45 protein-coding genes, 4 pseudogenes and 1 riboswitch (1 of these 50 running past the window's edge) are annotated in these 57671 nt (G+C 55.6%); of the genes and pseudogenes, 31 read left to right on the top strand and 18 right to left on the bottom strand.

The window, feature by feature from the left end; all coding sequences use genetic code 11:
- The first annotated feature begins 55 nt into the window (after positions 1–55).
- On the top strand, positions 56–1240 hold the full coding sequence (locus HNR62_RS07130) for a hypothetical protein (RefSeq protein WP_204795402.1): 1185 nt from the start codon (positions 56–58) through the stop codon (positions 1238–1240).
- Between the two features lie 19 nt (positions 1241–1259).
- Here the strand turns inward: HNR62_RS07130 and HNR62_RS07135 are convergent.
- A pseudogene (locus HNR62_RS07135) lies at positions 1260–1394 on the bottom strand (IS1595 family transposase); the annotation flags it as partial.
- A gap of 313 nt (positions 1395–1707) precedes the next feature.
- On the opposite strand from HNR62_RS07135, the gene HNR62_RS07140 reads away from it, so the two are divergent.
- The 22 genes and pseudogenes from HNR62_RS07140 (at position 1708) to HNR62_RS07245 (ending at position 29043) form a co-directional block, all read left to right on the top strand.
- Positions 1708–2562 carry a sulfotransferase family 2 domain-containing protein gene (locus HNR62_RS07140; protein ID WP_204795403.1) on the top strand — a complete coding sequence of 285 codons (855 nt, stop codon included), beginning with the start codon at positions 1708–1710 and terminating at the stop codon, positions 2560–2562.
- Positions 2563–2627: 65 nt separating this feature from the next.
- Entirely contained in the window at positions 2628–3950 is a 1323-nt protein-coding gene (glmM, locus tag HNR62_RS07145) for a phosphoglucosamine mutase (RefSeq protein WP_204795404.1), read from the top strand.
- A gap of 137 nt (positions 3951–4087) precedes the next feature.
- The gene (locus HNR62_RS07150) at positions 4088–5263 is read left to right on the top strand and encodes a nucleotide sugar dehydrogenase (protein WP_204795405.1); all 1176 of its coding nucleotides are present in this window, start codon (positions 4088–4090) and stop codon (positions 5261–5263) included.
- Positions 5264–5305: 42 nt separating this feature from the next.
- Positions 5306–7183, top strand: a complete 1878-nt coding sequence (locus HNR62_RS07155; RefSeq protein WP_204795406.1) for a coiled-coil domain-containing protein — start codon at positions 5306–5308, stop codon at positions 7181–7183.
- A 14-nt stretch (positions 7184–7197) separates the two neighbouring features.
- The gene (locus tag HNR62_RS07160; RefSeq protein WP_204795407.1) at positions 7198–10029 is read left to right on the top strand and encodes a glycosyltransferase; all 2832 of its coding nucleotides are present in this window, start codon (positions 7198–7200) and stop codon (positions 10027–10029) included.
- A 4-nt stretch (positions 10030–10033) separates the two neighbouring features.
- Entirely contained in the window at positions 10034–11458 is a 1425-nt protein-coding gene (locus HNR62_RS07165) for an alginate O-acetyltransferase AlgX-related protein (RefSeq protein WP_204795408.1), read from the top strand.
- Entirely contained in the window at positions 11455–13551 is a 2097-nt protein-coding gene (locus HNR62_RS07170) for a glycosyltransferase family 2 protein (protein WP_204795409.1), read from the top strand. Before HNR62_RS07165 ends, HNR62_RS07170 begins: the two co-directional genes overlap by 4 nt.
- Complete coding sequence (locus HNR62_RS07175; RefSeq protein ID WP_204795410.1) at positions 13551–14486, top strand: glycosyltransferase family protein; 936 nt, start codon at positions 13551–13553, stop codon at positions 14484–14486. The genes HNR62_RS07170 and HNR62_RS07175 overlap by 1 nt, the downstream gene beginning before the upstream one ends.
- Positions 14487–14706: 220 nt before the next feature.
- A complete protein-coding gene (gene galU, locus HNR62_RS07180) occupies positions 14707–15618 on the top strand; it encodes a UTP--glucose-1-phosphate uridylyltransferase GalU (RefSeq protein ID WP_204795411.1) in 912 nt (303 codons plus the stop codon).
- A gap of 14 nt (positions 15619–15632) precedes the next feature.
- On the top strand, positions 15633–17300 hold the full coding sequence (pgi, locus tag HNR62_RS07185; protein ID WP_338044085.1) for a glucose-6-phosphate isomerase: 1668 nt from the start codon (positions 15633–15635) through the stop codon (positions 17298–17300).
- A gap of 80 nt (positions 17301–17380) precedes the next feature.
- Positions 17381–18451 (top strand): dTDP-glucose 4,6-dehydratase, encoded by a 1071-nt coding sequence (gene rfbB / locus HNR62_RS07190; protein ID WP_204795412.1) that lies wholly within the window; start codon positions 17381–17383, stop codon positions 18449–18451.
- Complete coding sequence (gene rfbD, locus HNR62_RS07195; RefSeq protein ID WP_204795413.1) at positions 18448–19353, top strand: dTDP-4-dehydrorhamnose reductase; 906 nt, start codon at positions 18448–18450, stop codon at positions 19351–19353. The genes rfbB and rfbD overlap by 4 nt, the downstream gene beginning before the upstream one ends.
- The gene (gene rfbA, locus HNR62_RS07200) at positions 19340–20227 is read left to right on the top strand and encodes a glucose-1-phosphate thymidylyltransferase RfbA (protein WP_204795414.1); all 888 of its coding nucleotides are present in this window, start codon (positions 19340–19342) and stop codon (positions 20225–20227) included. Before rfbD ends, rfbA begins: the two co-directional genes overlap by 14 nt.
- Positions 20227–20781: a dTDP-4-dehydrorhamnose 3,5-epimerase gene (gene rfbC / locus HNR62_RS07205; RefSeq protein ID WP_204795415.1), complete on the top strand. Its 555-nt coding sequence runs from the start codon at positions 20227–20229 to the stop codon at positions 20779–20781. Before rfbA ends, rfbC begins: the two co-directional genes overlap by 1 nt.
- Positions 20782–20901: 120 nt before the next feature.
- Positions 20902–21324, top strand: a pseudogene (locus HNR62_RS07210) (elongation factor 1-alpha C-terminal domain-related protein); the annotation flags it as partial.
- Positions 21325–21330: 6 nt separating this feature from the next.
- On the top strand, positions 21331–21948 hold the full coding sequence (gene cysC, locus HNR62_RS07215; RefSeq protein WP_204795494.1) for an adenylyl-sulfate kinase: 618 nt from the start codon (positions 21331–21333) through the stop codon (positions 21946–21948).
- A 280-nt stretch (positions 21949–22228) separates the two neighbouring features.
- Positions 22229–23026, top strand: coding sequence for a 3'(2'),5'-bisphosphate nucleotidase CysQ (cysQ, locus tag HNR62_RS07220; RefSeq protein WP_204795416.1), 798 nt, complete (start codon positions 22229–22231; stop codon positions 23024–23026).
- Positions 23027–23610: 584 nt separating this feature from the next.
- Positions 23611–25026: an AAA family ATPase gene (locus HNR62_RS07225; RefSeq protein ID WP_204795417.1), complete on the top strand. Its 1416-nt coding sequence runs from the start codon at positions 23611–23613 to the stop codon at positions 25024–25026.
- Positions 25010–25807, top strand: coding sequence for a retron Ec78 anti-phage system effector HNH endonuclease PtuB (gene ptuB, locus HNR62_RS07230; RefSeq protein WP_204795418.1), 798 nt, complete (start codon positions 25010–25012; stop codon positions 25805–25807). Before HNR62_RS07225 ends, ptuB begins: the two co-directional genes overlap by 17 nt.
- Positions 25808–25853: 46 nt before the next feature.
- Positions 25854–25988: pseudogene (locus HNR62_RS16140) on the top strand (hypothetical protein); the annotation flags it as partial.
- 170 nt (positions 25989–26158) lie between these two features.
- The gene (locus HNR62_RS16145; protein ID WP_239552664.1) at positions 26159–28459 is read left to right on the top strand and encodes a capsular polysaccharide biosynthesis protein; all 2301 of its coding nucleotides are present in this window, start codon (positions 26159–26161) and stop codon (positions 28457–28459) included.
- Positions 28460–28863: 404 nt separating this feature from the next.
- Positions 28864–29043 (top strand): hypothetical protein, encoded by a 180-nt coding sequence (locus HNR62_RS07245; protein WP_204795419.1) that lies wholly within the window; start codon positions 28864–28866, stop codon positions 29041–29043.
- A 46-nt stretch (positions 29044–29089) separates the two neighbouring features.
- On the opposite strand, the gene HNR62_RS16305 is transcribed toward HNR62_RS07245, so the two are convergent.
- Positions 29090–29215 (bottom strand): hypothetical protein, encoded by a 126-nt coding sequence (locus tag HNR62_RS16305; protein ID WP_275588089.1) that lies wholly within the window; start codon positions 29213–29215, stop codon positions 29090–29092.
- Here HNR62_RS16305 and HNR62_RS16435 point away from each other — a divergent pair.
- Positions 29204–29479: a type II toxin-antitoxin system YafO family toxin gene (locus HNR62_RS16435; RefSeq protein WP_420827147.1), complete on the top strand. Its 276-nt coding sequence runs from the start codon at positions 29204–29206 to the stop codon at positions 29477–29479. The genes HNR62_RS16305 and HNR62_RS16435 overlap by 12 nt on opposite strands.
- Before the next feature lie 331 nt (positions 29480–29810).
- Here the strand turns inward: HNR62_RS16435 and HNR62_RS07255 are convergent, their stop codons facing one another.
- The 6 genes from HNR62_RS07255 to fadI all read right to left on the bottom strand — a co-directional run bounded on the left by HNR62_RS07255 (position 29811) and on the right by fadI (position 37679).
- Entirely contained in the window at positions 29811–30128 is a 318-nt protein-coding gene (locus HNR62_RS07255; protein ID WP_204795421.1) for a helix-turn-helix domain-containing protein, read from the bottom strand.
- A complete protein-coding gene (locus HNR62_RS07260; RefSeq protein ID WP_204795422.1) occupies positions 30125–31480 on the bottom strand; it encodes a type II toxin-antitoxin system HipA family toxin in 1356 nt (451 codons plus the stop codon). The genes HNR62_RS07255 and HNR62_RS07260 overlap by 4 nt, the downstream gene beginning before the upstream one ends.
- 85 nt (positions 31481–31565) lie before the next feature.
- Positions 31566–31793 (bottom strand): hypothetical protein, encoded by a 228-nt coding sequence (locus HNR62_RS07265; protein ID WP_204795423.1) that lies wholly within the window; start codon positions 31791–31793, stop codon positions 31566–31568.
- Positions 31794–31821: 28 nt separating this feature from the next.
- Positions 31822–33738 carry a molecular chaperone HtpG gene (htpG, locus tag HNR62_RS07270; protein WP_204795424.1) on the bottom strand — a complete coding sequence of 639 codons (1917 nt, stop codon included), beginning with the start codon at positions 33736–33738 and terminating at the stop codon, positions 31822–31824.
- Positions 33739–34191: 453 nt separating this feature from the next.
- A complete protein-coding gene (fadJ, locus tag HNR62_RS07275) occupies positions 34192–36333 on the bottom strand; it encodes a fatty acid oxidation complex subunit alpha FadJ (protein ID WP_204795496.1) in 2142 nt (713 codons plus the stop codon).
- A 35-nt stretch (positions 36334–36368) separates the two neighbouring features.
- On the bottom strand, positions 36369–37679 hold the full coding sequence (gene fadI / locus HNR62_RS07280) for an acetyl-CoA C-acyltransferase FadI (RefSeq protein WP_204795425.1): 1311 nt from the start codon (positions 37677–37679) through the stop codon (positions 36369–36371).
- Between the two features lie 417 nt (positions 37680–38096).
- Between fadI and HNR62_RS07285 the strand changes: the two are divergent.
- The 4 genes and pseudogenes from HNR62_RS07285 to HNR62_RS07300 all read left to right on the top strand — a co-directional run bounded on the left by HNR62_RS07285 (position 38097) and on the right by HNR62_RS07300 (position 42428).
- Positions 38097–38612, top strand: a pseudogene (locus tag HNR62_RS07285) (sigma-70 family RNA polymerase sigma factor).
- Entirely contained in the window at positions 38605–39333 is a 729-nt protein-coding gene (locus HNR62_RS07290) for a DUF3379 family protein (RefSeq protein WP_204795426.1), read from the top strand. The pseudogene HNR62_RS07285 and the gene HNR62_RS07290 overlap by 8 nt, the downstream one beginning before the upstream one ends.
- A 228-nt stretch (positions 39334–39561) precedes the next feature.
- Entirely contained in the window at positions 39562–41025 is a 1464-nt protein-coding gene (gene putP / locus HNR62_RS07295) for a sodium/proline symporter PutP (protein WP_204795427.1), read from the top strand.
- 317 nt (positions 41026–41342) lie between these two features.
- Positions 41343–42428 (top strand): EAL and HDOD domain-containing protein, encoded by a 1086-nt coding sequence (locus HNR62_RS07300; RefSeq protein WP_239552666.1) that lies wholly within the window; start codon positions 41343–41345, stop codon positions 42426–42428.
- A gap of 146 nt (positions 42429–42574) precedes the next feature.
- Here HNR62_RS07300 and HNR62_RS07305 read toward each other — a convergent pair whose 3' ends face one another.
- Positions 42575–44134, bottom strand: a complete 1560-nt coding sequence (locus HNR62_RS07305; RefSeq protein ID WP_204795429.1) for a Na+/H+ antiporter NhaC family protein — start codon at positions 44132–44134, stop codon at positions 42575–42577.
- A 73-nt stretch (positions 44135–44207) separates the two neighbouring features.
- Positions 44208–44381: riboswitch (Lysine riboswitch) on the bottom strand.
- A 439-nt stretch (positions 44382–44820) separates the two neighbouring features.
- Here HNR62_RS07305 and HNR62_RS07310 point away from each other — a divergent pair.
- Entirely contained in the window at positions 44821–45228 is a 408-nt protein-coding gene (locus HNR62_RS07310; RefSeq protein WP_204795430.1) for an H-NS family histone-like protein, read from the top strand.
- Between the two features lie 111 nt (positions 45229–45339).
- On the opposite strand, the gene pyrF is transcribed toward HNR62_RS07310, so the two are convergent.
- The 6 genes from pyrF to cmk all read right to left on the bottom strand — a co-directional run bounded on the left by pyrF (position 45340) and on the right by cmk (position 50668).
- On the bottom strand, positions 45340–46068 hold the full coding sequence (gene pyrF, locus HNR62_RS07315; protein WP_204795431.1) for an orotidine-5'-phosphate decarboxylase: 729 nt from the start codon (positions 46066–46068) through the stop codon (positions 45340–45342).
- 128 nt (positions 46069–46196) lie between these two features.
- On the bottom strand, positions 46197–47366 hold the full coding sequence (gene lapB / locus HNR62_RS07320; protein WP_204795497.1) for a lipopolysaccharide assembly protein LapB: 1170 nt from the start codon (positions 47364–47366) through the stop codon (positions 46197–46199).
- 8 nt (positions 47367–47374) lie between these two features.
- On the bottom strand, positions 47375–47662 hold the full coding sequence (locus HNR62_RS07325) for a lipopolysaccharide assembly protein LapA domain-containing protein (protein WP_204795432.1): 288 nt from the start codon (positions 47660–47662) through the stop codon (positions 47375–47377).
- Positions 47663–47770: 108 nt separating this feature from the next.
- Complete coding sequence (ihfB, locus tag HNR62_RS07330; RefSeq protein WP_104485045.1) at positions 47771–48052, bottom strand: integration host factor subunit beta; 282 nt, start codon at positions 48050–48052, stop codon at positions 47771–47773.
- Between the two features lie 69 nt (positions 48053–48121).
- Positions 48122–49795, bottom strand: a complete 1674-nt coding sequence (gene rpsA / locus HNR62_RS07335) for a 30S ribosomal protein S1 (RefSeq protein ID WP_204795433.1) — start codon at positions 49793–49795, stop codon at positions 48122–48124.
- A gap of 195 nt (positions 49796–49990) precedes the next feature.
- Entirely contained in the window at positions 49991–50668 is a 678-nt protein-coding gene (gene cmk / locus HNR62_RS07340) for a (d)CMP kinase (RefSeq protein ID WP_204795434.1), read from the bottom strand.
- Between the two features lie 216 nt (positions 50669–50884).
- Between cmk and ribA the strand changes: the two genes are divergently transcribed.
- On the top strand, positions 50885–51478 hold the full coding sequence (gene ribA, locus HNR62_RS07345) for a GTP cyclohydrolase II (RefSeq protein WP_204795435.1): 594 nt from the start codon (positions 50885–50887) through the stop codon (positions 51476–51478).
- Positions 51479–51582: 104 nt separating this feature from the next.
- Here the strand turns inward: ribA and HNR62_RS07350 are convergent, their stop codons facing one another.
- Genes HNR62_RS07350 through ptsP form a run of 3 tightly spaced genes read right to left on the bottom strand, consistent with a single transcriptional unit; the run spans position 51583 to position 57148 of the window.
- Entirely contained in the window at positions 51583–53337 is a 1755-nt protein-coding gene (locus HNR62_RS07350; RefSeq protein ID WP_204795436.1) for a PTS fructose-like transporter subunit IIB, read from the bottom strand.
- The gene (gene pfkB / locus HNR62_RS07355; protein ID WP_204795437.1) at positions 53334–54281 is read right to left on the bottom strand and encodes a 1-phosphofructokinase; all 948 of its coding nucleotides are present in this window, start codon (positions 54279–54281) and stop codon (positions 53334–53336) included. Before pfkB ends, HNR62_RS07350 begins: the two co-directional genes overlap by 4 nt.
- Positions 54278–57148: a phosphoenolpyruvate--protein phosphotransferase gene (gene ptsP, locus HNR62_RS07360; protein ID WP_204795438.1), complete on the bottom strand. Its 2871-nt coding sequence runs from the start codon at positions 57146–57148 to the stop codon at positions 54278–54280. The genes pfkB and ptsP overlap by 4 nt, the downstream gene beginning before the upstream one ends.
- 172 nt (positions 57149–57320) lie before the next feature.
- Here ptsP and cra point away from each other — a divergent pair, with 172 nt between their 5' ends.
- Positions 57321–57671: the 5' portion of a catabolite repressor/activator gene (gene cra, locus HNR62_RS07365; RefSeq protein WP_204795439.1), read on the top strand. It continues 639 nt past the right edge of the window; the window shows 351 of its 990 coding nt (coding positions 1–351); it begins with the start codon at positions 57321–57323; its stop codon lies off the right edge, out of view.

Raw genomic sequence — 57671 nt, forward strand, 5'->3', positions numbered from 1 at the left:
TACCAGTTCAGTGAACAAGATCTTGCCGAGGCCTATGATGAAATGAGCAAAAATTATGCGTGTTGAGTGCCAAAAATTGTGGGGATCCCTCAGGGTTAGCAGAGAATACAATAAAAAAAGTGATGCGTTTTTTCTAAGATCAGTTTATTCCCAGCCAGCCAATACAACCTTTAACTACACCACTTTAATAAAAAATAACAATAGGAATATTTTTAATACTGTATATCCAGGCATAAAAACAGGTAGAGTAATAAGAGGTTTTCTAGAATATGATTTTAACGGAATAAAATACATATCCAGAGTCTCGAGCTCATTCAAAAAAACAGTAATTTGCTTTTCATCTCTTCCAGTTAAAGGAGAAGAGCAAAAATATAAATTTATAAAAACAATTAGCTCTCACCCCGTGAATTTTATTTTTGCCTTAGATAAACAAGCTCCTGCCGAGTTTAACTCAGGCACCTATTACCTAGACTCAGACTCAGGAACAGAATACTTAGACAACTTACAACATCTTATAGATGAAATATTTAAAAACAACAAACAAGATAGTTTCTTGCTTGTAGGAAGTTCAAAAGCAGCCTCTGCCGCACTTATTTTCGGACTACTAAAAGGATATAAAAATTTATTAATATCCGCCCCTCAAATCAGAATAGGAGAGTATATAAAAAAGAGAGCTAAATACATTTTTAATTATTTTAACTCAAAAGGCAAGCAGCAACTTGATGATGTAATATTAAATCTAGCAAAAAAACAAAAACCTACAGATATGAATTTAACAATAACCTGTGGGATAGATGATGATTGGCACTTGCATGAACTAGAATTAATAGAAAACACTGGTTTAGAAATACAAAAAATAGTGACATTGGGTTCTCACAATGAAGGCGCCCCGCAAGATTACAATAAAATATTGAGTAGATACTTAAGCTTCTCCAATGGGTTATCTAACTTCCCAAGCACAAAAAATCTAGAATTAGAATGGGAAGTGAATTCTAGTTATATAGTTAGTGAAGATAAAGTATCTATAGCTTGCTTTGCTTCTAGAACAAGTACAACACCAGACGCAAGACAACTTTGGGCTTGCTATCTTTACCATGGTGATAAAATTAATAAGGCCATGTATCAAAGAAGTAACACTTTCATTTTCAGCATCAACACCAACCAAAAATTGAAGTACCAAGTATTTTTAAAAGACAAGATGACCAACGAAAAAACAATTAGTAAAACTTTTCACATTTAAAAATAAAAAACATACCTGATTATCTATTATCGTTATCCAATTTGAAAAGTCTCATCGGTATCGGAGGAGTTCTTATCGCAACAAAGCAAAACCTCGGCAACATCCTCTCCAGATCAAAACGTCGGTTAAAGCGATAACAGAACTCCGCCTGATACCCAAGGGCAACGCGTCAGTCATGCTATATTACTTACTGTTCTATCAAACTGTGCTATTTTTCATCTCTGATGCGTCAGCCCTGACCAAACACCGAGGGCCGACGCTAGGGCGAGATCATGAAAAACCTTTGCGGGATAAGGCTTTCGAGAGATTATAATTTAAAAGCCAGCAGCTACTTTACACATCGGAGCGTACATTTTTTGAAGGAAAATCTTGATTAGGCAGGTTCATCCTGATAAAAAATCCCAGCTATTAATATACGCTACAGATAAAATTCGGTTAGATTTTTATATATAAGCAAGGTTGGAACTGTGAATTTCAAGAGCATTATCACTTATTCGTTCAAGCAAAAATTTTCTCCTGATTTTTTGTTCGAGGGAGAAGGCGCGTCATTTTTTTATACTTACATCCGCAAAAATGCTTCCACTTCATTCAAAAAGTTATTTCAGGAACTTTACACCGGGGTATGTCCCGGGGAACTACCGTCCATCGCTTGCATGGCGGAGCATGCCCGAGTGAAGGGGTTGACGCCGGCGGAGATTGGCCAGCGCTTCGAGACCAAGCTGTTTGTTTACCGTGATCCTATTGATCGAGTGTTCTCGGTCTACAAAAACAAGTTGATTCAGCAAGATGGTGCAGAAGACCTGCTCAAGCGGCTGGAGAAGGTGGTAGAGCGTGATCCTGGCTTGCTCACATTTGATGAATTCGTACATGAATATGTGGTACTGCTCGAAACCGACCGCTGGGAAGAGGTCGATGGCCACCTTTATCCGCAGGTATGGCATCTGCTTCCGATTACCTACAACAAGGTGATCCGCATGGATAATGTCTACCGGGAAATGCAGGATCTGCTACCTCCTGAACTATGCGGCCGAGTGTTCAAAGAGCCGTCCAACAGCACGACGAAAGGCAGTGTGTCACTGCCTTGGGCAGATCCTGACTGCCCGGCCATTTACTTCCGTAATAAGTACGTACAGGGCAAGGCCCTGCCTTCGCTGAACCAGCTACTCACCCCCGCCACGGAAGCCCGTTTGCGTGAAGTCTATGCGGATGACTACCGCATGATTGAAGAAGTTGAGGGGAAAACATCAGCCTTGCTGCTGTCAGCGTCAGCTTTACCACCCGGGTTGGATTTCAGCCTACCGGAAGAGCATAACAAGGGATAAGTGCATTAAGCTTGTAAGCGATAGACTGGGCCTCCTTTTTTATACCTTTATTAATCGAGCACTCAATGACCAGAAAATATTTCGGCACCGACGGCATTCGTGGCAAGGTCGGTCACTCTCCTATTACTCCCGATTTTGTCATGAAGCTGGGCTGGGCCGCCGGCAAGGTGCTGTCTCAAACCGGCACCCAAACCGTGTTAATCGGCAAAGACACCCGTATTTCCGGCTATATGCTGGAATCGGCACTGGAAGCCGGCCTTTCTGCCGCCGGGGTCAATGCCGCCCTGCTGGGCCCCATGCCCACCCCGGCCATTGCCTACCTTACCCGCACCTTTAGAGCCGAGGCGGGCATTGTGATCAGTGCCTCACACAACCCCTATTACGATAACGGCATCAAGTTTTTCTCTCACAACGGCACCAAGCTGCCGGACGAGGTTGAACTGGCCATTGAGGCCATGATGGATCAACCCATGGACTGCGTGGCGTCCAATGCGCTTGGCAAGGCCCGCCGCATTACCGACGCCGCCGGTCGTTATATCGAGTTTTGCAAAAGCACCTTTCCAACCGAGCTCAGCCTGGAAGGTTTACGCATTGTGCTGGACTGCGCCCATGGTGCCACCTATCACATTGCCCCGGCGGTGTTCGAGGAGCTGGGCGCCGAGGTCATTACCATTGGCGCCAGCCCGAATGGCCTGAACATTAACGATCAGGTCGGCTCCACCGCCCCCTCGGCATTGGTGGCTGCAGTCAAGCAATACCGGGCCGATATGGGCATTGCCTTCGACGGCGACGGCGATCGCCTGGCCATGGTGGATCACACCGGTCAGTTGCTGGATGGCGACGAGCTGCTGTTTATTCTGGCGCAGCACGCCAGCCGCCAGGGCACCCTGGGTGGTGGTGTGGTGGGCACTCTGATGACCAACATGGCACTGGAGCTGGCCCTGGCCGAACAGAATATTCCCTTTGTGCGTGCCAAGGTGGGCGACCGTTATGTAATGGAGCAGCTGCAGCAGCACGGTTGGAAGCTGGGCGGTGAAAACTCCGGCCACCTTATCAGCCTGGATCACAACAGCACCGGAGACGGCATTATCGCCGCCCTGCAGGTGCTGAAGGCCGCCGTGAGCCAGGGGCTTAACCTAAAAGAGCTGCGTAGCAGCCTTACCCTGTTCCCGCAGCGGCTGGTCAATGTGCGCTTTGCTCCCGGCAGCAACCCGCTGGAAAGCGATGCCGTTAAACAACGGGTGGGTGAAGCAGAAGTTAAGCTGGCCGGCAATGGCCGGGTACTGCTGCGCAAATCGGGCACCGAGCCGCTGGTGCGGGTAATGGTGGAAGGTGCCGATGCACCGTTGGTTAATGAGCTGGCGGAGTATATTGCGGAAGCGGTTTAACCCCTTCGGGGAGCTGTAAGCCGTAAGCTGTCAGCTGTAAGAAAAACAAATGGATTCCGGCCTTCGCCGGAATGACTACAGTGAGCACGGAATAACTTGAGTGCGCGCCGAAATGAGCCAAGTTGAGTGACACCCTTATGACTAAGACAAATATTACAGTGGTGGGGCTGGGTTATGTGGGGCTGGCCAATGCGGTGTTGCTGGCGCGCCACCAGTCGGTGACGGCCTTTGATATCAACCCTGAACGGGTGGCCATGCTGGCAGCGGGGCAAAGCCCGGTGCAGGATGACGACATCAGTCACTACCTGGCCACAGAGCCGCTTAGCCTGCATGCAACCACTTGCTCGCAACAGGCGTTTTCCGAAGCCGATTATATTGTGGTGGCCACCCCTACCGACTACGATCCGCTCACCAATTTTTTTGATACCAGCTCGGTAGAAGCGGTGGTTGAGCAGGCACTGGCCATTAACCCGGAGGCGGTGTTTATTATCAAGTCTACGGTGCCGGTGGGCTTTACTGTCGGTTTGCGCCAGCGGCTGGGGCATGAGCACATTGTGTTTTCGCCGGAGTTTTTGCGCGAGGGCAAGGCCCTGCACGACAACCTGTATCCGTCCCGCATTGTGGTGGGTGGTCATGGTCACCACGCCCGGCAGTTTGCCGCCTTGCTTCAGCAGGGCGCCCTGGCCGAGCAGGTGCCCACCTTGCTGGTAAACAGCAACGAGGCCGAGGCCATCAAGCTGTTTGCCAACACCTACCTGGCCATGCGGGTGGCCTATTTTAACGAGCTGGATACCTTTGCCGAAAGCCATGGCCTGGATGCCCGGCAAATTATTGAAGGGGTGGGTCACGATCCGCGCATTGGCATGCACTACAACAACCCTTCCTTTGGCTATGGCGGCTATTGCCTGCCCAAAGATACCAAACAGCTGCTGGCCAACTATGAGAATGTACCCAACAACCTGATCCAGGCCATTGTGGATACCAACCGCACCCGTAAAGATTACATTGCCGGGCGGGTGCTGGCGCACCGGCCCGGGGTGGTGGGCATTTATCGGCTGGTGATGAAGCAAGGATCCGACAACTTTCGCCATAGCGCCATGCTGGGTGTGCTGCGCCGGCTAAAACAACAGGGCGTATCTGTCGTTATTTATGAGCCCACCCTTGAACAAACCGAATTTCAGGGTTGCCTGTTGGTTAATAGCCTTGAAGCATTCAAGCAGCAAGCCGATGTTATTCTCACCAACCGACGGCATGCCGATTTACAAGATGTGGCCAACAAGGTATACACCCGGGATATTTTTGGCCAGGACTGATCAAAAAACACAAGCACAATGAATTTATTTGCAGGAGCACCCATGAACTTAACCCTTGCCGCCGCGGCATTTTGCAACTGGCAACTGGCTGCCTCTGTTTTGCGGCAGTTCCCTACCAACGGCGAGCTTGCCGTAGCCGGGCTGACAAATGCCACTGCCATTATGCAGCTGGAGCAACAACTGGCCGAAGAGCAGAGTGGCGCCCTGGTACTTTATGCTCCGCTGCACCTGGCGCTGGAGCAGGCAGTTTGTGAGGGAGTAGAACCCTCTCAGGCCGTCACCCTGTGGCGGCACAATGCCGCCCAGCTGGTACGCCTTTGCAAGCAACAGCGCGGCCGGGTGCTGTTGTTCAACCTGGCCGAGGTGCTGGCCGCCCCCCAGTTGTTTAAAACCCTGTGCACCCAGCACTGGCCCAGCCTGGAAGTACACCCACAGTCGGTACCCGCCATTGCGCACATCGGGCCCGTGCTGCACCGCCTGCTGGCGCAAAACCTGCTTTCCGCCAGCCCGGAGCTGGCCGCGCTGGAACAACAGCTTACTGCCCTGGCGCAGCCCCTGGAAAACCTGGCACCTGTACAACCCGGCCTGAGCGAGTTTAACCAGCTGGTAGCCGATATGCAGGCCGGGCAGCAGGCGCAAGTTAGTCTCAAAAAGGCAGAGCAGCAACTGCAACAGCTGCAGCAGACATTGGAGCAAGAGCAACAAGTAACTCGGCAACAGGCTGCCAGCCTGAATGCACTACAGCAGGAAAAGACCCAGTTGCTGGAGCAACTGCATCAGGTGCAACAAGCACTGGAAGCAGGCCGGCAGGAAAAGGCCCTGCTGCAGAAGCAGTTGCATAAAGAACAACAAGCACTGAAAGCCAGTCAGCAGGAGCAGCAAAAAACACAGGCGGCTCTGCAGCAGGAACAACAAACGCTGCAAGCCAGCCGGCAGGAGCAGCAAATAGCACAAGCCGCGCTGGAGCAAGAGCAACAGGTAACTCGGCAACAGGTTGCCAAGCTGAACGAGCTGCAGCAGGAAAATGCCCTGTTGCTGGAGCAACTGCATCAGGTGCAACAAGCACTGGAAGCAGGCCTGCAGGAAAAGGCCCTGCTGCAGAAGCAGTTGCATAAAGAACAACAAGCACTGAAAGCCAGCCTGCAGGAGCAGCAAAAAGCACAGGCGGCGCTGGAGCAAGAGCAACAAGTAACTCGGCAACAGGTTGCCAAGCTGAACGAGCTGCAGCAGGAAAAGGCCCAGTTGCAGGTGCAACTGCATCAGGTGCAACAAGCCCTGGAAGCAGGCCTGCAGGAAAAGGCCCTGCTGCAGAAGCAGTTACATAAAGAACAACAAACGCTGAAAGCCAGCCGACAGGAGCAGCAACAAGCACAGGCGGCTCTGCTACAGGAACAACAAGCCCTGAAAACCAGTCAGCAAGAGCAGCAAAAAACGCAGGCGGCGCTGCAGCAGGAAAATACCCAGCTACTGGAGCAACTGTTTACCGTGCAGCAAGAGCTGGAAAATCGCCTGCTTGCCAGCCAGCCAATGGAAGAGCCGGCAGAGGAGCCGACACTGCCACCGGCCATTGTTCAGGAACAGCCCGAATCAACCGGCACTCCCTCCCCCTTTAAAGACAGGCTGAAAAAACGCTCGGAAAAGAAAAAGCTGCAGCGCAAGGCTGCCGAGCTGGCCGCCTCTTCTTTGTTTAATGCCGAGTGGTATCTCAGTGAATATCCCGATGTGGCCACCGACAAGGCATTCTCCAGAAACCCGGCGCTGCATTATCTCAAGTGCGGGGGCTTTGAGGGACGCAACCCGGGGCCGCAATTCGACAGCCAGAGCTACCTTGATGCCAACCCGGATGTGGCAGAAGCCGGCTTTAACCCGCTATATCATTACCTGCGCTTTGGCCAAAGCGAAAACCGGCCGCTTTATTAATGAGCGCGGATATTTTGACAACCCCAATGGATGAACAGACGCTGCGCGCCTTGTTCAACCCCGAGTGGTACCTGAAGCAATATCCCGACGTGGCCGCCGCCGGCATGGATCCCTGGCGGCACTTTATTCACCATGGCATGCACGAGCACCGCCAGCCCTGCCCGGTTGCCGCGCTGGCACTGGAAGACGAACTGTGGCGCGGTCATACCCAGGTGCTGAGCAAACTGCACACTCTGGCTGCCGGAAAAGGCACAGACGCGGCCGTGGCCGCCTGGGTGCTGGCGCGCTGGCATGCCTCCCGGGGTGAACACGCCACGGCGGAGCCTTTATTGAGCGCGTATTTTGCCGAGCCGGCCGCCAGCCTGTTGGTAAACCACGCTGGCCCCTGGTTGTTGCTGTTTGGTGTGCTCTGGCAACAAGATAAAATGCAGCAGGCCGCCGCCTGGCTGGCACAGCCGGGCTGGCCCCAAGTGCCCGATCATGCCCTGGCCCGGTTTATGCTGCCGGACCATCACACCCTGACCACACTCAATGCGTTTTACCAAAGCCAGGGGTTATGCCCGCTGGCATTGCACCAGGCCAAAAAGCCTCTGGCGCTGGATAATCTGAGTGCGCCGGCAGTACCTGCCGCTAAAAGCTCTTGGTGGCGCCGTTCACCGCTGGTGAGTGTGATTATGCCCTGCTTTAATGCCGAAGCCACCATCACTACGGCCCTGCGCAGCCTGCTGCAGCAAAGCTGGCAAAATCTTGAGATTTTGGTAGTAGACGATGCCTCAACCGATCAATCGGCACAGGTGGTGGCGGCGCTGGCACAGCAAGACTCACGCATTAAACTGCTGCGCCACAATACCAACCAGGGTGCCTATGCGGCACGCAACACCGCACTGGCCGTGGCCCGCGGGCGCTTTATTACCACCCACGACTGCGATGACTGGTCGCACCCGCAAAAAATAGAGCGCCAGGTGGCCCTGTTGCGGCGCCACCGCCATGTGATGGCCTGCACCAGCCACTGGGTGCGCTGCACGCCAGAACTGCATATCGCAACCTGGCGGCAAGAAGCAAACTGGGTGCAGCGCAATGTGTCGTCGCTGATGTTTCGCCGCCGGGTACGGCGCAAGCTGGGATTCTGGGACCGGGTGTCTGTTAACGCCGACACCGAGTATTACTACCGCATCATTCAGGCATTTGGCCCCGCTGCCGTAGCAGAGGTGATGCCCGGTGTGCCTCTGGCCTTTGGCCGGGTGGATGCCAATTCACTCACTCAGCAAAACCACACTCACCTGCGCACCTTTTATGAAGACAACGGCCTGCGCCGGCGTTATCACCAGGCGGCGCAGGCCTGGCACCAGGGCAGCAGCCGGCTGTATATGCCGCCCGCGCCCAACCAGCGCCCCTTTGCCGCCCCCGCCCCCATGTGCCGGGGCACAACAGAAGCTCGCGCTCATAACCTGACCCTGCTGGCCAAACAAAGCGGCCTGTTCAATGCCGGCTGGTATTTGCGCCGTTATCCGGATGTGGCCAGTGCCGGCATGGATCCCTGGCAACATTACTGTCGCTTTGGTTACCGGGAAGGGCGCGATCCGGGGCCCAATTTCAGCGGCTCGGGCTACCAGTTTGCGGTGTCCAAGGCAGTGGCGGAGAACCCCCTGCTGCATCTGCTCAACGCCGACCAGGCTGTTGGTTACACGCCACCCCTGCATGCAGGGCAGTTAGCACCACGGTCGGAATGCCCTACGCTGCTGCTGTGTGCCCATCAGGTCAGTGAACAGTGCTATGGCGCCGAGCGCAGCTTTCTGGATGTGCTGCGTGCCTGTACCGGCTTGCCCTATAACCTGGTCGTTGCCCTGCCATCGGCGCAAAACGCCGCTTATGTGCAGCAAATACGTGAACTCTGCCACCAGGTAACCATATTGCCCTATCACTGGTGGCGGGCCGGTCGAACCACAGAAGTCGATACTGTTGACCAGTTTGCCGGCCTCATTCGGCAGTTCAATATCGCCTTGGTGTATTGCAACACCCTCACCCTGTTTGAGCCCTTGCTGGCAGCCAAAAAAACAGCCGTGCCAAGCATTACACATGTACGTGAACTGCCGGAACATGATGCCCCCTTGTGTGAAGCCTTGCAGTGCCAACCCGAGCAAATACGACAGCATTTGCTGCAGTATTCGGACTTTTTTATCGCCAATTCGCACGTGGTAGCCAATTACCTGAACGCGGCTGATCGTGTTGATATTATTGGTAATATTATTGATATTAATGCTTTCAACCTGCCCTTTCCGGCTTGCTCTCGCTTGCAACTGGGAATGGTCAGCAGCAACCTGCCCAAAAAAGGCCTGCACGATTTTGTCCGGCTCGCTGTTTTGCTGCAAGAGCAGGGCATAACGGTGGATTGCGTGCTGATCGGCCCCGAAAATGAACACACTCAGGCCCTGTTCACTGAACGGGCTGCTCCCGCTAATCTGCGCTTTGCCGGTTATTTGCCTTCACCACAAGAGGCCATCGGCCAGCTGGATGTGCTGGTCAACCTGTCGCATTTTCAGGAGTCGTTTGGCCGTACCGTGCTGGAGGCCATGGCCGCCAGCCGCCCTGTGGTTTGTTATGAATGGGGGGCTCTGCCCGAGCTGGTAGAACAGGGTAAATCAGGCTTTCTTGCCCCTCTGGGCGATATTGCCCAGATTGCTGAATATGTCGCCATGCTGGTTGAAAATGAGGCTATGCGCAACTCCATGGGCCAGGCCGGCCAGAATCGGGCCTTTCAATATTACGGCCCGCACGCCATGCAGCAGGCACTGGCCGGGGTGTTGCACAAGCTTATAGGCACAGACAGAAGTAAAGAGAACATTTAAACTCATGGGTTATTCATTATTTAGCAAGCTAAACTCGGCCTGTCGCACTCGAATACAAAAGCTTTTCACTACCGCAACGCCCTGGATAAACCCAAGTCCCATCTTAAAATGGCATCTGGACTACCCTTCACGAAAAAATGGGATCAAATCAACACACTCTGGCTTAACTGTGCAAGGTTGGGTACTGCTCCAAGAAAGCTGCGAACAGCCTGTTTATATCATCGCACGCTGGTCACCCAGCTTTGACACCTGCCATCAGGTCAACACTAAAAGGCAGGATGTGGTTCGTGCAATGCAGGAAAGAATACCAAGCGCCAGTAAGCAGTCGCATTGCGGCTTCAGCTTCACCGTGCCTTACTCTGCAGGAAAGATCGAGCTGTTCTTGAGAGTTAATGATAACGAATGGCCGCTACAGGTTATTGAAGCCTCTCACCCTCATCACGTCTCTCATGCATTGAAAGTATTAAAGGGAAAGCAGGGCTGGCTTTTTCTGGATAACGATACCAACAACAGCGTGGACCAGTTCACCGGAAAAGTAAGGTTAACCCCCCTAAGCTTGAACAAGTGGAACCTTTACTTTCAGGAAATGGAAACACTTGCAAAGAAACACTCTCAACATTATGCAATGCTGATTGCCCCTTCCAAGGAAAGCGTTGTCGGTGCCAAGTATCATCCCCAAAAGGAAGGCCTCAGCCCCGTCACGCAGGTAGTGCAACTGGCTCCTCCGTCCTTACTGGTGTACCCACTGGCAGAGCTTAAGAAGCAAGGAGATACGTCATACTTCAAAAGTGATACTCACTGGTCCCATAAAGGTGCCCTTACGGCAACTATTGAGCTGGCAACACGGCTAGGAATAGAAAAAAGCACTCTTGAGCAACTTTTTTGCAATGATGTTTATCAAGACCTGGTAAAGGGTGGCGACCTTGGAAATAAGCTGACCCCAAAAGTAACCTGCAGAACAGAAGTACTAAAATCATTCAACTACAGAAAATCGGTTATTTATGACAACGGCCTACCCAATATCGGCCGCATTATCATATTTGCAAACAAGAGCGCCCCTATCAAAGAAATCTGCTTAACGTTTGGCTCTTCATCAAGTTACTCCATGTTCAGCTACTTAAGTCGAATCTTTGAAAGCTATATCTTTATTCACACTGCAGGCAACATAGATCCGGAGCTGGTAGAAAAAGTGAAACCAGATTACCTGGTTACTCAAACTAATGCTCGATTTGTCGTGCAGGCACCAACTGTAGAGTACTCTGTCTCACAGGCAATACGTGAGAAAATAACATCCCTTTCAAAAGAGGAAAAAAGCAAGACGATAAAAAACAGATTAAACAACAATAAGGAAACCTTGAGAAGACTTCAGCTTGATCACTTGGAAGAGTGCTTTCTAAGCGAGTTTAATAACAAGTTGGAGTTCGAATGACACAATCCTCTGCAATAAGCCCCCAGCCCCAACTACAACAAGTTGAACCTTGTACTATATCTGCCATCGATACCGGCTGGGTGCTGGTAACTGGTCAATTGAACTACCATGGCCCCGAGCTTGAGGCCAGACTTTTAGTCAGGCAGAAAAATGGCGAGCAACTCAATTTTGATGTGCCCGTCACCCTCAAGGGGAAGTTGTATGAACTGGTTAAGCTGCCTGGTGCATCGCAAATATGCCTGGAAGTAAAAAGCATGGGTCATGCCAGTGGTCTTGATACTGTCAGCATTACCCAAATCAACTGGGCTACCGCACATTATTTAATGTATCGGCGGATTTACCACGCCTACACCACCGCCTCTCACGCACAGCGGCGTGTGCTGGGTCTGCACCCTTTAGCCATGCTTCGCGATCCTTACTCTGCGTATGCTCTGATTGGCAAAAGCCGTTATTACACGGCCTCGCCTGCCTATGCCCAGTGGATTGACCAGAGCGAGCACTTTACACCGGCTGTTGCCCACCGCCTGAAACGAGCAGTAAAAAAACAGGCGCTTGCCGCTGTTGCGTTTGAGATGCTGATAGATGCGCGCCAGACGGATACGCCCGTTGCTGTGCAGCAAACATTGCATTCGCTGCGGCAGCAACTGGAGCTAGCACCGGTGGCTTGCAAGGTGCTGCTTACTGCGCAGCAAAGGGATGAGTGGGCTGCCCTGCTAAAACACGACATCGAGTTAATAACCACAAACGAGCTGGCAGAAGTGCGCTGGCCCGGTAACAACTGGGTGTTTGTTATGCAGGCCGGCACTCGGCTGGCGCCCTGGGCGCTGGCCTGGATGGCCATGGAAGCCCAGAAACCGGACACAGCCTTTATTTATTCGGATAACGATTATTGGCTGAACGAAGAACGGGTTAACCCGCAGTTCAAGCCCGACTGGTCACAAGAGCTGGCCCGCAGCTCGGGTTATGTAGGCTCCGCGTTTGCGCTGCGCGGCGATTTGTTCGGCAAGGTAGTGGCAGAAAACGGCGTTAATTGTGCCTATCAGCTGGTACTGGATGCCACTGCCCTGGTTGGCGAGCAGGCCATTTGTCATATTCCCGCCGTGCTATGCCACTATGTTGACCATAAGGCCGAAACAGTCAATCGGCAGGCCCTGGAGCGGCATTTACGGCGCAATAAGGTGGCTGCCGAGGTGATCGCGCAGGGTGAATATCTTAGGGTGCGCTATGCATTGCCAAAGGCATTGCCAAAGGTCTCCATTGTGGTACCCACCCGTGATGCGCTGAATTATCTGCAACCCTGTGTGGAAAGCCTGCTGCAAAAAACCACCTGGCCGGATTACGAGTTATTGATTGTCGATAACCAGAGCAGCGAGCCGGCTACTCTCGCCTATTTTGAGCAAGTGTCTCAGCATGAGCGGGTAAGGGTGTTGCATTATGATCAACCCTTTAATTTTTCCGCCATCAACAATTTTGCCGTGGCGCAGGCCAGTGGTGAAGTGGTTTGTCTGCTGAATAACGATACCGAGGTTATTTCGCCCGACTGGCTGGAAGAAATGGTTTCCCGCCTGCTGCAACCCGGCGTGGGTGTGGTGGGTGGACGCCTGTATTTCAGCGATGGTCGGGTTCAACATGCCGGAGATGTGCTGGGCCCGGGAGGCTGCGCCACTCACTTGCACGGCATATTGGAGGCAGACGACCCGGGTTATATGCACAGATCCCTGCTGGCTCAGGATCTGTCGGCGGTAACGGCTGCCTGCCTGGTGACCCATAAGGCGCTCTATCAGCAACTGGGCGGGCTTGATGAAACCAACCTGACCGTGGCCTTTAACGACGTGGACTATTGCCTGCGGGTAAGGGAAGCCGGAGAGCGCGTAATTTATACCCCTTACGCAAAGCTGTATCACCATGAATCGGTGTCTCGCGGCAAGGATGATTCGCCGGAAAAAAAGGCAAGGGCCAAGCGCGAAACGGAATATATGCGCAGCCGATGGAGGCATATGATTGACCGGGATCCGTTTTATAACCCCAACCTCAACTACTCCCAGCCGGATTTCAAACTGGGCAAGATCCCCCGGGTAGGATGGCCGTGGTAATGGTGCTTAATCAGCAGCGCACCCTGATTGTGGAGCAGGGACCTAACCCTACCACGGATTTTTTTATTCTGCCCTGGCTGCAATCAATCGGCAGCGGCATCACAAGGCGTGGGCTGAACGACACCTTGCCTTCCTCTGCCGGCGAGTATGAGGCAGTGGTCTTTGTTCGCTACCTCACCCCGGCCTGGCGCAAATGGGTGGAACAACATCGCTCGCAACTGGGCGAGGTGGTGTTCTTTATGGATGACGATCTGTTTGATTTACGCGCCCACGCCGGCCTGCCCTGGCGCTATCGCTACAAGCTCTGGCAGCTGGCCTGGCGGCACCAGCGTTGGCTAAAGAAAATAGGGGCCGAATTGTGGGTTTCCACTCCCTGGCTGGCGGAGAAATATGCCGGCTGGCAACCAAAAGTGTTGCAACCGCAGTCACCCTACTCCGGCATAAGTGCCCAAAAAACGCTGTTTTATCATGGTTCGGCGTCGCACGGGCCCGAGTTTGAGTGGTTGTATCCGGTGTTTGAGCAGGTGCTGGCGCAGGATGCCAGCCTGAGTGTTGAGCTGATTGGTAACCACAAGGTACGCAGGCAGTTTGCCGCCCTGCCCCGGGTGCATGTGCTGCATCCCATGCCATGGCCGGCCTATCAGGCGCTGCTGAGCCGGCCCGGAAGAACCATAGGGCTTGCGCCTTTGCTTGACAGCCCCTTCAACCAGGCACGTTCTGCAACCAAGTTCTTTGATATCACCCAGGCCGGTGCCGTGGGCATATATGCCGACCACCCGGTATATCGTTCTGTCATTCAGCACCAATATAATGGCCTGCTGCTGCCCATGGACCAGCAAGCTTGGATAGATGCGATTTTACGGCTAAGTAAACAAGACCCGAGCAGGCAAAACATGTTAAAAAATGCCTCCGATTTTACGCACCAATATACATAAGTAATCTTGCGTAACAGGTGTGGATGCAAGGGTTGGTTTGCCTTTATCGTCACCCTCGCGAAGGCGGGGGGCCAGTGTCTTTACAGGCGAACCGCAGTCTGAAAATTCTGCGCTACAGGCCCTGAATTCCCACCTTCGTGGGAATGACGACTGAACCACTCCTGTTATGCGGCATTACTTACAGCGCGATCTCGCACGCCAATAACAAGGGATAAAAATAATGAAAGCGATCATACCCGTTGCCGGCCTCGGCACCCGCATGCTGCCGGCCACCAAGGCCATTCCGAAGGAAATGCTGCCGATTGTCGACAAGCCGCTGATCCAGTATGTGGTGAACGAGGCGGTGGCCGCCGGGGTAACGGAAATCGTGCTGGTCACCCATTCCAGTAAAAATTCCATCGAAAACCATTTTGATACCAGCTTCGAGCTGGAGGCCACCCTGGAAAAACGGGTAAAGCGCCAGTTGCTGGACGAGGTGCGCGCCATTTGCCCCGATAATGTGACCATAATGCATGTGCGCCAGGGCGCGGCCAAAGGCCTGGGCCATGCGGTGCTCTGCGCCAAACCCTTGATTGGCGACGAGCCGTTTGTGGTGATTTTGCCGGATGTGCTGATTGACGATGCCGCCGCCAACCTGGTGCAAGACAACCTGGCCCAGATGCTGGCCCGCTTTAATGAAAAAGCCGTTAGCCAGATCATGGTGGAGCCGGTGCCCCAGGAGCAGGTGAATCAATACGGGGTGGTGGACTGCATGGGCCAGGAGGTGGCGGTAAACCAGAGCAAGCCGATGACCGGCATAGTGGAAAAACCAGCCATCGATGAAGCGCCGTCCAACCTGGCGGTGGTGGGCCGTTATGTGCTGAGCAAGGCAATCTGGCCGCTGCTGGCAAAAACTCCGCCCGGTGCCGGTGATGAAATTCAGCTAACCGATGCCATTGCCGAGCTGATGAACCAGGAGCAGGTAGAGGCCTACCGCATTGTTGGCAAAAGCCACGACTGCGGCAGCAAGCTGGGCTATATGCAGGCCAATGTGGAATATGCCCTGCGCCACCCGCAGTTGGGTAAAGACTTTGCCGATTATCTGGCCTCGCTCAACAGTGCCAATATTGTGCCTTTCGCCGCTGGCCAATAACTTACGGATGTCTTGTGCTGTTATCTCAACACCCTCTTTTTTCCGCCCTAAAGGCTCAGGCGCAACAAGCGCAAACGCTCACGCTGGCCGAACGTTTTCGGCAGGATGCCCAGCGGGCTGCCCACCTGTCGTTTCGGCTGGGCGACGATCTGCTGGTTGATCTCTCCCGTCAGCAGTTGGATACAGCAACCCTGGCACAGCTGTGTCAGCTGGCCCGGGAACTGAAACTGCCAAAAGCCATTGCCGGCCTGTTTGCCGATAACCGCTTTAACCCCAGCGAGCAGCGCGCCGTGCTGCACACCGCATTGCGCATGCCGGCAAGTCGCGTGCTTGAGCATAACGGGGTTAACATTATTCCCGCCGTACATGCGGAGCTGGCCAAAATGCGCCACTTTTGCCAGCGGGTGCATAACGGCGACTGGCGAGGCTACACCGGCCTGCCCATTCGTGATGTGGTGAATATTGGCATCGGAGGCTCCGATCTGGGGCCGGCCATGGTGTGCGAGGCGCTCATGCCTTATCAGGATAAAGGTATACGGCCACATTTTGTGTCCAATATCGATCCTGCCCACCTGGCTACCATTCTGGCAACGCTTGATCCGGCCACCACCCTGTTTGTGGTGTCGTCAAAAAGCTTTGGCACCGACGAGACCATGTCCAATGCCATGGCCGCACGCCAGTGGTTGCTGAATGCCTGTAGTGATACCAGTAGTGATGCAAGTAATGATGCCAGCCTGGTGCAGCAGCACTTTGTGGCCGTGTCTACCCATCGGCAAAAGGTGGTGGAATTCGGCATTGCCGAAGAAAACATGTTCGAGTTCTGGGACTGGGTGGGCGGCCGCTTTTCACTGTGGTCGGCCATTGGCCTGCCCATTGCGCTGGCGGTCGGCTTTGAGCGCTTCGAGCAATTGCTGGCCGGTGCCCACGCCATGGACGAGCACCTGCGCACCGCGCCGCTGGAGCAAAATATTCCGGTGCTGCTGGCCCTGCTCACTGTGTGGAACCACAACGTGCTGGGGTATGCCAGCGAGGCCGTGTTCCCCTACAGCCAGCTGATGGCGCGTTTTCCGGCCTTTCTGCAGCAGCTGAACATGGAGTCTAACGGCAAGTCGGTCACCCATAATGGCCAGCCGGTGAGCCATGCCACCGGCCCTGTGGTGTGGGGCGATGTGGGTTCTAACAGCCAACATGCGTTTTTTCAGTTGCTGCATCAGGGCACCACAGTGGTACCGGCCGAGTTTATTGGTTTTGTGAACTCGCCCTATGACTACCCAAGCCACCGCCACAAGCTGCTGGCCAACATGCTGGCTCAGGCCGAGGCGCTGGCCTTTGGTAAATCCGAACAGAAAGTAGAAGCCGAACTGAAGGCGGAAGGCCTGAGCGAACAGCGCATTGCCACCCTGCTGCCCAACAAGGTCATGCCGGGCAACCGCCCCAGCACGGTGATTTTGTGCAAGGAGCTGACGCCTCATACCCTGGGTAGTTTGATAGCCCTGTATGAGCACAAAACCTTTGTGCAGGGCGTGCTCTGGGGCGTGAACAGCTTCGACCAGTGGGGCGTGGAGCTGGGTAAAAAGCTCGCCAGCGGGCTGGTGGATACGCTTTCGGGTAAGGCCGGTGGCCAGTCCCATGATCCGGCTACGCAACAGCTGATTAAGCAGATTGCCGAGTGGCGGGCATAACCTGCAGGTTTGCTGTAGGCGCCGCTTTAGCCGGCGCGTACATGGGTATTTTTAAATCAATACATTAGAGCATTAACACCATGCGTAAAATTCTCGTGACCGGCGGAGCCGGCTTTATAGGCTCTGCCGTGGTACGCCATATTATTCGTCATACGCCAGACGCCGTGGTGAATGTGGATAAACTCACCTACGCCGGTAACCTGCAATCCGTGGCCGAGGTGGCGGCTTCATCGCGTTATCATTTCGCCAAACTGGATATCTGCGATCGAGCCGGGCTGGATGCGCTGTTTGGCGAGCATCAGCCCGATGCGGTAATGCACCTGGCGGCGGAAAGCCATGTGGACAGATCCATCTCTGGCCCTGCCGAGTTTATCAACACCAACATAGTGGGCACCTACACTCTGCTGGAAGCCGCCCGTCACTATTGGAACAATTTGAACGAAGATCGCAAGGCGGCGTTCCGTTTTCATCATATATCTACCGACGAAGTGTATGGTGATTTACACGGCACAGATGATTTATTCACCGAAACCACACCCTATGCCCCCAGCAGTCCCTACTCCGCTTCTAAAGCGTCTAGCGATCATCTGGTTCGCGCCTGGTTACGTACTTATGGTTTGCCCACACTGATCACCAACTGTTCCAATAACTATGGCCCTTGCCACTTTCCGGAAAAGCTCATTCCGCTGGTCATTCTCAATGCTCTGGAGGGGAAGCCGCTTCCCGTTTACGGCAAAGGTGATCAAATTCGCGACTGGCTGTATGTGGAAGATCATGCCCGGGCCTTGTATGAGGTAGTTACTAGTGGGGAAGTAGGTGAAACCTATAATATTGGCGGCCATAACGAAAAGCAGAATATAGAAGTGGTAAACACCATTTGCAACATTCTGGACGAGCTGGTTCCCTCACACCTCGCACCTTACGCCTCACTGATAGAGCATGTGGTCGACCGCCCCGGACACGATGTACGCTATGCCATTGATGCCAGCAAAATAGAACACAAGCTGGGCTGGAAGCCGGCCGAGACCTTTGAGTCCGGTTTACGTAAAACCGTGCAATGGTACCTGGCCAACAAGGAATGGGTTGAGCAGGTAAAGAACGGCTCCTACCGGGAGTGGCTAACGCAACATTACTGTGAACCCCGCCCATGAAGATCCTGCTGCTGGGAAAAAACGGACAGGTAGGCTGGGAACTGCAACGGGCGCTGGCGCCACTGGGAGAGATCACGGCCCTGGATCGCCACTCAAAGGAACACTGTGGCGATCTGAGCAATCTGCCGGGACTGGCGCATACCCTGCACACCCTCAAGCCGAATGTGATCGTCAACGCAGCGGCCTACACGGCGGTCGACCAGGCCGAAACCGAACACGCTCAGGCCACGAGGATCAACACCGATGCCGTGGCCGTGCTGGCAAAAGAAGCCGAGGTCCTGGGCGCCTGGCTGGTGCATTACTCCTCCGACTATGTGTTTGACGGTACCGGTTCAACACCCTGGCAGGAAGAAGATGCACCGGCACCGCTCAATCATTACGGTGCCAGCAAGCTGGCCGGCGAACGCGCCCTGACGCAGCACTGTTCCCGTCATCTGCTGTTTCGCACCAGTTGGGTCTATGGCTCTCGCGGCAACAATTTTGCCCGGACCATGCTGCATCTGGGCAAAGAGCGCAGCACGCTGAGCGTGATCCATGACCAGATCGGCGCCCCCACCGGAGCCGCTCTGATTGCCGATGTCACCGCTCATGCGCTGCGAAAAGCCACGCAGCAACCGGAGCTGGCCGGCCTGTATCACCTTGCCGCCGCAGGCTCCGCCAGCTGGTATGATTATGCGAGCCTGGTCTTCGAACAAGCCCGTAAAGCAGGCATACCCCTGGCGTTGAACTCATTGGAAGCCATTCCATCCAGTGCATGGCAAGCCGCAGCCACTCGTCCGCTCAATTCACGACTCGATTGCCGGCGACTGGAAGCCGCATTTGATCTCAGCCTGCCGCCCTGGCAACACGGCCTGCGGCACACGCTGACCGACATTCTGGAGCAACACATTGAACAAGCGTAAAGGCATTATTCTGGCCGGCGGCTCCGGCAGCCGGCTGTATCCGTTGACTATGGCCATAAGTAAACAGCTGTTGCCGGTATACGACAAACCCATGATCTACTACCCGCTCAGCACCCTGATGCTGGCCGGTATTCGCGATATCCTTATCATCAGTACACCACAAGATACCCCTCGTTTTGAACAGCTGCTAGGCGACGGCAGCCAGTGGGGGCTGAACCTACAATATGCTGTGCAACCCAGCCCGGATGGTCTGGCCCAGGCATTTATTATTGGTGAAGATTTTATCGGCCAGGATAATTGCGCCCTGGTGCTGGGTGACAATATTTTTTACGGTCACAATCTTCAGGCGGAATTAATGCAAGCCAGTGATCAGGCAGACGGGGCCACTGTGTTCGCATACCATGTGCAGGATCCCGAACGTTACGGAGTAGTCGAGTTCAGTGAACAGGGTCAGGCCCTGTCACTGGAAGAAAAACCGGCTCAGCCCAAAAGCAACTATGCCATTACCGGTCTGTATTTTTACGATAATCGGGTGGTTGATATAGCAAAAGGGTTGAAGCCTTCGGCCAGAGGAGAGCTGGAAATTACCGATATCAACCGGCACTACCTGGAGCAAGAAGCACTGTCCGTATCCATCATGGGCCGGGGTTATGCCTGGCTGGACACAGGCACTCACGAGAGCCTTAACGAGGCCAGCAATTTTATTCAAACCATAGAGCACCGGCAGGGACTTAAAGTGGCCTGCCCGGAAGAAATCGCCTACCGCAAAGGCTTTATTGGCGCAGAGCAGGTGCGCCGGTTGGCCGCCCCGCTCGCCAAAAACGCATATGGCCAATATTTGCTACGACTTATTCAATCTGGATTTAAAGCTTGATGAATATTATTAAGACCGGCATTCCCGATGTAATGATTATCGAGCCCAAGGTATTCGGTGACGAACGGGGCTTCTTTTTTGAGAGTTTTAACCAGCGTCAGTTTGAGCAGGCTGTTGGTAAGCAGATCAACTTTGTACAGGATAACCATTCCCGATCTGCTCGGGGCGTGCTGCGTGGCCTGCATTATCAGGCTACACAGCCGCAAGGCAAACTAGTACGCTGCACTTTGGGAGAAGTGTTCGATGTGGCAGTAGATATTCGACATAACTCCCCTACATTTGGCCAGTGGGAAGGTATATTTTTATCGGCCGAGAACAAGCGCCAGGTGTGGATTCCCGAAGGCTTCGCCCACGGTTTTTTGGTGCTATCTGACGTCGCCGAGTTTTTATACAAAACTACCGATTACTATGCTCCCGAGCACGAACGCTGCATACGGTGGGATGACCCAACTTTAGCGATCGATTGGCCTTTATCCGGCGCCCCTATTCTTTCAGCCAAAGATCAGCAAGCGCCGTTGTTTACCGATGCCGAGCTGCCAGGAATACAAATGTAACGGAAGGTTTTAATTGTTTCTGTAGGCGCCGCTAGCCGGCGCAAATTTGCAAGTGGTGCGGTGTCTGCAGAATCGGCGCCGTCTGATCCGGCTACAAAATAACAGGGTTTTATATCTTTTATGCTGCTTACCACTTCTCGCGGTATCTGGCGTCAGCGCCAGGTGCTGAATGCGTTTCTAGCTCCTAATTCTCTTGGCAAGCAGGCAACACCCGAGTTAACGGCTGTGGTGGGCTGGGGCATGAAGCCCAACACACAAAAAGCCCGTACTCTTGCAGAGCACCGCTCCCTGCCCTTCTGGCAGTTGGAGGATGGCTTTATTGGTTATATCGGTCACCCTGCCTCCGGTGCTACTCGTTTGTCGCTGATAGTGGATGAAGTCGGCGTGTATTACGACGCCACTCGCCCAAGCCAGCTTGAGCTGAACGGCATCGGCGTCTGTAACCTGAGTCTGGACCGCGCCATCGCCTTCGATGACTACCAGACCAACAAGGACACCGGCGGCTTTATTCTGATCGACCGCCTCAGCAACACCACTGTGGCCGCCGGCATGCTGCACTTTGCCCTGCGCCGCAGCCAGAATATTCACTACCAGCATGTGGACGTGAACAAGGACGCCCGCGCCCAGGCCAAGGGCCAGCAACCGAGCGTGCTGTGGTTTACCGGCCTGTCCGGTGCCGGCAAGTCGACCATCGCCAACCTGGTGGAGAAGAAGCTGCACGCCCAGGGCCGCCACACCTACCTGCTGGACGGCGACAACGTGCGCCACGGTCTGAACAAGGATCTGGGCTTTACCGACGCCGACCGGGTGGAGAACATTCGCCGGGTGGCGGAAGTGTCGAAGCTGATGGTGGACGCGGGCCTGATCGTGCTCACCGCCTTCATCTCGCCGTTCCGTGCCGAGCGTCGCATGGCCCGTGAATCGCTGGCCGAGGGCGAGTTCATCGAGGTCTTTGTCGATACCCCGCTCAACGTGGCCGAAGAGCGGGACGTGAAGGGGCTGTACAAGAAAGCCCGTCGCGGCGAGCTGAAGAACTTCACCGGCATCGACTCCGCCTACGAGCAGCCCGAGAGTCCTGAAATTCGCCTCGACACTACTCAGCTGAGTGCAGAGCAAGCCGCCGACGCGGTGATTGATGCGCTCAAGCTCCAGGGTATTATCGGGTAACCCCCTTCGGGGAGCCGTAAGCTGTCAGCTGTAAGTCAAACACCAGGGTCTGCAGGCACTGCGCTGTGCCTGCAGACTATTCAGATTGTTGATAGAAGTAGGTTGTGAATGAGCGAAGCGAATTCCAACATTCATGTACATCGCCTGCCGAATGGACTCCGGCCTTCGCCGGAGTGACGATGTTTGTAGGCCCTAATTCATTCGGGCAAATCGTGCAACATCTGGTGCCGTTGCCCCGATAAATCGGGGCCTACAAAAAATGACAATAAAAGGATGAAGAATGTCTGTTACTCAAGAATTGTTGGATCAGGTTGACACCATTGCCCGCGCTGCGGGCGACGCCATTATGGAAATTTATGGCCGGGAATTTACCATTGAGCAGAAAGAAGACAAGTCACCGCTGACCGAAGCAGACGCCGCCGCGCATCACCTGATCATGGATCAGTTGGCACTGCTGCCGTTGCAAGCTCCTGTACTGTCGGAAGAAGACACCGCAAGCTTTGCAGGTGCCGATGACAACGGTCGCTACTGGCTGGTGGATCCGCTGGATGGCACCAAGGAGTTTATCAAGCGTAACGGCGAGTTCACCGTTAACATTGCATTGATAGAGCACGGCAAACCGGTGCTGGGCGTGGTATATGCACCGGCGCTGAACGTGGGTTATGTGGCCGCCAAAGGCCTGGGTGCGTTCAAAACCGAAGGAAATACTGCGCCGGTTGCCATTCGCGTTGCCGAGCATGCCGCCGACCAGCCCTGGCGGGTGGTGGGCAGCCGCTCTCATGCCGGTGATTCTCTGCTGCAGCTACTGGACAAACTGGGCGAACACGAGCTGGTGGCCATGGGCAGCTCGCTTAAGCTGTGCCTGGTAGCAGAAGGCGTCGCCGATGCCTATCCCCGCCTTGGCCCCACCTCGCTGTGGGACACCGGTGCCGCCCAGTGTGTGGTGGAGCAAGCCGGTGGCAGCGTGGTGCAACTGAATGGTGAACCGCTGAGCTACGCCAACACCCGTGAAGTACTGAACCCCTTCTTTTTGGTGCTGGGGGAAAACGATGTTAACTGGCCGGCTCTGTTCAACTGACGTTAAAAAGCACCGATGTCTGACTAACCTGTAAGCGCCGCTTTAGCCGGCGCAAACCTGCAAACAACGCCATATCTGCAGAATCGGCGCCGTCTGTTCCGGCAGCTAAAGTGCCGGCTACAAAAGCACGGCACCAATATTTGGCAGGACTGTAGGCGCCGCTTTAGCCGGCGCAAACCTGCAAACAACGCCATATCTGCAGAATCGGCACCGCCTGATCCGGCAGCTAAAGCGCCGGCTACAAGACATGGCAACAATGTCTGGTATTCCGTAGGCACTGCTTTAGCCGGCGTGAAGATGGGCAGACCATGCCATGTCTGCAGCATCGGCGCCGTCTGTTCCGGCAGCTGAAGCGCCGGCTACAAAAACAGCCCCCGATGTTTGGCTATGCTGTAGGCCTGTCCCTTCGGGGAGCCGTAAGCCGTAAGCTGTAAGTTTAAAAGTGGGCTGTAGGCTCGGCTGCAAGCGGGCAAATGCGGCTGCTTGATGCACAGTTGCCCCAATAAATTAGCCACGGAACTTAACGAGCTTTATCATTGGGGCGATAAACCTCTGCATGTCATGCTCCTACATCGGTCAACGCTATGAAAGTTAACACGCTTATACTTAAAAACTTCCGCTGCTACAAAGACTTAACAATAACATTGAACAGCCGGCTTACGGTATTGGTTGCTGCAAACGGCGAGGGCAAAACCAGCATACTGGATGCGCTGCGCATTGCATTCTGGCCGTTTGTCAGCCAGTTCGATCTGGCACGCACCGCTTATAACGATCCAGCCAACGGCATTCAGATTGACGATGTGCGCGCCACCATTGTCAGTAAGCAGCTTGAAGGTGGCATGGCTGCTGGAGTGATCGATGAAACCGCGCGTCAGCTGCCCTGCAGCATTGTTGTGGAGTGTGAACAACACCAGCAGGCAATAAGCTGGGAGCGGGTGCGTGAGAGCGAAGCCAAGCGCTCTCAAACACTCGATGGCCCGGGATGTGCTCAACTTAAAAAGCATGCCCGGTCACTGCAGGAAGCGGTAAGGGATCTGAGCACTGTACCGCAATCACTTCCTTTGTTTGGTTATTACGGTACGGGCCGGCTGTGGCAGCACAAGAGACTGGTGCGTTCAAAAAAGTCCGTTACCGACAAGAAAAACCAGAAAATAAGAACCTTTGCTTATCGCGACTGCCTGGATCCGGCCTCTAACTACCGCCAGTTTGAAGAATGGTTCATCAATATTTTTAAGTCGGCTCGTGAGCAACAAATTGCTGCACTTGAAAGAGGAAGCTCAGTCAGTCTGGAGCAAACCCCGTATTTCACCATGATCAGAGTTATCCAGCGCGCTATTAATACCGTGCTGGAGCCGGTGGGTTGGCAGAACCTGGCCTATAGCCAGAGCCATGATCAGGCGCTGGTTCTGTCTAATCGCGAGCAGGGTATTTTTAAGGTGTCTCAGCTTAGTGATGGCATCAAAAATATGCTGGGCATGATCGCAGATATTGCGTATCGCTGTGTGCAGTTAAACAGCCATCTGGGCGAAGCCGCTGCGGAATTGACCGAAGGGGTGGTGATGATTGATGAAATAGAGATGCATCTGCATCCTGCCTGGCAACAGCTGGTGGTGGCTTCGCTCAATGAAGCGTTTCCACGTTTACAATTCATACTTACCACGCATAGTCCTCAGGTGCTTACTACCGTGCCTTCAGAGTCTATTTGGGTGCTTGAAAACGGGCATGCCCATGCAGCGCCGCCGGGCAGCAAGGGGGCAGATTCAGCAAGATTGTTGCAGCGGATCTTTGGTGTTAATAGCCGCCCACTCAATGATGAGAATACGCAATTGCTGCAAGCATATGAGCACTGTGTATATGCCGATAAATGGAACACTAAAGAAGCACTGCAAATGCGCGCTGATCTCGATAAAGTATTTGAAGGGCAAGAGCCAAAGCTTACAGAGCTGGATTTGTATATTGAAAACCGGCAGTGGGAGTTAGACCTTGAAAAAGATCAGTAAATCACTGCCGCCTAATACGTTAACGCAGTTTCAACAAATTAATCCCGGTACTGACTGGAGCGATTTTAGAAATGCAGAACAAGGAAATGCATATAAAGCACTCAGGTCGTTGATTATAAACGATCAAGGCGGCTTGTGTGCTTACTGCGAGCAGACCATCAGCACCCGACCTGCCAGCAGCCAGAGAGTAGAGCACTTTCACTCCAAGTCAGATACGAGCCAGCCGAATATGAACTGGGCGCTTGACTGGAACAACGTGATTGCTGTCTGCCTTGGTGGCAGCTCCGCCATTGATGATGACCACAGCCGTCACCCTACACCCGCCAACCTGAGCTGCGACGCCTTTAAAGCGCACCTTGAAGAACGTGGTCAGCTTTCAAAAGACATTGAGGGAAATGTATTAAACCCACTGGAGCTACCCGCATTTCCGTGCTTGCTCACCTTTGACAAGTCAACTGGCGAGCTAAAAGCGGATCATGCTGCCTGTGGAGCTGCACACTTTGAAGGTAAGAATGCTTACCCATCATTGGCTGAGCTGGTTGAGCAGACAATCAGGGTGTTCAATCTTAACTGCCAGCGTTTGTGTGATGAACGCCTTGAAGTACTCAAACATTACAATCAGCAAATTGCCAGGGCGCGCAAGCTCAATAATGAAAATATTTTTGAGCAGCTGGCCACGAGATGGTTCCTAACTCCCTGGCCGAGCTTTTTTACAACCCGCAGGGCATTGCTTGGCAAGCACGCAGAAAATTACCTTGTATCAACAGGCTATAACGGTTGAGCACAAAACCTTTGTGCAGGGCGTGTTGTAGCAGGTAAACAGCTTCGATCAATGGGGCGTAGAGCTGGGTAAAAAACTGGCCAGCCGCTTGGTGGACTCGCTTTCCGGCAAGGACGGCAGCCAGTCCCATGATCCGGCCACGCAACAGCTGATTAAGCAGATTGCTGAGTGGCGGACATAACCTGAAGGTTTGCTGTAGGCGCCGCTTCAGCTGGCGCGAACCTACAGATAGGACCAGGCACACAGATACAACGCAGGCTCAACAGCCATAGTGCTTGTCTTTAACTTAAAGCTGACAGCTTACGGCTGGGTTTCAGCCGGCTACAAAAATAACAGGGCTCTATATCTTTTATGCTGCTTACCACTTCTCGCGGTATCTGGCGCCAGCGCCGGGTGCTGAATGCGTTTCTAGCTCCTCATTCTCTTGGCAAGCAGGCAACACCCGAATTAACGGCTGTGGTCGGCTGGGGCATGAAACCCAATACACAAAAGGCCCGTACTCTTGCAGAGCACCGCTCCCTGCCCTTCTGGCAGCTGGAAGACGGCTTTGTGGGTTATATCGGTCACCCGGCATCCGGTGCTACTCGTTTGTCGCTGATAGTGGATGAAGTGGGTGTGTATTACGATGCCACCCGCCCCAGCCAGCTTGAGCAGATGCTGGATAACATGAGCTGGTGGAATGCCGATTGGCAGCATAGGGCCGAGCGGTTGCAAGCGGTGCTGGTGCGCGAGGGCATTACCAAATACAACCACTATGCAGATAATTGCCTGCCGCCGGCGGTAGCCGCACGGCTGGATGATTCTCGCCCGCGAGTATTGGTAATTGACCAAACCAAAGGCGATCAGTCGGTGCGGCTGGGGCTGGCCTGCGAGCAGAGCTTTGCCGATATGCTGGCCGCGGCCCGGGCCGAAAACCCGGGCGCCCAGATTATTGTGCGTACCCACCCGGATGTGCTGCTCGGCAAAAAGCTGGGTTATTTAACGCAAGCGGCCGGCGATGAGGTGCTGCTGCTGGCGGAGTCGGTTAACCCCTTTGCGCTAATGGCGGCGGTAGACAAGGTGTATACGGTTACCTCGCAGCTGGGCTTTGAGGCGCTGCTGGCCGGCAAGCCGGTAGTGTGTTTTGGCGCGCCTTTTTATGCGGGCTGGGGGGTGACGGATGACAGAGTCGCCATTGCTCGCCGGGGCCAGCAACGCACCGTACCGCAGTTGCTGGCCACCGCCTATCTGCGCTATTGCCGCTATCTGGACCCCATTACCGGTGAGCGCTGCGAACTGGAAGATGTGCTGGATTTGATTCTGGCGCAACGCCCCCCGCTGCCGGTGGTGGATACCCTGTATGCGGTGGGGTTTTCGCCGTGGCGGCGGCGTTTTACGCCACGGTTTTTAAGCCGTTATGCCCGTAATGTGAAATTTATAAAGCGTATCCCTGTAGGGTCGAATTCATTCGACCACTTGCGTGGGAACGACGAATCTCTGCCTTCTCCCCCCCCTGTAGGGTCGAATTCATTCGACCGCTCGCGTGGGAATGACGAATGTCTGCCTTCTCCCCCCCCTGTAGGGTCGAATTTATTCGACCGTTCGCGTGAGAATGACGAATCTCTGCCTTCTTCCCCCCCTGTAGGGTCGAATTCATTCGACCGTTCGCGGAACCTGGATTCCCGCCTTCGCGGGAATGACAGGGAGGAGCGAGAGAATCAAACAAGTGCCGTCTTGGTCTGGGGTCGCCGTTTTGAACAGGAACTGACTAACACCTCTTGGCCGGTGTGGCGGATGGAGGACGGTTTTTTGCGCTCGGTGGGGTTGGGGTCGGATCTGCGTCGTCCGGGCTCGCTGGTGGTCGACCATCTGGGCATCTATTACGATCCGCGCACGCCCAGCGCCATTGAGCAATATCTTGCCGGGCACGACTTTTCTGCCCTCGAGTTAGACTTGGGTGAACAGCTGGTTAGTCACTTTAAAGCGCAGGCGCTCACCAAATACAATGTGGGTGATAATGCAAAATTAAACTGGCGCCAGCAGGCCAAGAATCGCCCTATCTTGCTGGTGCCCGGCCAGGTGGATGACGATGCCTCCATTCAACTGGGCAGCCCCTTTGTAAACGGCAATGCCGCCCTGCTGGAGGCGGTGCGCCGGGATCATCCCGAGGCCTTTATTGTGTTCAAGCCCCACCCGGATGTGGTGAGTGGTAACCGCAAGGGCCTGGTGCCGGATGACGTGCTTGAACGTTGTGTGAATGCGGTAGAAACGCAGGCCGGCATTGTGGCCTGCATGGACGAGTGCGATGCGGTGCATACGTTAACCTCACTAACCGGGCTGGAGGCGCTGATCCGCGGCAAGTCGGTTACCGTATGGGGCCAACCCTTTTATGCCGGCTGGGGGCTGACCGAAGACAAACACCCGGTTGAACGCCGGGGGCGTGCCCTGCCCTTGTCTGCCCTGGTGTATGCCACCTACGCCTGGTACCCCACCTATGTAGATTACCCCACCGGCCTGTACAGCACGCCGTTGCGCATGGCCTGGCGCCTGGCGCAAGAACGGGAGCAATTCAAAGAGCCGGAAAATGACATATTGCGCTGGGCGCATCGGCGCCTGCGCAAAGCCCGGTTTTTGTGGGAGGCGCTGGCCCCTTTAGGGAGCTTGAAGCGGTAAGAAAAAACATGACACAGTGTGATGCCTGCAGGATCGGCATCGTCTGCTCCGGCAGCTGAAGCGCCGGCTACAAAACCCACGGCACCGATGTTTGGATTGGGCTGTAGGCGCCGCTTTAGCCGGCGCGAACCTGCAAACGGTGCGGTGCCTGCAAAATCGGCATCGTCTGATCCGGCAGCTGAAGCGCAGGCTACAAAACCCACGGCACCGATGTTTGGGTTGGGCTGTAGGTGCCGCTTTAGCCGGCGCGAACCTGCAAACGGTGCGGTTGCCTGCAGAATCGGCGCCGTTTGTTACGGCAGCAAGCGCAGGCGTTCGTGCTGAATAGCACTGGACACGGGTTTGTGTTAAAATTCAACTGTTGTTTCGTGTAAACATAACCAACTGATTTTTATAGGCGAATAATGCTTAAGACCCACAAAGCACATGTGAAATGCTTCAAGGCCGCGCAGCAGTGGAAGAACAAGCGTACCCCCGTGTTTGTTTCCCGTGTATCTGAGCAAGCCCTTGATACTCTTGCCAAGCAATCTATGAAAAAGATCAAAGAAGCAAGCAAGGAACCTGCTATCTTTGTCGAAATCTAATCGACCCAGGGTTTTCCGGCTCAAATTCTTTTCTGAAGATAACACCTCAGATCCTCAACTGGAGGCAGAGAAGGAAAAGCTGTTTCAAGACTTTAAGGTATACATTCTCGCCGGCCGTCACCTGTCCGATACCTTCCATCACCCCTTTGGGCGTGATGAGCTGTATGATCATTTCCACACTCCTGCTTCGGTCAGGCAAGCCGCACTGAGGCATGTGCACATTGTGCCTATTGGTCAGGTAAGGCCATACCGGAGAGCACGCAAGTTCAAGGCAACTTCAGACGTACATCTGGTTTACTGTATCGACAGCCTTACCGGACATGTGTGTGCACTGTCATTGATAAAACCTGCCCATGACTTAGCACGCGATGCCAATTTCCTAAGTAATCTGGCCACTCTGGCTGAACAATTCTACCGACAGGCTCCGGAACTGTAGATATGCCCGGGCAAAGAACAGCGGCCGGCCAAGGCATCATTGTAAGTCATGGTGAGCCTACAAGGCGCCGCTTTAGCCGGCGCAAACCTACAAACAACGCCACATCTGCAGAATCGGCGCCGCCTGATCCGGCAGCTGAAGCGCCGGCTACAAAACCCACGGCACCGATGTTTGGATTAGGCTGTAGATACCGCTTTAGCTGGCGCGAATCTGCAAACGGTGCGCTGTCTGCAGCATCGGTGTCGTCTGCTCCGGCAGCTGAAGCGCCGGCTACAAAAACATGGCTCCGTGTGATGCCTGCAGGATCGGCGCCGGCTGCAAAACATGGCACCTATGGTGCTGTCTCACTACTTTCGGTCAGCAACTTTTTCATCAATGCCGGATTTCGTGGCAATAAACCGGCCTTGAGGCCGAACGGTTTGAATATGGCGTTAAGCACCGCCAGCGAAGGGCTGCCGGCGTCTCGCTCTATGTCCGACAGGGTGCGCCGGCTCACTCCCACCAGGGTTGCGTATTCGGTTTGTGACATGTTCAGCAGATCTTTTCTGAGGGTTCGTAGTAGCTGGCCTTCGGTGATCTCGCCGGTGAAAAGCCGAGTCAGCAGGGCTATCAGCAGGGCTTCTCGTTCATTGGAACTCGGTTTTTTCATGGCAGCTTCCAACGGTTCAGTTTTTCGTCCAGATAATCAAACCCCATTACCGGCATGCGGATAATGCTGTCGGGCACACCTCTGCCCTGAAGTCGCTGCTTGAGTCCACTCAATTGCCGGACCAGCGCTCCCAGCTCGGCCATCAGCTGTGCCGGCTCCACCAAATCCGCCAGGCGTTCGGCAATAGCCTGCCAATTGTAATTCCCTCCTTCCTCCAGCGGACTGCCCCAGGTGGTGGTGCGTGGCACCATTTCCGGATCCGCTTTCATGGGCGCAAAATCATAGATGGGCGAGAGCCAGATGCCGTCCGGCTTTTTCAGTAAGGCGGTATTGCGACCATGATTGTCCGAGTTGCCAAACACCACATTCAGCAGATCCCGCTTGACCCACTCAATAACAAACCCTTGCCGGTTGAACGTCTCTCCCTGTTCCGTTACCCGGTATTGTTGTTCCAGCAAGCGAATCAGCTGCCGCAATGTTTCTTCGTGGTTCAGGTAACTACCCGGCGCTTTATTCAGCACCGAATAAACGGATTCCAGGCCATAGTGGGCAAGCTGACCGTTTAGCATTGCCACATCAAATCGAGGCAACCAGAGTGAGGGAAAACGCTCGCCCTCTATCAGCTGCATGCCCTGGGTACTGATGGTACTGATACCCAGGCTATGCAGTTCCTGATAATAGTGGTATTCGGCGCGCAGAATATCGCTGTCGATGGTGCTGCGATTATTACGAGGAAACTTGACCAGATAATGGGTATCCGGGTTGTGCAGATCATCCTGAAAGGTATCTATCCAGACTTCGTTGCGGTCTGAACAGCGGAGCAGCAATTTGGGGGCCTCGCCACCGGCACCGGTGGCGCCACCGCTGGCGGCTCCCATTTGCTGGGCATATTCCAGAAAATCCGTGTTGCGTTCCACCACTTCAGCCATGGGAAAACGCCGTTGTTTAAGGCCGCTGCCGGCGGGTAATTCGGGCAATGATTCTTTGATGCGCAAGTTGCCAACCGGCGCTATGGTTCCCCTGCACAGCAACTCTGTGTCTTGTTTATCCGGTGGCGTGTTACCAAGCCCCAGCTGACTTACCCAATAGCGGCGGGCCGCACCGGCGGGCATGATGTCGTCAAGAAAGCCAAACCAGGTGGGCGAGTCGTGGGGTATCATCAGTTCAATGGGCAAAACCAGGCTGCAGGCATGCTCATCATCACTTCGCAGCCATTGCAGGGCATAGTCAAACTCGTACCCCAACCGCACCGATCCACCTCTGCCCAGCTGTGGCTGTTTAAGGGTCAGCTCGGCCGCATCATGCCAGGCTCCCTGGTGGAAAATCTGAATGGTCAGCTCGATAGGATTCATAACACAACCATGAGAAGATTATTGCTCAACAATAACATGAATGGCCCACATTGAGCAAAAATATACTCAAAATGTAGTTTTATTTTTATTTTTGAGCAATATTTTGCATATCTTTATTTTGGAGAATAGCTGTTCTGTGCGTATAAAGATGCAAGCGCGAATTTGCAAACAACGCCATATCTGCAGGATCGGCATCGTCTGCTCCGGCAGCTGAAGCGCCGGCTACAAAAACACGGCACCGAGAAATAAAAAACCCGGCGCCTGGCCGGGTTTGATGTTTATTTAAAAGGTATTTAAAAGGGGTCGGAGTCATTTAAAAAATGACTCCGACCCCTTTTTTGTTAACCCAGCAGCAGGCGGTTGATGCGGGCCACGAAGGCGGCGGGGTCTTTCAGGCCGCCCTGTTCGGCCAGCTGGGCCTGCTCCAACAGCAGCTGGGACCATTCGTTGAACTGTTCGCCCTCTGCCAGGGTTTCCAGTTTTTTCACCAGAGTGTGCTCGGGGTTCAGCTCCAGAATGTACTTCTGCTCCGGCACCGGCTGGCCGGCAGAGCGCATCAGCTTGATCATCTGGGTGCTCATGTCATGCTCGCCGGCCACCACGCAGGACGGGGTGCTGGTGAGACGATGGGTCAGACGTACTTCCTTGATATCGTCACCCAGGGCAGTTTTTACCCGCTCCAGCAGCGGCGCCAGGGCTTCTTTCGCTTCTTCCTGGGCCTTCTTGGTCTCTTCGTCGTCCAGCTCGCCCAGGTCCAGCTCACCCTTGGTCACGGACACGAACTGCTTGTCCTTGAAGTCGCTCAGGTGGTTCATCAGCCACTCGTCGACCCGCTCCCACATCAGCAGCACTTCGATGCCCTTCTTCTTGAAGATTTCCAGGTGCGGGCTGTGGCTGGCGGCGGCGTAGCTGTCGGCGGTGATGTAGTAGATTTTGTCCTGACCTTCCTTCATGCGGCCGAGGTAGTCGTCCAGCGATACGGTCTGGGCGTCGGCGTCGTTATGGGTGCTGGCGAAGCGCAGCAGACCGGCGATTTGCTCGCGATTGCCGTAGTCTTCGGCCGGGCCTTCTTTCAGCACGTTGCCGAATTCTTTCCAGAAACCCTGGTATTTTTCGGCGTCGTTCTTCGCCATCTGCTCCAGCATGGTCAGCACCCGCTTGCTGCAGGCCTTGCGCAGCTGGGCGGTGATCTTGTTGTCCTGCAGGATCTCGCGCGACACGTTCAGCGGCAGATCGTTGGAGTCGAGCACCCCTTTCACGAACCGCAGGTAGGTGGGCATGAACTGCTCGGCGTCATCCATGATGAACACCCGCTGCACATACAGCTTGAGGCCGTGGCTCTGATCCCGGTTCCACATGTCGAACGGCGCCTTGGCGGGCACATACAGCAGGCTGGTGTATTCCTGGTTGCCTTCCACCTTGTTGTGGCTCCAGGCCAGGGCGTCCTGATAGTCGTGGGAGATGTGCTTGTAGAACTCCTGGTATTCTTCGTCGCTCACTTCACCCTTGGAACGGGTCCACAGGGCGGTGGCCTTGTTCACCTGCTCCCATTCGCCGTCGGTGGCGGCAGAAGTAACGGTGCCGTCTTCATCGGTCTGCTCGGGCTCGCCGTCTTTCCACATTTCCACGGCGATGCTGATGTGATCGGAATACTTGCCGATGATGCTGCGCAGGCGCCAGTCATCGAGGAATTCCAGCTCGGCTTCACGCAGGTGCAGTATCACGTCGGTGCCGCGACCGGGCTTGTCGATGTCGGCCACGGTGAAGCTGCCGTCACCGTCGGACTCCCAACGCACACCGCGGTCGCTGGGCTGACCGGCGGCACGGCTGAGCACGGTGACCTTGTCGGCCACGATAAAGGCGGAGTAGAAGCCCACGCCGAACTGGCCGATCAGCTGGGAGTCTTTGGCCTGATCGCCGGACAACTGACCGAAGAAGGCCTTGGTGCCGGACTTGGCGATGGTGCCCAGGTGCTCGATGACCTCGTCCCGGCTCATGCCGATGCCGTTGTCGGAGATGGTCAGGGTCTTGTTGTCTTTGTCCAGCACCAGGCGTACCCGCAGCTTGCCGTCGGCTTCGTAGAGTTCGCTGTCGGACAGCGCCTTGAAGCGCAGCTTGTCGGCGGCATCGGCGGCGTTGGACACCAGCTCGCGCAGAAACACCTCTTTATTGGAATAGAGGCTGTGGGCCATCAGGTTGAGCAGTTGTTTGACTTCGGTTTGAAAACCATGAGTTTCGGTATGCACAGCTTCTGACATCTTCATGTTCCTTGCTTGGGTTTGACTTCTGTACAGAAGATGGGGTTGGCCGAAGGGATTTCAAGGGCAAATAGAAAAAAGCGGTAAGCGACACATTTGCAGAAGCCGTTTTTCGTAGGGTCGATTTCAATCGACCAAGGTGCCATCGAGGAACGCCTTCGGTCGAATAAATTCGACCCTACGAGACTTTGAGTGTTCTTTGTGGATTCGCGCCGGCTAAAGCGGCGCCTTGAAACACAAACCGTGGTGCCTGTCGTAGGGTCGAATTCATTCGACCACATCGTTACATGATGGAACGGCAGGTCCATTGAAATGGACCCTACGAGATAGACAGGCGGCGGCTTTGTAGCCAGCGCTTTAACTGCCGGGGCAGACGGCACCGATGCTGCAGGCACAGTGCCGCTTGCAGAGTGTGTTTTGCCCCTAACCCTTCCCCCTCACCCCTTACGCACATCAATAATAACTGCCGCCACTTTCTGCCAGTTTGCGCAGGGGCTCGCAGGGCGCGAAGCGGGCGCCGTATTTGCGCGCGTATTCGTCCATTTTATCCACCACAGACTGAATGCCCTGCTGGTGCATGAAAAAGAAAGGGCCGCCGTTGAAGGGCGGGAAGCCGATGCCGAACACGGCACCGATGTCGCCGTCCCGGGCCGAGGCAATCACGCCCTCGTCCAGGGTCAGCGCCGCTTCGTTCAGCATCGAGAGTACGCAGCGTTCGGCCAGCTCCTGGGCCGGCAGTCGGCGCCGGGGCTTGATGCCCAACAAGGCATACAGGCTCTCGTCCACCGGCTTGTGTTTGCCTTTCTTGTCCTTTTTTCCCTTCTGGCCTTTCTTGTCATGACAATAAAAACCGCGCCCGTTCTTCTTGCCGTGCCGCTTGTCGGCCAGCAGCTTGCCGAAGACGTCGGGGGCGGTGAAGCGTTCACCCAGTTCCCGCGCCAGAACGAGCGAGATCTTGGCCGCCACGTCGATGCCCACTTCGTCCAGCAGGGTCAGGGCCCCCACCGGAAAACCGTAATCCAGCAGGGCACTGTCGATGGCCTCGATGGGCTCGCCTTCCAGCAGCAGCCGCGCCGCCTCGTTGAGGTAGGGGGCCAGTATGCGGTTAACGTAAAAGCCGGCCTTGTCCTGCACCACTATCGGGGTTTTGCCCTGGGCCCGGGCCAGTGTCAGCGCCGTGGCCACTGTAACAGGGCTGGTGCCTGCATGGGGAATGATTTCCGCCAGCGGCATCTTGTGCACCGGGCTAAAGTAATGCAGGCCCACGACCTGCCCGGGCCGGGTCGCGCCGTCGGCTATCTGGTGAATGGGCAGCGACGAGGTATTGGTGGCAAAAATGGTGTGTGCCGGGCAGTTCGCCTCCACCTCGGCCACCATTTGCCGCTTGACCTCCAGATCTTCAAACACCGCCTCCACCACCAGATCGACCCGCTCGAAGCCGGAGTAATCCAGGGTGCCGGTGATCCGCGCCAGCTGTCGTTTCATCTCGCTGTCGCGCAGCTGTTTTTTCTTCACCTTCGGCGCCAGCAAACCGTGGGCATTGGCCATGGCCTGATTGATGCCCTGGTTGGAAATATCCTTGATGCGCACCGGTAACCCGGCCTTGGTGGCCGTCACAAAGGCGATGCCGCCACCCATGAGGCCGCCGCCCAGCACGCCGATGCGGGCCAGCCGGTTTGGCTCTGCTCCCTGCCAGCGGGTTTCCTTCTTCATCTCGGTGGTGGCAAAAAACAGCTGGCGCAAGGCCGCCGACTCCGGGCTCATCACCAGCTCGCCAAAGGCCTCCGCTTCGGCGGCCAGCCCCTGGTCCATGCCCCGCTCATAACCGGTACGCACCACCTGCAGCAGACGCGCCGGCGCCGGGTACTTGCCGCGGGTTTTATGCCGCAGGGTGCCGAGTGCCTTGTCGAACACCAGCTTGCGACCGAGGGGGTTGGCCGTAAGCAGCAGGGTTTTCAGGTCTTTTTTGCGAGAGCGTGTCGGTTTGCCCTGGCGCGCCAGCTCAATGGCCGTTTGCAACAGTATGCTCTGGGGCACCATGTCATCCACCAGCCCGGCCTTCAGCGCTTGTCTGGGCCGTAACTGTTTGCCGGTCAGCATCATATCCAGTGCCCGGGGCAGCCCCACCAGTCGGGGCAGCCGCTGGGTGCCGCCGGAGCCCGGTATCAACCCCAACTGCACTTCCGGCAGTCCCAGGCGGGTGTTGTCGTCGTCGCTGCACACCCGGCCATGACAGGCCAACGCCAGCTCCAGGCCGCCGCCCAGGCAGGGGCCGTGAATGGCGGCAATCAGCGGTATCTCGAGCGCTGCCAGCCGGTTGAAAATCTGCTGTCCGGCCCGGGACAGGGCCTCGGCCTGTTCGGCGCTGGTGCAGTCGTTAAGCATGTGCACGTCGGCACCGGCAATAAAGGAGTCGGCTTTGCCCGAACACAGCACCAGGCCCCGAATAGCACGGTCGGCGGCCACCTCGGTCAGTATGGCCTGTATTTCGTCAACGAAGCTGGCACGCAGGGTGTTCATGCGCTCGCCCGGCACGTCCATGGTGATGATGCCGATGCCGTCCTCGATACGCAGGCTGAAGGTGGAAGGGTTCACCTGTTCGGTCCTTGTCTCGGTCATAACGTCGGTCATCATGCTGCCTCCAGTACCATGGCCACGCCCAGGCCACCGGCGGCGCAGGCGGTGGTCAATGCCAGGCCGCCGCCGCGACGGTTAAGCTCTCTCAGGGTTTGGGTGATGATGCGCACGCCGGTGGCGGCAAAGGGATGACCATAGGCCAGGGAGCCACCCAGTACGTTGAACCTGCTCATATCCACCTCGCCGATGGCCCGGGCCCGGTTGAGTTCGCGCTCGGCAAAGGTGGCGCTTGCAAACAGCTTGAGGTTGGCCAGGGTCTGGGCGGCAAAGGCCTCGTGCATGTCAATGAGATCCATGTCCGCCAGGGTGCAACCGGCGCGATCCAAAGCCTGCGGCGTGGCATAGGCCGGGCCCAGCAGCATGTCGTGCCGTACCGCTATGGCCGCATAGGCATAACTGCGCAGGTAGCCAAGCGGCGCCAGACCCAGCTCCTTTGCCCGGCTTTCGGTCATCATCAGCACGGCGGCGGCGCCATCGGTCAGGGGCGTGCTGTTGCCGGCGGTCACGGTGCCGTGCCGGCGGTCGAAGGCGGGTCTGAGCTTGCCGTAATCGGCCAGGCTGGATTCGGTACGAATGTTGTTGTCCTGCTCGAAGGCGGCCTTGAACGGCGGCACATAAGCGGCCATGACTTCGTCCGTCAGCCGGCCCTGCTGCCAGGCCTGGCTGGCCAGTTGATGCGAACGATGCGCCAGTTCATCCTGGGCCCGGCGGTCGATGCCGTGACTCTTGGCCATCTGTTCGGCGGTCTGCCCCATCGACAGGCCGGTGGAGTATTCCGCCACCGCCGGCGGTACCAGCGCCAGATCCCCGAGTTTCAACCGACGCAGTATCGCCAGCCTGGCGCCGAAGGATCTGGCCTTGCTCACATCCAGCAGCGCCTCGGCCAGCCGGGCGGACACCCCGACCGGCAACACCGAGGAAGAGTCGGCCCCCCCGGCAATACCTGCCTGCACCTGCCCGGCCAGCATCGACTCGGCCAGGCTGGATACCGCCTGAAAGCTGGTGGCACAGGCGCGGGTCACGCTGTAGGCGTCGGTATTCACCGGCAGTTCTGTGCCCAGCACGATTTCCCGGGCAATGTTGGGGGCCCTGGGCATCTGTATCACCTGGCCGAACACCAGTTGCTGCACCTCGGTCGCCGCCATGGGCGTGCGTGCCAGCAGTTCGTTCACCACCATGGTGCCCAGCTCCAGCGCCGGTATGCCACGCAAGGCGGTAGCCTGGCGGGCGAACGGCGTTCTCAGCCCCGAAACGATGGCGATGCGATCGCCCTGACGGGTCGTTAGCGGATTCGTCGACGACATGTAGGCTCCTTGTTATCGCCCGTACGTTATAGCCATCAGTTACAAGCCATCGGTCACAGGCCCCGAGTGATCAGCCTGACATCAAAGAGGTCTGACCTCAACTTCATCTTAACAACGGCATGTCCGGTTTTAAACAGTCGATTGAAAATATTGATAGCCGATAAATGAGGGATTATCCGTCACTATAATGGCGTTTTTTACCGCAACATCGGCACCGATAACACCAGGGTCTGTTGACCGTTCGCCATCAATCATTATTCGCACGCGACTTTAAGTGTGAGTAGACTGAATTGAGCCACCCTGTTGTGACGGTGAACTTGTAACGGTGAACTTGTAACGGTGAACGATTTGTAACGGTGAACGATGATTTCTTTATTCGGGCGAAAGAAGAGCAGGCAGAATGCGGTCTCTAAGAGCATGGTGGCAAAACAAAAGCGCTATGAAGCGCTGGTGTATGCCTTGCATGGTGACTTGTTTCGTTATGCGTTCTGGCTGTGCCACGACCGGCAGGTAGCCGAAGATCTGGTGCAAGAGACCTTTTTGCGTGCCTGGAAGGCACTGGACAGCCTGAAAGACGAAAAGGCCGCCAAGGCGTGACTTATCACCATATTGCGGCGAGAAAACGCCCGCCGTTTCGAGCGCAAGCAGTTCGACCTGGTCGATATGGACAGCGTGCCGGTACCCGACAAGCAAAGCCCGGGGCCGGAGCAAAATATGGAAACCGAATGGCTGCGCCGGCATATTGCCGAACTGACCGAAGAATATCGTGAGCCGCTGCTGCTGCAGGTACTGGGTGGTTTCAGTGGCGAAGAAATAGCCGAGATACTGGACTTGAACAAGAATACCGTAATGACCCGCCTCTTCCGTGCCCGCAACAAATTGAAAGAGGCCATGGACCAAGACAAATCCTCGCGAGGCCAAAGCAATGGATGACCTGGAGTTCAGACGTCGGGCTTATGCCGATCCCAACGACAAGAGCCCTGACTTTATTCATGCCTCAACCACTAACGCCGGAAACCGTAAATTTGTTAGTGAAATCAAAGATTTCAACCTCAAGCTGACACAGGCACTGCACGAGCCGGTGCCAGAAACCCTGCCCGCCAAGCTGATGCTGTCGCCGCTGCTACGCCAGCCGGGCAGGCCAGAAGGCTTCGGTTGGCGCCACCTGGCGGTGGCCGCTTCCATGACCTTTGTGCTGGGATTCGCTACCCGCTTTCTGCCCCTGCCGGCCGAGGCCGAGCCCCTGCCGCCGGCGGTTGGCCAGGTGGCGATACAGCATGTGCAATGGGAAATGCCTTTCACCCAATATGTAGACGAAGCAGTCAGCCTCACCACCATCAACGCAAAACTCGCGCCTTATGGTACCCGGATCACCGACATGGCCGATGTGGGCAAGGTGTATTATGCCAACCATTGCATGTTTGCCGGAGGGCCGGCGGCCCATCTGGTGCTCCAGGGGGAGCACCACCGGGTGCATGTCTTTATTGTACCGGCCGACCGGGCCCTGCAACTGGTGAACAGCTTCTCGGATGCCCATTATCACGGTGAAGTCATTCCCATGACCCTCAACCGTCTGGTGGTGGTCAGCGAGCTGGAAGAAGATGTCGGCAAGATGGCCGGCAAAATCAAGGCCTCGCTGAAAAGAGCGATATAGAAAGAAAAAGCGGTCAATAAAAAAGAGGGCGGGGTCAATATTGCAGCAATATTGACCCCGCCCTCTTTTTTATTTTTTTGATGATGCCGTACGCAGCCTGCCGATTTATTATGCAATACCGTCATAAGATTACAGGAATCGGGAGTTATTCGATTTTATGATGTAACATTTGCTGACTTCGCCCATACGGAAGGCGAAAACGCTGTTCGGAACAACAGGAACCCGCTTATGACCATAGAACTCCCTATTCTGATTACCTTTGTCGGCTATCTGCTGCTGACCATGCTTATCGGTCTGGTGGCCTATAAAGCCACCCGTTCGCTGAGTGATTATATTCTGGGTGGTCGCCGCCTGGGTCCCGGCGTGGCGGCCCTGAGCGTCGGGGCTTCCGACATGAGCGGCTGGCTGCTGCTCGGCTTGCCCGGCGCCGTATACCTGTACGGCATCAATCAGGCCTGGATTGGCATCGGCCTGGTCATCGGTGCCTGGCTGAACTGGCTGTTTGTGGCCAAGCGGCTGCGGGTGTATACCGAACAGGCCAACGATTCCCTCACCCTGCCCGACTTTCTGGAAAATCGCCTGGCCGATCACAGCGGCCTGCTCCGGGTTGTTTCTGCCGTCACCATACTGGTGTTCTTTATTTTCTACACCGCCTCCGGGCTGGTGGGTGGCGCCATCCTGTTCGAGAAGGTCTTTGGCCTGCCCTATCTCACCGCCCTGATGATCGGCGGCAGTGTCATCGTGGCCTATACCTTTATGGGCGGCTTTCTGGCGGTCTCCTGGACCGACTTTTTTCAGGGCATACTGATGCTGCTGGCGCTGATAGCCTTGCCCTGGGCGGTGATGAACGAGCTGGGCGGCATTGACCAGACCCTGACCACCCTGGAAAGCATGGATGCGACCAAACTGGATTTGTTCCACGACTTTTCGCTGCTCGGCGGCATCAGTCTGCTGGCCTGGGGACTGGGTTATTTTGGCCAGCCGCATATTCTGGCGCGCTTCATGGCCATCGACTCGCCGCGCTCGGTTCCCTTGTCTCGTCGCATCGCCATGAGCTGGATGCTGCTGTCACTGATTGGCTCTCTGGGTGTGGGCCTGGCCGGCGCCGTCTATTTTGCCGGCGCCCCGCTGGATAACCCGGAAACCGTATTCCTGGCGCTGGCCAATGCGGTGTTCAACCCCTGGGTGGCCGGTTTGCTGATTGCCGCCATTATGTCCGCCATCATGAGCACCATCGACTCCCAGTTGCTAGTCTGTTCTTCCGCCATTACCGAAGACTTTTACAAGCGCTGGTTGCGCCCGGCCGCCGGTGATAACGAGCTGGTATGGGTAGGCCGTTTTGCGGTACTGGCGGTGGCCGTTTGCTCCATGCTGATAGCACTCGACCCGCAGTCCACCGTGCTGGGTCTGGTCAGTTATGCCTGGGCCGGTTTTGGCGCCGCCTTTGGCCCCGTGATTATTCTTTCCGTGTACTGGCCACGCCTTACCCGCAATGGCGCCCTGGCCGGCATCATCCTCGGCGCCCTGACCGTGATCGGCTGGAAGCAACTGAGTGGCGGCCTGTTCGACCTGTACGAAATCGTTCCCGGATTTCTGATCTGCGGTCTGGCCTGCATCCTGATCAGCCGTATCGATACCCCGCCCGTTAAAACCGTGGTTCTGGGTTTCCGACGGATGGAGTCCGAACTCTAATCTTGGACTTCCCACACAAAAGGAGCCGATAGGCTTCTTTTGTGTAAACAAATATTTTATTTTTTATTAGATACCCGTCAATACCGCCAGTATTAAAGCGCGCTTTTTTATTGCAACGGCTTTGTTAATACAAATTACATCCTGTATATTTGGGTGTTTATCATTAACATAGCAGAGCCTTAACAATGCACTGTTTTGTCGCCAGACAAGCAATCCTGGATAATCAGGGTAACCCTCAGGGATATGAACTGTTATTTCGCCTTGGCCTTGATAATCGATTTCCCGATATTGAAGCGGAGCTCGCCACTCGGCGCCTAATGGCCGAGCAGTTTCTGACTCAGAAAATCGAAGAACTGGTCGGGGAGTCTCTGTGTTTTGTCAATTTTCCCGACTCCCTGCTGCGTGAAGGCTTGGCTGCCGGACTTCATCAGCCACAACTGGTCATTGAAATACTGGAAGATGCCACTCCCGATCAGAAGCTGCTGGTATGCGTAAAACAACTGAAAAGACAGGGTCTTAAGGTTGCGCTCGACGATCATATTCCCAACCCGTCGTGGGATGAATTTTTGCCCCTGGTCGATTTTATAAAACTGGATCTACGCCAAACCTCGATGGCGGACTGTGCCCGTCTTATAGAACGCTGCCGCTGCTATCCGGCGCTGCGTTTTATTGCCGAAAAAGTGGAAACTCTGGATGAGTTTGCCGCCGCTCAGGCTGCCGGCTTTGATTTGTTTCAGGGTTATTATTTTCAGCAACCTCAGGTCATCAGCCGCCGTATTCTGACCACCAGTGAAATGATGGCCTTCGAGTTGATGTCTACCGTCAACAGTAATGAGGTCGACTTCAACAAGCTGACCGCACTGTTCAACCGTGATCTGTCGCTTACCTATAACCTGTTGCGTTACGTTAACAGCCTGCATGCCGGTACCCGGCAACAAAAGGTTGATAACCTGCGCGGCGCCCTCGTCTATCTGGGTCAAAAACAACTCAAGCGCTTTACTGCCCTGGTAATGACAGCCTATATCAGCGAAAACAAAGGTATAGAACTGCAGCGATTGTCCATGGTCCGTGCCAAGTGGTGTGAGCTGCTGGCCGAAAAAGTGTGCCCAGCCTTGAAAGAAGACGCATTTATGTGTGGCTTGTTTTCACTGCTGGATGTACTGCTTGAGCTCCCCATGGAAGAGGTTGTAGCGCATATTCCCCTCACCGAGCCGATACGCCAGGCCTTGCTTGAACGCAAGGGGCCGCTGGGCTTTCTGATGAGCCTGATCAAAGATCATGAACAGGCCAACTGGACGAGACTGCAGCAGCGACTGGACTTTATTAAGCTGAGTGAAACCTTCAGCAGCCAGTGTTATGAAGAGGCGATACAATGGTGCCGGCGTCTGAATGACAATCACTAACTCCACTAGGTCGAGCACCAACAGCCATTAATATGAGCCGTTACAGCCAAGAGGCCCTGTATCATGTCGATAAAGGGCCTCTTGTTTATCTGAATGTATCTATCCGTTTAGCATGTATCTATCCGTTTAGCGGAAACTGTGTCTTGTCAGTGGGCTCTCTGCTGTTGCCAGGCCCAAGCTGCCAGTACCAGCATAAAGGCCGCCAGCGCCGCTGCCAGACCCATTCCCACCGAGGCACTGTAACCCAAAGCCAGATAGCCAATCACGCTGACCAGAGCGACAGAGAGCGCGTAAGGCAGCTGGGTGATCACATGATCGATATGGTGGCAGGATGCACCGGTAGAAGACAGAATAGTGGTGTCCGAAATGGGTGAGCAGTGATCACCGAATACCGCCCCCGCCATCACCGCCGACAAACCCGGCAGCAACAGGGATGCATCAAGGGCCATGGTCATGTCGGCGGCAATGGGCAACATCACGCCGAAGGTTCCCCAGCTGGTGCCGGTGGCAAAGGCCATGACTCCCGCCAGCAGAAACAGAATGGCCGGCAACATGAACAGCGGTATGCTTTGCTGTACCTGTGACGCCAGATATTTACCGGTTTGCAGCTCGCCAATCAGTCCAGCAATGGTCCAGGCAAACAACAGGATGTATATCGCCGGCAACATGCCTTTGAGTCCGATCTTCAGGGTGTGGCCCCAGTCTGACAGCGCGGCCTTGTGCCTGAACATGGCGAAGGCACAGACCAGTAGTCCAGCCAGGCCGCCAAAGACCAGGGACCGGCCCACATTGGTGTTTTCAAGGGCAGCCAGCAGCGTAAAGTCCATCTGGTTCTGTGCCAGCGCCTGGGCGCCGGTCAACAGCAAAGCCGCCACCGTTACCAGCGTCAGGGTACCAATTGCCAGCAACAGATCGCTGACGCGTCCCACCGTGACACTGCTATCGGCCACGCCAGGCGGCGTGCCTTTGCTCTTGTCAAACAAGTCGCCGTTCATGGCCTTTTGTTCATGCCGTGCCATGGCGCCCAGATCCCAGCCACCCCGTATCACCAGCAACACCATCAGCAGGGTAAAAATGGCATAAAAATTCATGGCACCCATCATCAGAAAAGTACCCAGCGCACTCTGTCCGGTAAGGCCGTGGCTGGCCAGAATGCCGCCCACCAGGGCAATGATATAGGCCCCCCAGGAAGATATCGGCATAAGTACACAAACAGGGGCTGCGGTCGAGTCCAGTAAATAGGCAAGTTTGGCACGTGAGATATGAAAACGATCCGTCACTGGCCGGCAAATGGTGCCCACCGAAAGACTGTGAAAATAATCATCAATGAAGAAGATAAATACCAGTAACCCGGTCATTACCTTGGCCTGACGCCGGTTTTTAATACGGGACTGCGCCCACTCCGCAAACGCCAGTGTGGCACCGGTACGGCTCAGCATGCTGATAATGCAACCTAACAGCAGCAAAAAAAGCAATATATTAACATTCCATTCATTGACGGCATTATCGGACCAGAACAGGCCGGTAATATTGCCACCCAGATGGATGACGGCCGTCAGGGGATTGAATTGCTCCAGCAGCAAGACACCAAGGATGATTCCCAGCCCCAGAGACAAGAGGACACGACGGGTAAAGATGGCCAATAAAATAGCCAGCAAGGGGGGTAGCAGAGACCAGAAGGTCTGAATAAAAGGATGTGATTCCATGGCGATACCTGATTCTGAATTGTCAACATAACTACCAGGAGCAGGAGGCCGATATCAAGATCGTCTTCTCTTTCCCAGCAATAGCGCATCATGAATAAGTATTCATGACAGTATCGGCCCTTTCGGTACCGATCCCAGCCCTGTCATCGGATAAATGACATGACTTCGGCATAACCTCCTTTCGACCAGGATAAACGGCATCACCCTGAGCTGGTCTACTGATAAATTATGCACCTCTACGCAGGTAAGGCGGAGGATTTTACTGCCAAACAGACAAAAATCAACACATTTGACCAAAAACAACCGTTCGATTTTTAATCGGATCCTATTTTCAGGCCTTGTGTACAGGATAAAATCCAGTCAGCCACCGTCGCTTTCACCGGGTAAAATTAAGGCAAGATGGCACCGTCTATACACAACTGTCTATACGCAACCGCCAATACACAACCGTCTATGCACAACCGCCGATACACAAGCAGAGTATGAAGTTTCAATAAGTGAGCGTTACTTTTTTTAATCGGCCATTCACTTTTGCAAAATGCAACGACATATACATTATTTTACCGTTGGTCCAGCTTTTATAATTAATATTACTGAAATGATTTCATGAATTAACTTGCTTCATTTAAAATGAAGATGTAAATTTAATTCATTATAAAATCAAGATTCCCCAACAGGTGAATGTAATGTCTGACTTTTTGAAAACCCTGCTTAATATTCGCAGCCTGCGTGCCGCCACCCGTGAACTGACACTGGATCAGATGGAAGAAGGCCTGGCCAAACTGACTTCTGTTATTGAAGAACAGCGTGAATCCAAAGCCGCCGAACAGGCCGCCGCACAAGAACGTGAGCGCAAGCTGAAAGAATATATGGAGCTCCTCGCCGCCGATGGTATCGATATTAGCGAGCTGGCTGAACTGGCAGAGCCCGGCAAAAAAGCCAGTGCTCCCCGCAGCAAGCGCCCTGCCAAATACGAATATCACGATGAAAACGGTGAATACAAAACCTGGACCGGCCAGGGCCGCAAGCCTTCCGTGATTCAGCAAGCGCTGGACAATGGCGAGAAAACGCTGGAAGACTTTCTTATCAAGTAAGCAGCCAGTTGCTTACAAAAAACAGGGCCATATGGCCCTGTTTTTGTTTGTATGCCGTAAGCGCCGACGATAACACCACGATGATGGTTTACCGCCGGGGTTAAATAATGGTTATGCCGTCAGACTGAGATTGATCCGGGCCAGTACGGCCGCCGGATCGGCCGCCTGCGTGATCGGTCGGCCAATCACCAGGTAATCACTGCCCGCGCTCACCGCCTGCTCTGGCGTCATGATACGGCGCTGATCGCCGGCGTCGCTGCCGGCCGGGCGAATTCCCGGGGTCACCAGCTTGAAATCGGGACCCAGTTCCGCCTTGAGCAGGCTGGCTTCCTGGGCGGAGCAAACCACGCCATCAAGCCCCGCATCACGCGTCAGCCGCGCCAGAGACAGCACATGCTCTGCCGGTGACCGCTGCACACCAATCTGAACCAGCTCTTCGGCTGTCATGCTGGTCAGTACCGTGACCGCGATCAGCAAGGGCGCCTTGTCACCGTAAGGCAACAAGGCCTCACGGGCTGCCTGCATCATTCGCGGGCCACCACTGGCATGCACATTCACCATCCAGACGCCCAACTCTGCGGCAGCGGCCACCGCCTTGGCGACGGTATTGGGAATATCGTGAAACTTGAGATCGAGAAAAACATCGAATCCGGCCTGCACCAGCGAGCGTACAAAGTCAGGTCCGAACAGGGTGAACATTTCCTTGCCGACTTTCAGCCGGCAGCTGGCGGGATCGAGTTTGGCAATCAACGCCCGCGCCTGTTGTTCATCGGCAAAATCGAGGGCAATCAGTATTTTGGGATCGCCATTGTGTGATTTTTTGTGTGATGTTTGTTGCATGAATGAATACCTTCGGTTCTTTTTATAACGTATACAGGGTGCCTGAAATGTTGAGATTCGCTACGCTCATCACCAACCTACATCTAATCCCCAGTCCCCAGTCCCCAATCCCCAGTCCCGTTTTTACATCATTCGCCATCGAGGCCACGCACCGGCTTGATGCTGCCCCACTGTTTGCAGGAGGGGCATTGCCAGAATAACGTTTGAGAAGAAAAACCGCACTGGCCACAGCGATGGCTGGGCTTGAGCCTGATTTGCTCGGACACCAGTGATTTCAGCATTTCCAGGCTTTCCCGTGCCCTGCCCTGCTCCGCATTGGCCGCATGGTACGACATCAGCCGGTAAAAGCCTTTCATGGTCGGATGACGCTGCAACTGCGACAATACCAGTTGCTCGGCCGCCAAGAGACCCTGGGTTTCGCCGACACTGTCGGCCAGCATCAGCACGGCACTGGCACCACTGTCGGCGGCTACCCACTGCTCCAGTCGCTGCACAAACTCCGTGTATTTACCCAGCGTCTGATAACAATGCTGCAAGTCTGTCAGCACCTCGCTGATAAAGTCCGCATCCTGCTCGGTCACCTGTAGCAGGCAATGAGCCGCCTGCGACCATTGCTGCTGTGCCATATGGATAGCGGCCAGCCGCATATTCGCCCTGACACAGCCCGCATCGGCCTTCAGCGCCTTTCGGAGCTGAACGATGGCGGCCCTGGCATCTTGCCGACGCCATTGCTGTTCGGCCAGTTCGCAGTAAAAATGCCCCATGGGAACCAGGGCCTTGATGCCCTGCCGCTTCTTGAGCCGTTCGGCCACGGTAATGGCCTGCTCCCAGTCTTTCAGTTGCTGATAGATTTGCATCAGCTGGCTGAGGGCTTCTTCTTCATAATCCGGGTCGTTTTTCAGCTCCACCAGTATATGCTCGGCTCTGTCGAGCAGGCCCGCCGCCAGAAAGTCTCGCGCCAGCTCCAGCATCGCCAGATGACGCTGTTCCAATAACAGATTAGGACGGGCAATCAGGTTCTGGTGTATGCGAATGGCGCGATCAACTTCGCCACGGGACCGAAACAGGTTGCCGAGGGCAAGGTGGGTTTCAATGGTTTCGCTGTCGACCTGCAGCAATTGAATAAACAGGTCAACGGCCTTGTCAGGCTCGTCGGAAAGCAGAAAATTCAACCCGGCAACGTATTGCCGGGAGAAATGATGGGATTTGTTTTGAGCATCCTGCCGGACTCCTCTGCGCCCCATATACCAGCCATAGGCAGCTGCGACCGGAAGCAGCAGAAACAGCAATTCCAGCATAGGGCTCATCAATCCTTAATGGGCAAGGCTCTGAGCTCTTCCAATTCCCTTTGTTGACGCTCGACTTTCTTGCGCAAACCGCTGTTGTTCATCTTGAGACGCAGTAATACCAGACCGAACACCAGCCAGCCGATAATAAAACCGGCCACAAATACCAGCGCCAGTAATGTAGAAAGGCGATAATCACCCTGAGCCAGCAGATAGTTAACATGAACCAGCTGATCGTTTTGTGTGCCCAGTGTCAGCCCTACTGCAAACAAAATTGCCAGGATGACCAGGCCAAAAATAATTTTCACCTTACCCTCTCAACTTCCTGATTTCGAGTGCGGGCATTATCCCGTAAAAGCCGGATGCTCGCCAGTCACCTTGCCACGAAAAGTGATATAGAACAAACCGATGTGTACTCAGGCAGGGTTAACCCGTTCGCGCAGTTCTTTACCCGGTTTAAAATGCGGTACGTATTTACCGGTCAATTCCACTTTTTCGCCGGTTTTCGGATTTCGCCCCTGCCGGGGTGCCCGATAATGCAATGAAAAGCTGCCAAAGCCTCTGATTTCAATGCGGTCCCCTGTTTGCAGGGTCGATGCCATCTGTTCAAGAATTTCCTTGATGGCATTTTCCACTTCCTTGGCGGAGAGATGACTGTATTGCTCTGACAGCCTTTCAATGAGATCGGATTTGGTCATGATGTGTTTCTCCTGATCACCAGACAACAAAAAGGGGGCGCGAAGGCCCCCTTTTGAACTCGGACAGGCTTATTCGCCTTTAGCCGCCTTGAAAGCTTCGGCCATGGCACTCAAACCAACATCTTCAGGTTGCTGCTGGTTCAGGCTATCCATAACCACTTTATCTTCAGCTTCGTCTTTCGCACGGATAGACAGGCTGAGGGTGCGGTTCTTGCGATCAACGCCCATGAAACGCGCTTCGATTTCTTCACCTACTTTCAGTACGGTAGATGCATCTTCGATGCGGTCACGGGAGATGTCGGCAACGCGGACATAACCTTCCACGCCTTCTTCCATCTCAACCACGGCGCCCTTGGCGTCAACGGCAGTGATGGTACCCTTAACGATAGCACCTTTCTTGTTGTCAGACAGGTACTTATTGAACGGGTCTTCGTCGATTTGCTTCACGCCCAGGCTGATGCGCTCGCGCTCGGGATCGACCTGCAGAACCACGGCGTCAATTTCGTCGCCTTTCTTGAATTCACGAACGGCGTCGTCACCGTTGGCGTTCCAGGAAATGTCGGACAGGTGAACCAGACCGTCGATGCCGCCGTCCAGACCGATGAAGATACCGAAGTCGGTGATAGACTTGATCTTGCCGGAAACACGGTCACCCTTGTTGTGGGTTTCCGCAAACAGCTGCCACGGGTTGGATTTGCACTGCTTCAGACCCAGAGAGATACGACGACGTTCTTCGTCGATATCCAGCACCATCACGTCTACGCTGTCGCCAACGGAAACCACTTTGGACGGGTGGATGTTCTTGTTGGTCCAGTCCATTTCGGACACGTGTACCAGGCCTTCAACGCCTTCTTCGATTTCAACGAAGCAGCCGTAGTCGGTCAGGTTGGTCACGCGGCCAGACAGACGAGTGCCTTCCGGGTAACGGTTGGCGATATCAACCCAGGGATCTTCACCCAGCTGCTTCAGACCCAGAGATACACGAGTGCGCTCGCGGTCGAACTTCAGCACCTTAACGTTGATTTCGTCACCCACGTTCACGATTTCGCTCGGATGCTTAACGCGCTTCCAGGCCATGTCGGTGATGTGCAGCAGGCCGTCTACGCCGCCCAGGTCTACGAAAGCACCGTAGTCGGTCAGGTTCTTGACGATACCCTTAACTTCTTGACCTTCCTGCAGGTTCTCAAGCAGTTGCTCGCGTTCGGCACTGTTTTCAGTTTCGATAACGGCACGACGAGAAACAACAACGTTGTTGCGCTTCTGGTCCAGCTTGATCACTTTGAACTCAAGCTCTTTACCTTCCAGGTGCAGCGTGTCGCGCACAGGACGTACGTCAACCAGCGAACCAGGCAGGAATGCACGGATAGTGTTCACTTCAACAGTGAAGCCACCCTTGACCTTGCCGTTGATCACACCGATAACGGTTTCTTGATCTTCGTAGGCTTTTTCCAGTTGCAGCCAGGACTCGTGGCGCTTCGCTTTTTCGCGGGAAAGCAGAGTCTCACCGAAACCGTCTTCTACCGCGTCCAGCGCTACGTCTACTACGTCGCCAACGCTGACTTCCAGCTCGCCCTGAGCATTTTTGAACTGCTCGGCAGGCACAGCGGATTCAGACTTCAGGCCTGCGTCAACCAGAACGATACCGTTCTCGATGGCTACTACAGTACCTTTAACAATGGAACCCGGACGGGTTTCCAGTTCTTTCAGAGACTCTTCAAAGAGTTGGGCAAAAGATTCAATCATGTTTAATGAATACACTTTTTAAGTTGAACATCCACAGGGCAATCCGGCACCGGTGGGGTGATTAGCATAGACCCGTCCCCTCCTTGGGGCGGGCAGGGCGAGATCGCATCGGTGACCTCGCTTAACTTATTCTAACTTCTAATTTAACTTCTAATTCTAACGTTTTCTTTCGTACTTTTTTAACCGAAATAACGCTTAACCGAGCTTAACCTTAGTATGACTCAGCACTTTGTCCAGTACTTGTGCAATGGACAAATCGGTCGAGTCGATAACCAGTGCATCGGCCGCGGCTTTGAGCGGTGCCACGGCTCGATTGCGATCGCGATCGTCACGCGTCTGAATTTCGCTTAAAAGACGGTCAAAACTAACATCAAAGCCCTTGTCTTGCAACTGAATAAGCCGTCGCTTCGCCCTTTCTTCGGCGCTGGCATCGAGGAAGATTTTGACCGGCGCATCGGGGAAAACCACGGTGCCCATGTCCCGGCCGTCGGCAATCAGACCGGGACCGGCCCGAAAGGCGCGCTGACGCCGAAGCAAGGCTTCACGCACCCGGGGAAAGGCGGCGACCTTGCTGGCCGCATCTCCCATTTTTTCGGTGCGAATGGAGCGGGATACGTCTTCTCCTTCGAGAATGGTCTTGATATGACCATCCACCACCGGAAACTGTACATCCAGGTGGGCCGCCAACGGCATCAGCCCGGCTTCATCGTCCAGCGCCACATTGTGATGTCGGGCCGCCAGTGCCAGTACGCGATAGATAGCGCCGGAATCAAGCAGGTGCCATTCCAACTTTTCGGCCAGCAACTGACAAAGGGTTCCCTTGCCGGCGCCGCCTGGGCCATCCACGGTAATGACGGGAGCTTGTTCAGTCATGGCATTCTCCAGTGAATAATGAGTCTGGGCACTTGGGTGCCACGCGGCCGGCATTATACCCGAGTTCAAAGATAAAGGCATAACTTACAATTGATTAACACAACGAAAATAATGCCGTTCTCACAACACCAGCCAATATTGCGCCTATACCTGCACGCCTATCCGCTTTACAATGACCGCCATTTTTTGTTACTTGATAACCGAAAGAGGAACGCCATGAGCAGTGTTACCCGGATGGCAAACTCAAAACTGCCGACACCCTGGGGCACCTTTACCCTGATCGGGTTTGAAGAAAAAGGCACAGGCAAGGATCATGCCGCCCTGGTGATGGGAAATATCGGCGATGGGCAGCCGGTACTGGGCCGCATTCATTCCGAGTGCCTGACCGGTGATGCCCTGTTCAGCCTGCGTTGCGACTGCGGCTTTCAGCTGCAAGCCGCACTGGAAAGGATCGCCAAGGAAGGACGCGGCATACTGCTCTATGTGCGCCAGGAAGGTCGCGGCATAGGCCTGCTCAACAAGATCCACGCCTATCATCTGCAGGATCAGGGCAAGGACACGGTGGAAGCCAACGTAGAACTGGGTTTTGCCGCCGACATGCGCGACTACACCATCTGTGCCGACATGCTGCACAGCCTGGGTGTCAAACAGATGAAGCTGATGACCAATAATCCACGCAAGGTCAAGGCGATGGAAAACTTCGGCATCGACGTGGTAGAGCGGATACCGCTGCAGGAAGGGCGCAATCCCTTCAACGAGGATTATCTGAACACCAAGGCCGGCAAGCTGGGCCATATGCTCAAAGACTGACGCACGTCTTGTGCGTAGAAATAAAGCCCCGAGCACGTCGCCCGGGGCTTTTTTGTGGGAACTAAAAGATGAGACGTGAGGGATAATACCCCTCACCCTCACCCTCACCCCTCACCCCTCACACTTTCCTGACCCGCCAGCATCTGGGCGTCGCTGCGCTTCAGCACCGAGTAAAGCACGCCGCTGAGCAGGGATCCGGCGGCGATGGCCGGCACATACCACAGCAATTGCTGAATGGCATTGGGGATGAAAAACACGAAGATGCCACCATGGGGCGCCAGCAACTTCACACCAAAGTACATGGTCAGAGCCCCGGTGAGGGCGCCGCCGAGCATACAACAGGGGATCACCCGCAACGGATCCCGGGCGGCAAAGGGAATGGCACCTTCCGAGATAAAACACAAGCCCAGCACAAAAGAGGCCTTGCCCGCCTCCTGCTCGCTCTGGTTGAACTTGCGTCGGGCAAGAAAGGTGGCAATGCCCATGGCCAGCGCCGGCACCATGCCTGCCGCCATGGCCGCCGCCATGGGGCCGTAGGTTTGTGATGCCAGCAAGCCGACCGAAAAGGCATAGGCCGCCTTGTTGACCGGGCCGCCCATGTCGAAGCACATCATGGTGCCGATGATAATGCCGAGCAGCACCGCATTGGCCGAGCCCATGTTGTTGAGAAAGTCGGTCATGGTGGTCATCACCAGGGCGACAGGCCCACCCACCACGTACACCATCACCAGACCGGTAAAGAGACTGGCAAACAACGGAATAATCAATATGGGTTTAAGCGCCGTCAGGCTGGTGGGCATCGGCACCTTCTGTGCCAGATAACGGGCACTGTAGCCGGCCAGAAAACCGCCGATGATGCCGCCGATAAAACCGGCCCCCAGGGTGCTGGCCAGCATGCCGCCAATCATGCCGGGCGCTATGCCCGGGCGGTCGGCAATGGAATAGGCGATGTAGCCGGACAGCACGGGTATCATCAGGGCAAAGGCCGAGGCGCCGCCGATTTGCATCAGCGCCGCCGCCAGACTGCCTTCTTCCTTGAACGCTTCTATGCCGAACACGAACGACAGCGCGATAATCAGACCACCGGCAACCACCATCGGCAGCATGAACGACACCCCGGTCAGCAGATGCTGATAAGGGCCGGCCTGCTTAATGTTTTGTTGATCGCCGTCTTGCTGAGCGCTTGCCGCCCCCGCCGGGCTCTTTCCCTGGTGCTGGTATAACCGGGCGTCGGCCTGGGCGCTCTCCAGGGTCTGTTGCGGTTTTTTCAGCGCCGCCCCTGTGCTGGTGCGATACATGCGTTTACCGTCAAAGCGGCCGAGATCCACTTCAATGTCCGCCGCCACTATCACCGCATCGGCGGCGTCGATGTCGGCCGAGGTCAGGGCGTTCTGGGCGCCTACCGAGCCCTGGGTTTCGACTTTTATCTGAATCCCCATGGCGGTGGCGGTTTCGGTCAAGGCTTCCGCAGACATAAAGGTATGCGCCACGCCGGTCGGACAGGCGGTAATGGCCACCAGTTTCACCCCGGCTGCCGGTGTGCCTTCCTCCTGCATCACCGCCCGCTCCCTGCCCTGTTGCAGCCAGGCCTGGGGGTCGTTCAGTGCCGACTGAATATCGCTGCGATACAAGGGCTTGCCGACAAAACGGGACAGATCCAGTGAGGTATCCGCCGCCACCAGTACCAGATCGGCATCTTCTATCTGCGCGGGTGTGAAGGCCGTCATCGGCTCAAGCTGGCTGTAACATTCCACATTCTCCTGCCAACCCAGAGTCTGTGCCGCCTGACGCAACAGGCGTGCCGCCAGATAACTGCTGGCCATACCAGTGGGACAGGCGGTCATAATCAATGTTTTCATTGCACTTTTCCCGGCTGGAGTTGCGTAATTTCAATGGCATCCTGATAAGCATTCAGTTGCTGCTGATCGTCGATACCGACCCCCACCTGGGTCACCGCCATGATTGACAGGGCGGCAGCCCGCCGCAGGGTAAAGGCTTCGTCCCGACCTTCCAGCAAACCGGCACAAAGCCCGGCTACCAGGCTGTCGCCGGCCCCCACGGTACTGATCACCTTCACCCTGGGTACCCGGGCCCGCCAGGCTCCCCTCGGGCTGAACCAGTGCACACCTTCGGCGCCATTTGATACCACCACATGCTGAATGCCCTGCTGCTGCAATTCCCGGGCACTGGCAGCCAGCTCGGCTTCGTCGCGAATGGGACGGCCCACCAATTCGATCAGCTCGTCGATATTGGGCTTGATCAAGGCAGGGAAACCCTTGATACCGGCGCGCAGCGTCTCGCCACTGGCATCCAGCAATACCAGCTTGCCCCGTTCGCGCCACATGTCTATCAGCCCCTCGAGCTGCCCGGGGCTCACCCCGGGCGGCAGGCTGCCCGCCACCACCAGAGTGTCGAAATGGCGGCCAAGCGACTCGAGCCTGGCCAGTAGCCGGTTCCAATCGTTCTTCTCTACCCGCAATCCCGGCAGATTGATGTCGGTGACCCGACCGTCGGCTTCGCTGACCTTGACGTTGACCCGGGTATCGCCGGCCAGACGTACGAACTCGTCTTCGATGTCGTATTGTTCGAACAGGGCACGAAAGGAGGCGTCGTTGTTCTGCCCCAGAAAACCGCAGGCCCGGGGTTTATGCCCCAGATCGGCCAGCACCCGGGCCACATTGATGCCCTTGCCGGCGGCGCCCAGGTGACCACTGCGGGCCAGGTTGACCGCTCCCGCGCTCAATTTATCCAGCGTGACGGTCAGATCCAGTGCCGGGTTCAGGGTCAGGGTCAGTATGCTCATCGGGCTTCTCCTATCAATTGTCGTACCGCGGGGGCATCGGCGGCCTGTAGTGCCTGTTCGGCCAGTTGCCGGCAGTTACTCAGGCGCCATTCGCGCAGTTGCGCCTTCACCTGAGGAACTCGCTTGAGGCTGACCGACAGTTCGTCCACCCCCAGCCCGACCAGCAGCGGCAGCGCCACCGGATCCGATCCCAGCTCACCACAGACACCCACCCACTTGCCGTTGGCATGCGCCGCGTCCACCGTCATTTTGATCAACCTTAACACAGCGGGGTTGAGGCCGTCCGAGAGGCTGGCCAGCTCGCCACTGCCCCGATCCATCGCCAGGGTGTACTGGGTCAGATCGTTGGTGCCGATGCTGAAAAAGTCGACCTCCCGGGCAAACACCTCGGCATTGAGGGCAACGGAAGGGACTTCCACCATGATGCCAAGCTGCACATCAGTGGCCTGTACATCAGCGGCCTGTACCTCGGCCAGAATCCGATCGAACAGGGCCTTGGCCCAGCGCCATTCGGACCAGTCGGCCACCATGGGAAACATGATGCGCAGGGGCCTGTCGCCGGCGGCCATCAGCAAGGCGCGCAACTGGGTTTCCAGCAGCTCGGGCCTTTGCATGCACAGGCGGATACCGCGCACCCCGAGGAAAGGATTGTCTTCCTTGGGCACCGGCCAGTAAGGCAGGGGTTTGTCGCCACCTACGTCCAGGGTTCTTGCCACCAGCGGCCGGCCGTCGAGCGCATCGAACACGGTCTTATAGGCGGCCAGCTGATCGTCCAGCTCCGGCGCACTGTGCCGGGCCATAAATACAAATTCGGTACGCAGCAGGCCCACGCCTTCGGCCCCAGCCTCCACCACCTCTGCCGCCCGGGCGGTATCACCCAGATTGGCCGCCACTTCCACTCTGTGCCCGTCGCGAGTGATGGCCGGTTCGTGACGATGCGCCCAGGCCTGTTCGGCCTGCTCCCGCTCTTCTTGCTGGCGGACACGAGCCCGCTTCAGCACCGAGGCCTCGGGGGCGACCCATAGGGTGCCGTCATCGCCATTGAGAATGGCCTCGGTGCCCGACTGCAAAGCCATGACGGCACCGCCAGCCGCCACCAGGGCCGGAATGCCCAGGGAGCGTGCCAGAATAGCACTGTGAGACGAGGCGCCACCGCCCACCGTAACCAGTCCCAGCACCCTGGCCGGATCCAGATTGACCAGCTGGGAGGGACCTATATCCTGCGCGACCCAGAGATAGGGATGCTCCGGTGTCGCCACCGGCTTGCTGTCACACAACCTGGCCATCACCCGGCGACCAATATCACGAATGTCGGCGGCCCGTTCGGCCAGCAGGGCGTCGGGGCTGGCCGCCTGCCGGGTGGCGGCGGAGTCTATCTCGTTCCACCAGGCGGCCGCCGCAGACAGCCCCTGTTTGATACGGTCGTTCACGCCCTGTGTCAGAGACGGATCGGCCAGCAGCTCCCGGTGCATGCTCATCATGTCCCTCGCCTGAGGATCACGTATCCGGCTCAGGGTAGCACCCAGCTCCGCACTGGCCTGCTCGATGGCAGTAGTCAGCTTTTGCTGCTCGACCCGAGCATCCCCGCCCTGTTGCGGGTAATCGAACGGCACGGGGGCATCCACGAAGACCGGTCCTATGGCAAGGCCGGGTGAGGCCGATACGCCCGTCACCCGCGTGTTGGGGCTGATCTCGCGCGGCTCATGAATCTCGGCCGTCTCACGCGCCGGCACCGCCGCCAGTGCAGCCACGTCCTCTCCCAGACCCTCATTGACCGCCTGCTCCAATGCGTTCAGGGCGGCCTGTGCATCCTGACCTTCGGCACTGAATGCCAACTGGTGACCGGCCTTGGCGCCCAGACCTATCACCATCATCAGGCTCTTGGCCGATACCCAGTGTCCATCGCCATCCAGGTTGCGTACCTGAATATCGGCAGCGAATGTTTTGGCGGTCTGCACCAGGGCGGCACCGGGTCGGGCATGCAGGCCATGCTCGTTACGCACCACCGCCGTTATTTCATGGGTGGCGGAGGAAACCGGCCCCCGTGTCAGGGCGTCGAGCAGCGCCTCGGCAGTGTCCTGCCCCGCCAGCTCGGCCCCCTTGCCTGCCGCCAGCCACTCGGTCAGCTGGGTCAGCAGGGTCTTGTGACCGGTCCCCTTCACCGCCAGCGCCAGCAGGCCGGATACCGGCTGCTGACGATGCATGATGGCCGAACCGGCGGTGGTCAGCAGCGCCGCACCGGGCTTGCCCTCGGCCGGAGCCTGCTTCAGCCACCAGCCCTGTCCGATATGGACCGCATCGCCTTGCCGCAGTGTTTCACCTTCAACCGGGCTCGGCTGAATAAGTGATATTGCCTGTGCGACCAGCTGATCCAGCGAGTCGGCTGCGGACTTGACGCTCACCTGCCCGGCGTTCAGCGTCCCGTCGGGTGTCGACCCGGCATCAACCTGCAGCAGTTGCAACACCTGCTGCGGCTCCCGGGCGGCCTTGACTTGCTCGATCAAGCCGTCCCGAGACAGGGTTCGGGCCAATTGTTTAAGCAGGCCCAGATGCTCGTCGGAGCCGGCGGCAATGCCCAGTACCAGATAGGCCTTTTCCCCATCGCCCCAGGGCACCCCATCGGGCAGGTGCATGGCCTTGATACCGGTTTTCCTGATCAGATGGCGACTCTCCTGAGTGCAATGGGGAATGGCAATGCCCTGCCCCAGATAAGTGGCGGTTTGCGCCTCGCGCGCCAACATGCCGGCCCCGTAACCGGCGGCCACATGACCGTCCTGCTCCAGCCAGTCGGCCAGCGCCTGAATAACGGCGGCCTTGTCGGCCAGAGGAACACCGGTTTTTACGTCTTGTGCTGTCAGAGAAAGCATGTCATCACCTGCAGATGGACAAAAGATGGATACCTTGAAACAAGATGGTAGAGCCTGGGTTGTTTTGACAATTAAAATGATACTGAATCGTTTCAGCTTTTCAGGCAAGCTGTCTGCTCCTCTCCTTGACAATGATATGATCCGGAGCACGTTTTGATGGACTCAGCACACGATGAAACTTGACGAAATCGCGCGCCTGGCTGGCGTATCGCGTACCACCGCCAGCTATGTGATCAACGGCAAGGCGGCACAATACCGGATCAGTCAGGCAACGCAGGACAAGGTGATGGCGGTGGTAAAGACGCACAACTATCAGCCGGATCGCCAGGCCGCCGCCCTGCGCGGAGCCCTGTCACATACCTTTGGCCTGATAGTTCCGGATCTGGAAAACCCCAGTTATGCCCGTTTGGCCAAGCTGCTGGAGTGGCAGGCTCGTCAGGCCGGTTTTCAGCTGCTGATCACCTGCTCCGATGACAGGAAGGATACCGAAAAGGATCTGGCACTGATGCTGAAGGGGCGCCGG

This window comes from Oceanisphaera litoralis (genome assembly GCF_016907015.1).
Taxonomy (GTDB): Bacteria; Pseudomonadota; Gammaproteobacteria; order Enterobacterales; family Aeromonadaceae; genus Oceanimonas; species Oceanimonas litoralis.

Bases quoted from the DNA above. Each gene is read 5' to 3' on its own strand.
- putP (WP_204795427.1), top strand. From the start codon at position 39,562: ATGACCATAGAACTCCCTATTCTGATTACCTTTGTCGGCTATCTGCTG.
- cysC (WP_204795494.1), top strand. From the start codon at position 21,331: ATGCTGCACTTTGCCCTGCGCCGCAGCCAGAATATTCACTACCAGCAT.
- HNR62_RS07350 (WP_204795436.1), bottom strand. From the start codon at position 53,337: ATGAAAACATTGATTATGACCGCCTGTCCCACTGGTATGGCCAGCAGT.
- HNR62_RS07170 (WP_204795409.1), top strand. From the start codon at position 11,455: ATGACACAATCCTCTGCAATAAGCCCCCAGCCCCAACTACAACAAGTT.
- HNR62_RS07265 (WP_204795423.1), bottom strand. From the start codon at position 31,793: ATGACTCCGACCCCTTTTAAATACCTTTTAAATAAACATCAAACCCGG.
- HNR62_RS07175 (WP_204795410.1), top strand. From the start codon at position 13,551: ATGGTGCTTAATCAGCAGCGCACCCTGATTGTGGAGCAGGGACCTAAC.
- HNR62_RS07290 (WP_204795426.1), top strand. From the start codon at position 38,605: ATGGATGACCTGGAGTTCAGACGTCGGGCTTATGCCGATCCCAACGAC.
- htpG (WP_204795424.1), bottom strand. From the start codon at position 33,738: ATGTCAGAAGCTGTGCATACCGAAACTCATGGTTTTCAAACCGAAGTC.
- rfbD (WP_204795413.1), top strand. From the start codon at position 18,448: ATGAAGATCCTGCTGCTGGGAAAAAACGGACAGGTAGGCTGGGAACTG.
- HNR62_RS07255 (WP_204795421.1), bottom strand. From the start codon at position 30,128: ATGAAAAAACCGAGTTCCAATGAACGAGAAGCCCTGCTGATAGCCCTG.
- HNR62_RS07130 (WP_204795402.1), top strand. From the start codon at position 56: ATGCGTGTTGAGTGCCAAAAATTGTGGGGATCCCTCAGGGTTAGCAGA.
- HNR62_RS07225 (WP_204795417.1), top strand. From the start codon at position 23,611: ATGAAAGTTAACACGCTTATACTTAAAAACTTCCGCTGCTACAAAGAC.
- HNR62_RS07150 (WP_204795405.1), top strand. From the start codon at position 4,088: ATGACTAAGACAAATATTACAGTGGTGGGGCTGGGTTATGTGGGGCTG.
- pfkB (WP_204795437.1), bottom strand. From the start codon at position 54,281: ATGAGCATACTGACCCTGACCCTGAACCCGGCACTGGATCTGACCGTC.
- HNR62_RS07305 (WP_204795429.1), bottom strand. From the start codon at position 44,134: ATGGAATCACATCCTTTTATTCAGACCTTCTGGTCTCTGCTACCCCCC.
- ribA (WP_204795435.1), top strand. From the start codon at position 50,885: ATGAGCAGTGTTACCCGGATGGCAAACTCAAAACTGCCGACACCCTGG.
- cysQ (WP_204795416.1), top strand. From the start codon at position 22,229: ATGTCTGTTACTCAAGAATTGTTGGATCAGGTTGACACCATTGCCCGC.
- pyrF (WP_204795431.1), bottom strand. From the start codon at position 46,068: ATGCAACAAACATCACACAAAAAATCACACAATGGCGATCCCAAAATA.
- cmk (WP_204795434.1), bottom strand. From the start codon at position 50,668: ATGACTGAACAAGCTCCCGTCATTACCGTGGATGGCCCAGGCGGCGCC.
- rpsA (WP_204795433.1), bottom strand. From the start codon at position 49,795: ATGATTGAATCTTTTGCCCAACTCTTTGAAGAGTCTCTGAAAGAACTG.
- ihfB (WP_104485045.1), bottom strand. From the start codon at position 48,052: ATGACCAAATCCGATCTCATTGAAAGGCTGTCAGAGCAATACAGTCAT.
- HNR62_RS07310 (WP_204795430.1), top strand. From the start codon at position 44,821: ATGTCTGACTTTTTGAAAACCCTGCTTAATATTCGCAGCCTGCGTGCC.
- HNR62_RS16305 (WP_275588089.1), bottom strand. From the start codon at position 29,215: ATGATCATACAGCTCATCACGCCCAAAGGGGTGATGGAAGGTATCGGA.
- HNR62_RS07300 (WP_239552666.1), top strand. From the start codon at position 41,343: ATGGCCGAGCAGTTTCTGACTCAGAAAATCGAAGAACTGGTCGGGGAG.
- HNR62_RS07245 (WP_204795419.1), top strand. From the start codon at position 28,864: ATGCTTAAGACCCACAAAGCACATGTGAAATGCTTCAAGGCCGCGCAG.
- HNR62_RS16145 (WP_239552664.1), top strand. From the start codon at position 26,159: ATGCTGCTTACCACTTCTCGCGGTATCTGGCGCCAGCGCCGGGTGCTG.
- HNR62_RS07260 (WP_204795422.1), bottom strand. From the start codon at position 31,480: ATGAATCCTATCGAGCTGACCATTCAGATTTTCCACCAGGGAGCCTGG.
- HNR62_RS07165 (WP_204795408.1), top strand. From the start codon at position 10,034: ATGGGTTATTCATTATTTAGCAAGCTAAACTCGGCCTGTCGCACTCGA.
- ptsP (WP_204795438.1), bottom strand. From the start codon at position 57,148: ATGCTTTCTCTGACAGCACAAGACGTAAAAACCGGTGTTCCTCTGGCC.
- lapB (WP_204795497.1), bottom strand. From the start codon at position 47,366: ATGCTGGAATTGCTGTTTCTGCTGCTTCCGGTCGCAGCTGCCTATGGC.
- galU (WP_204795411.1), top strand. From the start codon at position 14,707: ATGAAAGCGATCATACCCGTTGCCGGCCTCGGCACCCGCATGCTGCCG.
- rfbB (WP_204795412.1), top strand. From the start codon at position 17,381: ATGCGTAAAATTCTCGTGACCGGCGGAGCCGGCTTTATAGGCTCTGCC.
- HNR62_RS07155 (WP_204795406.1), top strand. From the start codon at position 5,306: ATGAACTTAACCCTTGCCGCCGCGGCATTTTGCAACTGGCAACTGGCT.
- fadI (WP_204795425.1), bottom strand. From the start codon at position 37,679: ATGTCGTCGACGAATCCGCTAACGACCCGTCAGGGCGATCGCATCGCC.
- rfbC (WP_204795415.1), top strand. From the start codon at position 20,227: ATGAATATTATTAAGACCGGCATTCCCGATGTAATGATTATCGAGCCC.
- glmM (WP_204795404.1), top strand. From the start codon at position 2,628: ATGACCAGAAAATATTTCGGCACCGACGGCATTCGTGGCAAGGTCGGT.